Genomic DNA, 57,671 nt, shown 5'->3' with positions numbered 1-57,671 from the left:
AGTATTATTGCAGATAAGTTTGCTGCCGACGCTCAAACTGCCGAAGCTGCTAGCGATAATATACCTGAAGGTTGGATGGGGCTGGATATTGCCGAAAAGGCCAGAGCGCAGTTTGCGGACGTAATCAAAAACGCCAAAACTATCTTGTGGAATGGCCCAATGGGTGTTTTTGAAATGGAAAAATTCCAGGCCGGTACGAAAACCATAGCAGAAGCTGTTGCCGCCGCTACTCAAAACGGAGCCTTCTCTCTCGTAGGTGGAGGGGATAGTGTAGCTGCTGTAAATAAATTCGGTTATGCTGATAAAGTAAGCTATGTGTCTACCGGTGGTGGTGCTATGCTGGAGTTCTTTGAAGGAAAGGAGCTGCCCGGTATTGCTGCCATCAACAAAGGTTAAGCATATCCATCTTTTTATAATAAAAAGTGCGGGGCCCAAGGTTCCGCATTTTTATTAATGTGTGAAAGTTAAAAAAATCTTAATGCTCTGTGTGCTGTACAACCTTTGGGGTAAATATGAGTCAATAAAATATCAAGCATTCATTAGCAGTTAGTTGGATTACCCCGCAATCATATGCGGGGTACTTTTTTGCTAGAAATCGTCAATATTATTATTCCTAGCTACATTTTTGATATAGGATCTTTGCCTTGTTATTTATATTGCTCTCCCGCATTATTGTTTGCTTGTCCTGATTTTAATCATTGCTTGAGATGCTTCTTAAAAAATACAAAACAATGAAAGGTTTTGCCATTAAGTTAGATTTAATAAAAATTAGTAAAGCGGCAGTCATCGTGTCGACTTGCTTATGTTTATGTACACAGCTATGGGCTCAAAGGCGACCTAATATTGTCATGTTTGTTGCAGATGACCTCAATCAAGAGGACTTGGGATGTTATGGGAACAAAGATGTAAGAACCCCCAATATTAATAAGCTGGCCGCAGAAGGCTTACGGTTTACCAAGGCTTATGCAGCTTCATCCATGTGCACCCCGTCACGCAGTGTAATGTATACTGGCTTATATCCCTTTCGCAATGGAGTACAAATGAACCATTTTGCCGTGCGAGCAGGTATGCGTAGTTTGCCCCACTACCTGAAAGAATTGGGGTACAGGGTGGTAATCGCCGGAAAAACTCATGTGGGACCGCAAGAGTGTTTTCCATTTGAAGAGATAGGGAAGGAGTTTGGAAAATATGAGCCTATCGAAAACCGAACAGACCGAAAGAAGGAAACCGTAAAATTTATCGAAGAACATTTCAGAACACAGTCTGATCAGCCTCTTTGTCTCATTGTTGCGCCCTGGGTGCCCCATGTACCGTGGTTCCCTAATAAAGATTTTGATCCACAGAAGCTCCAATTGCCCGACTATCTGGCCGATACCAAAGAAACCCGTCAGGCTTTGGCCGCCTATTATCAGAGTATAGGAGAGGCCGATAAGATGATGGGAGAGGTAATGCAGGCTGTAGATAAGGCAGGTAAAAAAGAGAATACGGTAATGATTTTTACTTCCGATCAGGGGGTGCAGTTCCCGGGAGCAAAGTGGACCGTTTATGATCGCGGTTTAAGAGTTCCCTTTATTGTTCGTTGGCCCGGAAAAATAAAAGCCGGTAGTACTTCCGATGCGTTGATTTCGCTGGTGGACATCACACCTACTTTCATTGATTTAGCGGGAGGGAAGGAACAGCCGTATCTGGATGGTAAGTCTTTTAAAGATGTAATGTTAGGGCAAAGACAAAAGCATCATGATTTCGTGTTTGGCGAAACGTCGGTAGAGCCTCATTATTGGTATAATTATACTCCGGCACGTACCGTTATCACGGCCGACGGATGGCATTATATCAGAAATTATCATCCGGGTGTAAGATTTATCACACATATTGATAAGGTAGAACGCAATGAGTTTTATTTTGATTCCTGGGTGGAGAAGGCTAAGAGTGATACCAAAACCAAATTCTTGGTCGACCGTTACAGCTATCGCCCACCAGAAGAGTTGTATGATTTGAATACCGATCCTTCCGAATTTAAAAATCTGGCCGATGTGCCTGCATATCAACAAAAGCTACATGCGATGCAGACTCTGCTTAAAAAAGAGTTGGATCGTCAAGGTGAAACCGAAGCCATGATTCTGGAGGGCTTCCTGCCGAAGTTCTTCGACCAAAGCTACACCATTGCACAAAACAAAAGCGCCGCAAATCTTTCTTTTAATAAAAAGTTTTGGAATCCCGAGGTGCTGTACATTACTGCTTATCTGGAAGGTGTAGACAAAGGAGGGGTGGTATGCGAGTACTTTAACAACTTTAGATTGTATGCGTATCAAGGCAAGATAGGAATGATAACTGCCGACGGAGAGGAAAAGGAAACTTCGGTACTGCCTACGAATAAAGGGCATCTATTGGTACGTTTAGCTGCTACTGGTGATCTGGAAATATTGTTCAATCAGCAACCAGTGCTCACGGGCCGATTGAATAAGGATTACACGAAGATTAAAAACGGATATGTATCCTGTGGCATGATACAAGGAAAGGCTTTTTCAGGAAAGTTGCAGCCTTATGAAGGGCGCATTAGCGATTTGCGTTTTACAATGAATGAACTTTCCAGAGAACCGTAATACTGATCATTTGCTTTCAATTTGCAAGATAAATTTTTGAATATAGATTTAAAAACATTGCTATGTTTCATATAAAAATTGCTTCCCGTCTATTGCTTGCTGCCATACTGCTGACCATGCACGCTTTTGCCGGGCCAGGTCCATCTAAGGCGAATCCCAACAAACGCCCCAATATTGTTATCATTATGGCCGACGATTTGGATTCGCGACAGCTGAGTTGTTATGGTGGTACCAATCTCAAGACAACTAATATCGACAGATTGGCCGCTCAGGGCATGAAGTTTAACTCCATCATCGCCTCGGAGGCAATGTGTATACCCATTCGCGCGTCATTGTTTACGGGGCTGTATCCTGCTCGCCATGGAGCCTATCAGAATCACAAACAGGTGCACAACCATCTGAAGAGTGTGGTGCATTATCTGCGCGATAATGGATACAGAGTAGGACTTACCGGAAAAAACCACATGACCAAGCCCGTATCGGTTTTCCCGTTTGATATCATACCGGGTTTCGAGCCCAATTGTGTTTCCCCAACGGATGAGTATTTTTTGGACAGCATCAGAGCTTATATTCAAAAGCCTGAGCCTTACTGTCTTTTTGTAATGAGTATTAACCCTCATGCGCCGTGGACAGTGGGTGATCCGTCGGAATTCGATCCTGCTAAATTGAAACTGCCCAAACACTGGGTAGATACGGAGCTAACGCGAAAGCATTTTACCAAGTATTTAGCAGAAGTAAGGCGACTAGATAATCAGGTAGGTGATGTGGTGAATCTGGTAAAGGAAACCGGGGGAGAAGACAACACTATCATAATTTTCTTAGGTGAGCAAGGCGCCCAATTTCCCGGAGCTAAGTGGAACTTGTATGACGAAGGACAAAAAAGTTCCATGATTGTAAAATGGCCGGGTGTGATAAAACCGGGATCGGAGAGCCATGCTATTGTGCAATATGAAGATATTACGCCTACGCTGATTGATATTGTAGGAGGCAAGCCCGTAAAGGGTTTGGACGGATTGAGTTTTAAGGACGTACTCTTAGGTAAAAAAGCGGATCATCGCGATGTAGCTTTTGGCATTCATAATAATATCCCTGAAGGGCCAGCTTATCCCATTCGCAGCATTCGCGATCATCAGTATAAACTTATATTGAACCTGACGCCTGATTCCACTTATCATATTAAATACATGATGAACACTGAGCGTAAGGACTTGGCATGGACTACTTGGGTAGCGAAGGCTGAAACCGACGGATATGCAAAACGATTGGTAAAGCGGATTAGCAATCGTCCGGCTGTAGAATTGTATGATGTGGTAAATGATCCTTATGAAATTGAGAACCTAGCCGATAAGCCGCAATACCAGCCGCTCATTAAAAAATATGAAGCACGCTTAAGAAAGTGGATGCAAGAGCAAGGCGATAAGGGGGTAGACATGGACAAACCTTTCCCACGCAATAATCAAAACGCCAATAAGAAGAAAAAGCAATAAGCTAATTCATAAGTAAAGCGCTCCGGTGATTAGCCCGGAGCGCTTTTTATTGATGCGTGATCTTGTGGTTAATAAAGTAGGAGCAGCATTAAAAAGAATACTGCTTTCAGTTCTACAGCAGTGCGATTAAAGCTTTCTAAAAAATAAAAGCCTAAACAACATTAACACCGGGACATTAACCCGGGCCGTTGCTTAGGCAATACAAATATACAAATATTATATATAAAAAACACCCCCCTCCCCAAAAACACAATCGTAGATTTCAATTCTAGAATAGTGCTATTAAGGCAATAAAAAGACAATGCGCTGGAATGAGAAAATGTAATTTCAATTCTACAATAGTGCGATTAAAGCATTGAACACACTAAAAGAATACACAGCACTTGTACCAAATTTCAATTCTACAATAGTGCGATTAAAGCTCTTAAAATAGATGCCATCAGGCCTATGCCCAAATTATTTCAATTCTACAATAGTGCGATTAAAGCTCTTAAAATAGATGCCATCAGGCCTATGCCCAAATTATTTCAATTCTACAATAGTGCGATTAAAGCAAGTAACCGAAGTATATAAATCTGATTTAAGAGCATTTCAATTCTACAATAGTGCGATTAAAGCAAGCGTATGGAGGCAGAGACGAATAACATCGAAGCAAATTTCAATTCTACAATAGTGCGATTAAAGCATAGATGTTATGCCTTTGCCTGCTACCCCTTCCTTATTTCAATTCTACAATAGTGCGATTAAAGCAATGCTATCCACATAAGCTATATAGGTGGTGTCGAATTTCAATTCTACAATAGTGCGATTAAAGCTTTTAGATTTGATAAAATTCACGAACATTAAAAGAATTTCAATTCTACAATAGTGCGATTAAAGCGGCTGCTTGCTCGAAAGGAGACAGCGTATCAACCCCATTTCAATTCTACAATAGTGCGATTAAAGCTATATTTCGATGCGATTGATTAATGCCTATATCACATTTCAATTCTACAATAGTGCGATTAAAGCTGTTTTCTTGTTAGTGTTTTCATGTCCATTTATCATATTTCAATTCTACAATAGTGCGATTAAAGCGAATGTAGAACAATTAGAACAAGAAGCAAAAATTGCTATTTCAATTCTACAATAGTGCGATTAAAGCTGGCTCATTCCGTTTTTTCCTTGTGTGGGAGCACTTATTTCAATTCTACAATAGTGCGATTAAAGCATAAACCTGCCGGGAGAAACCTAGTGAGAGTAACTATTTCAATTCTACAATAGTGCGATTAAAGCAAGAGGGGAAGACTTCCATCCAAACGCCCATGAGTCATTTCAATTCTACAATAGTGCGATTAAAGCGCGTTTACGATTATTATTGGCCACAGTTTGCCCATATATTTCAATTCTACAATAGTGCGATTAAAGCAAGTAAAAGATTGTGAATCAATTGCAACCTGCCAGATTTCAATTCTACAATAGTGCGATTAAAGCTTCCGAGCGTGAAAGTGTTGACGAAGTGCAACCAGAATTTCAATTCTACAATAGTGCGATTAAAGCAAGTAAAAGATTGTGAATCAATTGCAACCTGCCAGATTTCAATTCTACAATAGTGCGATTAAAGCTCGTATGACTACGAAATCGGCGATATTTTAGAACATTTCAATTCTACAATAGTGCGATTAAAGCCACTTATGATCGCTGGAGATGGCATCATGTAGATTTATTTCAATTCTACAATAGTGCGATTAAAGCACAAACTTAAAGAATTTACCGCCCTTGCCCCAATGGGATTTCAATTCTACAATAGTGCGATTAAAGCTTGTACGTCTGGATTATAGCTCATGAGCTGCCGAAGATTTCAATTCTACAATAGTGCGATTAAAGCACAGAACAGGTAAAAGCAAATATGCCGATGTGCAGTAATTTCAATTCTACAATAGTGCGATTAAAGCACATCATCGCTTACGAACGCCCAGCCGGAATGCACAAATTTCAATTCTACAATAGTGCGATTAAAGCAACTAAGCGAGGAGCGGAAATTTCCAGAAACTCTGTTATTTCAATTCTACAATAGTGCGATTAAAGCCTATTGCGTTCTCAACAACCTTAGCAGAATTGAGAAATTTCAATTCTACAATAGTGCGATTAAAGCTAACTGCCACAATTGTGGCTTTAAGGGTTGCGCAAATTTCAATTCTACAATAGTGCGATTAAAGCTCGTTATATTTATAAGACAAAATTATTAATTTATAGCCTGTTATGTGAATAAAAAAGTAAATTTTTTATTTAAAGAATCGTCTATCTAAAATTGTCAGATTTTGATGGGCGATCGACGATTGCGAAAATTGTTGATTATCAGGGGTAGGGAATGTGTATGATAAGTTTAATCTCTTCGTTTTGTCATTTTAGATCCAATCGACGACTAAAGAAAGGTGTCCAGCTTATTTTTTTCCTGCCCAATAATATCTTTTTCCAACCATTTTTGTTCCCGACTTTTGAATACAATGATACTATCTTCTTGGCGATCCATAATTTTTTTAGCCTTGTGTAGCAATTCTTTAAGTTTACTATCGGTAATCTCACCTTCAAAAACGCTGTTCTGGATCCAATTTAAGTATTGTCTACAGAGTCTTAGCATTTTGGCTACTCTTTTTTCGCCAACATCATATACAAGTATTATGTACATTGTTTTGGTTTTATTATTTTGAGATAGATACTTAATGCTTTTTACCACCAAGCTTTGAATGGCTTGTACTCCTCCATGCCCAAGATATGTTTTGTTAATTTGTAGCATTCTAGCTTTATCAGATGCTTATAGCTTACGTTCCTTTTCAAGGAACGGTGTTTTATGGTTTCGGATAACTTTTCTTCAAAAACTTTTACAAAGGTCTTTTTCCCAGATTCCTTGAGTAAGACCCCATTGAGATGGACATCAAAATCTGTATGTTGAATCTCTTTTTTATTTACAACCTTGAAGATGGTGCGGTCTACTAAAATGGGCTTGAAAATTTCGGACAAATCTAGGGCTAGCGAATACCTTCGGTAGCCGGGCTCGTGTAAAAAACTGATGGTAGGGTTTAGTTGAGTATGATATATTTGACTCAAACAGAGGGTGTAACACATCATATTACCAAAAGATATAAGAGCATTGACTTCGTTATGGGGCGGTTGTTTGCTTCGACCTCCCATTTCAAAGTCATTGAGAATAATATCAAATGCATTATAATACACCTGTCGGATATTACCTTCAAGTCCCATAAGAGTTTCTATATCTTTTTGTTCATTTATTTGTTTATAGTAGTTTTCTATTTTTTCTATATGAAACATTACATCTTTTCCTCGAGTGTTATAATATCTTAGATTTTTAAGAATATTGAATGCAGCACCTTCCACAAATTTTTTGGCTAATACCAATCTTTTACTAGCAGAAATATAATGTTTGGTTTGCTCAATTTGCATTTTACCAGCTAGCAGATAATCTTTGGGCATAAAACTACCCGTATAATGTTCGTAATAATCAAAAAAGTGAACGGCTATTTGATTTTTCCCTAAGAAATTATACAGGGCGGAATTAGCATCCAGTGCTCCAAAACAATACAAATCAGAAACGCCTTCAACCGGAATATATTTGGAAGGCCCTTCTGCTCCATTTTCGTCCACCGGTGTAAATTTGAGGGTATTGTCTTTACGAGACATCCTTCCGGGATTAAAGAGATAGTAGGTCTTTTTCATGACTAATTCTTACTACCACTTTGTCAATATTTTGTATAAACCTTGCAATGCAACGTCTCTACGGGGGATGGTTGGATGATAATGATTCCGTGTACATGATTGGGCATAATCACAAATTGGTCTAACTGCACATGTGGGAAATGTTGGGGTATTTCCTGCCAAAATTGCCATGCTAGTGCTCCGATTTCGTTTAGGCACATGCGTTCTCGGACACAGGTGCCGAAAAAATGTGCCCTGTCTTTGGTACAGATGGTTACATAATAGGCAGCGGCATTGGCATAATTCCAGTTGCGCCAACGGGCCGACTCAATGCGGTATTTGTTTTTATACAAAGCCATAATATCTATTCATTCACATAGCATAGCTCATAGTAAGAGCAGGATTTGCAGATGGATTTTTTGACGAGCGCAGGGCATGATTCATCCTTAACGATTGTTTCGACTTGGAGTTCCCACAGTGTCGCATCAGCAAGATATTGATTATCCCATTCTATTATTTCTCTTTGCTTTAATTTGGGGTATTCAATTATAGCAGAAGGTTGATCAATGCCATTACGAACTAATACAGCAAGATAGTATTTCACTTGTGCAAAATGCGCTTGTTCTACCTTATCCGACTTTTTCACCTCATGCACCACTTTGTTTTTAGCATCGTAGAAATCAATTTTGATGCCTTCAATTGCCAATTCTGTGTATTTTCTGGCTCTGTCTAAATAAGTGCTGTCTGCAATGAGCTTGCCTTCTGCCACGATATCGGATGTATGTTCCATCTGAATTCCATTGGCAAACAACCATAGTTTTCTATGGCAGGTGTGCAAATAGGCAATATGTGTACCAGTGAGGGGCATGGGTAAGAGAATAAATAGAAAAAATACAGACGTTGCATTGCAACGTCTGTACAAATATTAATTTACAGTTGTTTTTCGTAATTGAAATCCATCATTAAGTCAATTAATTTTTGTTCAGCTTTTTCAATAGCATCTGCTGAGCCAACAGCTCCTGTAATATATCCACTTGCTAAAGGAGTGATAAACAATTCGGCTTTTGCTGTTTCATCAATTCTTGGTACTGCTCTTGGTCTATCTGAATCTTCTCTTAATTCACCACGAATGGCATATGCAAGCTGATTTGCATTATCACTTATAGCTATTGCTAGGATTTCCATTAAACTGAAAGTTCGGGATTGGTTTGATGTTATACGCCAGTTGATAATAGCTTTTGCTAATTTGGGAATTATTTCTTCTCTTTTTTCTTTGGGGCAAATCAAACATTTCCCGAAAATATTCTCACCTTCAATCCAACCTTCATCTCTCAATTTTTTTTCGATATGTGGAAATAGTTCAGGTTCCAGTTTATTGGTTGATACACAAAATAAGGTACGTAAGTCGATGGCGATATCGTACACAAATAATCCAGAAGCTCTGGTTTGGTCTTGTATGAAAGCTCGATTAGGTAAGTTTCTGTGATTGCTAGTTAGCCATTCATTAAGTTCTTCATCCGATAATTTTTCACCTCTTTTTTTACCGTCAACCCAATAAACATTTACTTTATGATGCTCAGGATAAGATGTTCGATCAAAAGAAATATTTTCAGTTGGACTTTCAATTCCACCTAATAAAGGATGAAGAGGTCGCATAGCAGAAATAGATAATGGACTTCTTCTTTTTACTGTAAAAGAACCTGCTTCTGCTTTCATATACCCACCAATAAGTTGATCTGCAAAAGTTGGGTCGCAAGGTGAGTGGGGTTCCTTTTGGCTTGCTTTATTTTCTTTTTTATCGATTTCCCAATTAAATGTAATTGCAGCGAACGGTAAATTTAAGGCTTCGATGATGGAACGTTTAACTTGTTGTCCACTTGAATAAGCCATTTTATAACCAAATTGAGGGTCGTAATAGAACTTTTGTCCATCATTAACTGCAAAAACAGTATGCTCTGCATGGCGTAACCCTCTTAAATAAATAAATGGATTTCTCATATTTCGTATTATTTTGATTTTTGATATGCGTATTCAAATCGAATGAGTGTGATAAATAAAGGGAACAAATCTGTTGGCATTTTTAAAACATTTTCAACACATTTTTTAAATGAATCTGCTGATTCAGAAGTGTGTTCTAAAATTTTAGAGAGATTATCAACAAAATCTTTTAGATTTTTACTTTCTCTGACGTCTTTAGAAATCGTAGAAAATAGTTTTTTCCCTCTCTCGTCTTCTTTCTCTATAGCTATTAATGAATTAGCAATTTCGGAGGCTGATTGCAATAATTCTGTTTTGTTTAGCATAGCGTATATCCAAATTTTAAAAAGGTTATATTGATAATAAGAGTCTTCATCTTTGAATTTAAATTCTTTTCCTTGAGCGTAAAGAGTACTTCCCCTGGGCATATATTCTCTGAGTTTAGCCGGTTCCAAGGCTTTTATACCAATTGTTCCGAAAGCACAGGCGTTTTTAAAGTTGTAGAGAGGTTCTAACTTTGCAATATCAGAATCAGATAAAATGGTTTTTTCGGAATCAAGAATAAGTAAATCCCTCACTTCATATATTTCATGTATTTCATGAAGATACAAATTGATAAATCCTAAGGTTGTATTTATTTGTGACAGGTTGTATGCATAGACTGTCATTTGCGTATTCGGAAACTTTTTTGATAATGTGAGAATAACTGTTGTCCATTTTACTGTTGGAATGGCGAGTTTACCTTCCACACTTTCAGGATTAATGTTTAATCCATCTTCCGGATATTCTTCGTCAAAATCATCTGAAAAACAGTGACATAACCATTGACCATTCCATGTTTCAATTTGCTTGTCCTTGACGTTAGGTGTACTGTTTAAAAATTTTCTATAAAACTTCCAACCAAGAAATAGATTCCATAAAATATCTTCATTATCTATTAACATTACCAATCTACCATTTATACCAACTGCTAATGCTTCACCTATCCATGAGGAATACATTTCTTCACTGTTAATTTCTATGTTTAGAGTTGAGACCTGTCCGGAAGTGGTTCCTCCTATATCTTTTGCATAAGCACCAACATAAATTGACATGTTAGGCGTGTCATTCTCAATATTACTTTTTAAAGTGGCTAATTGAGCCAATGATTTGGAACCATGTAAAGCAATATCAGCTTCTTTGGTTTTTTGAAAGAAAGGTGAATTACTAACATGCATTAAATGAGATTCATCTGTAAAGAATAAATTGAAGAAAATCTCATCAAAAAACTGTTCGGCTGTATATTCTGTGCCATTTTTTTTATTATAAAGTTTTAAAAACTTTTTTCCTATATAGCTTGTGTACATGACTTTACAATATTATATTTTGTTCAACCAATTGTAATCCGTATTTTTCATATTCTTCCTCTTTTTGTGGAATAACAAAAGGGTAAGAACCAACTTTTAATTGTTCATATTCATTTTTATATCTGTATATGGTCTTCCAATTGATGGGAATTTCAAGTCTGATTCGTTCATCCCAATTGGATTCAATATATCTTTCTCTATCAGACTCTAAAATACAAGTAGCTCCCTCTATTTCTAATGCTTCTATTAATATTCCTTTTTTGTTATCTGTTAGTTCTTTCATCGTAAATCTTCCATCCTTAAATTTTAAATGAATATCAATTTCTTTTTTATCCAAATGGGGATATACATTGTCAATTTTTTCTTGTAGTGTTTTCTCCTCTAAAACTTCACCGTTATCAGGTAGCTGTTCAAAGCTTTTTTGTAATAAATCTAATTTGTAAGGCAAAACATTCCCTTCAGGTTCAATTATATGAATTGGTTTCTGTACTAGCCTGCTTTCTTCATTTCTTATCCGATTTACTCTTCCAAATCGTTGAATCATACTATCTAAAGGAGCACATTCAGTAATCATTCGGTCGAAACTAATATCCAGACTTACTTCTACTACTTGTGTTGCAACAACTATACACGGACTAAGTCCTAAGTTGTTTTCTCCGTTACCGTTATAAATTTCTTTCAGATCAAGTTCTCTTCTTAATCTGTCAGCTCGCTTAAATCTGCTGTGAATAAGCATTTTGGGTGTATCCGGAAATTTGTATAGTATATTTTTATAAATAATTTGAGCTTTTTTAATTGTATTACAGATAATCAGTAATTTTTCATTTTTCTCTATGGAATTTTGAATGATAAGATTTATATCAGTTTTGTTTGACTCTTTAAATATATTATGTCTGTTATAAGTACTTAATTCCGAGTCAGATAACTTCACCTCATATACATTCTCTTTACCACCTAAAATTTCTAATAATTCTTTATATAAGACTGTGGGCATCGTAGCCGTACCAATATGTATTCGGCAACCGAAATTTTTCAGTACTCTGACAATTTCCAAAATCATACTTCGAGAATAACCTGAATAGGTATGAACTTCATCAAGAATGATATCGCATCCCTGAATATCCAATAATATGGTTTCAAAACCCGAAATGCCAAAAAGAATACCTGCCAATTGATAAGGGGTGAGAACTTTAATTGAAGAGCCAACTAATGGTTGCAATAGTTGCTCATCCACATTATTTTTGTCGGCGACAATTTTAGACATACCATGGAGAACACGTATATCTTTGTTGGGAACCGTCTTTTTTAATCTTACCCACATTGCATCAATCGAAGCCTGAAATGGTAAGGTGTAAAATACGCGCCCCTTTGTCCTCCTCAACAAAAAATCTGTTTTACCGGCACCTGTTGGTGCTACAACCATGCTATGTGGTCTAAAATCATCAGTTGTTACTTTTGATAATGGATAAAAATCATTATACCTGTCTTTTGTTCTGTAGTAACTTAAATCAGGAGTTTCAAATGTATATTTTAAGTTTTCTTCAGCGTTTTTTTCTAACGCAGAAGCAAAATGATCAGCGGCTTTTAATAAACCTCTATATGGCGACCACCCCTTTTTCTTAGCTTCACAATATTGTGAAGCATATTTTAAAGCATTTTCTGCCTGTTCTAATGTGATATAATCCACGCAATCAAAACCAAAGCTTTTTATTATTGCAATTCCATATTTTTGCCAATCATTCCATTCAATAAGGTGATTCTGTATCCAATTTCTATCTTGAGTTTTTAAATCCAAAATGCCTCTACCTTCATAGTTAGGTGAGACAATTGATTTATGATGGGCAATAACCATATCAATTAAAACAGGCCATTCCTCATTGGGAAAACATGGAAGAAAAGCCATGGACGAAATTTCGTGTCTTAATATATAATTTTCATCTTCAAACTTTTCTAAAAGAGTTTTTTTGTCTTTCCCAGATATCCTTTTTTGAAATTTGGGGTGAGCTTTTCCCAAATCATGAAGAATTGCACCTTTTAAGGCCAGTTTACTATCAAATTCATATTTGAAATTTTCGGACATTTTAGATATACAAGTCACTACTTGTTGAGTGTGCGTCAACAAATCTGTTCCTCCGTAAAGGATGCTCTTCGCTAATATGTCTTTGAGTTGCTTCATTATTTTTCTCTTATTGGGTTTCCTGTTACAATCAATTCCCCAAACATCTCTTCAGCATTATTAAATCTATTATAACCGACTTTAAAACCATTTTTATTGTCGGTAAATTTTAACTCAAATCCTTGTATTTCATCAAATTCTTCAGGAGATATTGTAAACAATTCAACTGGTAGTAATATATCTTCATTTCGACATAAACAGATGTTTTGTTGAAATGCAACACGGGCATCTTTTTCTTGACTGAAAGCTAAGTACAAGTTAGGATTAAGCAATACCCCTCTTTTCAGAATACCTAAGTTGGTTTTATATACATCTTTTTCTTTAGTGTATTGAAATCCACCTTTAGCCCATGTGCGTTCCTGCTGAATATCAATTCCACAATAATTTAGTTTGTGTCGAGCTATTTTCTTAATTCCGGACTCTCTTAGAAGTTCGGGAAATAATTTTTTTTCAATACCTTCCACAATACTTGGTGTAAGGAACTGTTGCGAAAAAGTTTCACTATCTCTAACCGCAGTCCATGGTTTAATAAAAGCAAATGGGCCTGAATACTTAACTATAAAGAATTTTTCCATATTCTAGAATTATTTTATTGAACCGAATCCAATACCTGTGGATTCTCCAAGACCAACTGTCCACAAGAATGCAATTTGTTCAGGTGTCCCCTTTACAATAATCGGTGCTAATGTTGCCTTATTTCCAACCCCTTTGTAAGTTACAAGTTTAGTTTTAGGGTTAGGGTACGCTTTATCCCATTCTATGAATAAACCTTCATCAACCTTGTTTGCTCTTCTAAGTTTGGATTTAGCATTTATTGTAAGCAATTCATCAAATTCCGGGTCTTTGTATGTTATATGTTTAATGTTATCTCCTTGCTTTTTTCTTATTAAAATAGGACTTGTAAGTATAAACCTTTCCACATTTTGGAAACTTGGGGTATCCGTAATTTGGACATCTCTAACTTTGATACCATTAAATAACTCAGGATCTCTCAAAATTCCATTTAATAACTTTTTAATTACTTGTTCACTATTACTACTAAAGAAAAAGTAGGACTTGTTAGTTAGTGCTATTCCAGATTCTGTCAACTCTGTATTTTGCAACCACGAAAAACTAAAAAGATTACCAATTCCATGAAATTCATTGCCCCGACCTAGCCATTTATGAATGACTCCGGTAAGCAAATGTTGATAACAAAAGGGAATCGGAATAGAATTCAATGTCAATCTAATATATAACCTCATTTTGTTTGAATTATTTTTTTAACCTTAAACAAAAAATTTCATTTTTAATTATACTTTCTAAACCTCACAAAATCAAAAAGCACTTTTTTGCTGCCGTCGGGTAGCACTTCCACTGTTCGGTCGGTGGTGGAGAGTACACAAGTATATCCATTTTGCTCAAACATACTTACCAGATGATATACCAAGGAGTGTTCACCCATTATATGAAGATAGGTATGTTTATTGGGATACTTTTGAGTGATATCAGCATAAAGCGCATTAGCCAAACCTATTACTTCCTCAATGGACCACGACGGGTCTACTAATGGAAACGGATAATCCACTACTTCTCCATACAGCTGCTGCGCCTTTTTTAGCTGCTCGTCACTCCATGTGGATTGGGGATGGTTGGATATGTTAATAAGCATGTTTATTTTCATTTAATAGTTCAAAAATGGATCGTGCATTCAAAATGTCCTCACAACATTTTAGTCGAATATCAAAAGCTTCTGCTCTCCTTAAGTGCTGTTTTTTGAAGTCCAATTGCTTATTAAGTGTAAACACATACTTTTTGCAGAACAGCCCTAACCTGGTAGACAATGATGATAGTTTATAGAATGTGTCGTTTACTAAAGTTGGGATTACATTGTTAACTATTCCGGTCTTACACTCTATTACGTGCAGCGTATTGTTGTATATAAAGAGGATGTCGAACTCGTTCGATACATTGTCTCTAACTAATTGTAAGCCTGTTGCAATAAACTGTTCGCCTACTTCTAGTTCGTTTCTTATCGAAAAGTAGATATATTCTTCAAACCAACCTCCGGTTAAATATCTTATGTCGTATTTTGATAACTGAACACCATTGTCTACCGTGAAATCGATGCTATGCAAGAAATCACTAAGCCCGGCAATCTCTGCTATGTTTACACTCTTGTCTCTATTGGGTCTTAATTTGGCAAATATTTTTTGACAAGTTAGATTATCGCCACTATTTACATACCAGTTAAGAAATGATTTTGTAAATTCGAAACTTCTTCCTGAGAGCGTCGAAGTCTTTATCTCAAATCCATGGCAGATAAGATATTCGCTTAAGTCGATGGTAATATTTAGCGAAATATTTTCCTTTTTTCTGTTCGGGAATAATTTCAATACAGCATCATCTTTTCCGGTGATGTAGAATATTTTGGAATCCTTTTCTCGGAAATAATCAAATATGGCTAAGGACATAATTTTTGTCCCACCGGTTACGTTTACAATAATATCATCATAGATATCATAATCAATCTCATCCAGTTTTGACTTGATATGAGTATCGTAATATTCATCTACGATAATGTTGATAATGTCGGATAGCTTAATGGGTTCATCAAGATGTAATTGGAATGAGTTTATAATCCATTGATGAATTCCTTTATTATTCATTAAAGGAGTATTAATAAATAAAATATGATCTCCTTCCTGATAAAATTTTTTCAGGAATTGCAAGTTTGGGATAGTTTGGCCTCCCACTAGATTAACTAAGAGATTCATGATTTATAAATTTTCAAACATTATATTATCTATCCTAACACTATCCGCTTATTCAAAACTGAATATCTATTGAGTTTATATGAAATTTGTTTATCGCTTAATATTCTAAATTTAATATCTGTTTAAATTCATGAAAATATTTTTTAAGATCATTCATAAAACTGAAATGTTTCGCACTTTCGGTAAATCCTCCATGATTGATATCGTTTCTTTTCTTTGAAATCGAATCATAAACGGATGCTAAGTCTTTGATTTTATCTATTTCATTAAGCAAATGAACGTATGGCTTATATGTTTCTTGGATTAATTCGCCCTTCCATTCCTCTTCCGGCTTAAAAAATCTCACTGATAAGTAGGAGCTGACCAAATTTCTATTACTTTCCATGGTGTAGTCGAGACCTACTTTGTCACAAAGAATAGTAATAATCCCTTCTTGTAATTGTGTAAAACCTTGCTGTGGAAGTTCTTTTTCGATGCACCATTGAATGGCGAAAAATATGTTCTTGATAGAATTGTCCGAATATTGTTGTAAAGTAGATTTTACATAATTAACTATTGGAAAAAACGGAGGAATCAATGAGTAAGTCTGAATGTTATCAATATACTCAACTGCCTTATTAGCAGCTTTCCCTTCAATAATTCTTCTCCCTCTATTTGTTCTGTGCTCCTCAGCAAAAGTTTGAAGTTGTATCGAAAGTCCGTTTAATGTAGCAGCTTCCATATGCTTTCCTTTACTTTCAGATAAAATTGGAGTAAGCCCTTCTTTCGTTAATTCTCCCATCATCTGTGCATTACCAAATTTTATGAAATTATTAGCAGCTATAGTCCAGTCTTGTATTAGAGAGAAGGCAGTCAAATTTAAAAGTGGAACTTTTCGATCTTTAGGATCAGGGAACCGATTATCGATGTCATATGATGGTCCAAGTGTTTCAAAAACACCATAATAAATCCCCCTTACTCTAATATCTTTCAAAAATTTGGCATATTGTAATAGGGTTATACCAAGCATTGGTAATGACCTAAAGCTGTGTGTGATATCATAAAGTATTTCATCTCCTACTTCGAGTTTATCAAATACGCTGCTGAATATTGTCCAAATTTCACTTTCACTAAAACCTTCGGGAATTTGTACAACATCTAATTTTTTGTTGCTTTCTGCTTGAAGGCTTGCAAAATGAGTATCATATGCCTTCTCGGTACAAAAGATGTAGTAAACATCAAAATCCGAAGCCAATAGATCGATGACTGCGTTCTGAACATATTTAACAACCCGACTTTCTTTTCCTTCAGTTGTGTAAACACATTCTTTATAATTGTTTGCTCCTAAAAAACTAAGGAACACTTTTCTTGACATAAACACAATAAGATTAATAGATTAATCAATTACTTCAAATTTTACCCACCCCAATGGTTTGAAACTACTCATGTCAATTGGGCGGGTGACCGGAAATTTGTGAGGATTTTTGAATTTATAGCCTTTCCCGTACTTTATTAAAAAAGCACTGAAGTACTTTCCTTCTTTATAATTTGCAACAGCAACAGCAATCGAATTAAAGTAATATCCTTTCCCGCTTCCAATACGTAAGTAGGCGGTTTTGTTTTGTGATTGTTGAATGTCATAGTTTATCTGTTCATAAAAAGTAACAAGATCTGTATAATCTTCAGGATATTTATCTTTAAACACAGTTCCAAACTTGTTTAATAGCATTAGCTCTTTTTGATTATTGTCTTGTGAAAAACGATTGATACATTCTATCAAATCGACCAACGAAAGATTTGTATAGGGAATACCTAGGTGAAACTCAATCTGTTTTTCTTCCAAAATAGCCTCCCATACTTGAGGAATGGTAAGCTCCCCTGTTCCAATATGAATACGTTTGGTTTCGATGACAATCATGTCATCATCATTAAGTTGAGTAGAATCCGTCACGTGAAGTCGCTCAAATAATGACAAGGCTTGCTCCAATTCATTTTCCAATTTTGTCCACATTTCCTTATCATCTCTATTCTGCAGCAACGCGGATACAAATCGTTGAAGCCAGCTCCTGCCATCCTTCGAGTTAACGATCCAATCATATAGTAACGCTGTCTTAATGGCGCCTTTTATTGAACTTCCGGGAATATATGGATAAATACCTGCGTTCTTAATAATGGTACAAAGTTCTTTGTTACCTTGAGCTTCGCAATCCAATTGTAACTGATGTTGTGTATAGACATCGATATTTAATTTAGCTTTCAAAAATTTGTACAGATTAAACCTGCTTCGGTTATTATCCATTCCTGTGGATACACCGTGTACATATTCATCAATCAAATTTAATTTTTCGGCAATCTTCCTTTTTACCAAGGCCTGATCTATATAAAATATTTTCTTGCTATCTTCATCTATAATATAGTCAGCATATGGAGATAGTTTTTGCCCTGTACCAATACATACAGGAGTTATTGTAGTTAGCCGAATTGGGTAATTTTTTCTCATAAAGTGCATTCATTAAGTTTAAAAGAATTGGGCAATGGTATAGGAAAACATATGCCGTAACGCCAATGATTTCTATCTTCAGTAGATAGATTTGCTATGGACCCATTTATCTTACTTCTAATGATAGCCCCCTCGGTTGTAGCTATTACAGATTTGACTCTCTTATTGGCTCCATAGTACATACCTCCTCTTTGAACAGTTTGATACGCTATGAGCTCTTGATGTTCAGAAGCACCGGGGATTATTAGAGACAGTGAAACGTATTGTTCGCTTAACTTATCTGTGTTAATCGCGAAGCTTCGATCAAATACAACCTCTTCTATATGACCGCAACCTGTACTTCTTTCTCCACCCAATCCTGACTCTGCCATCAAGGTTATAATTTTTTCAGCTTGTTTCTTTTCCTCTTCATCAAGTCCGGTATTTTCCCAAAGAAAGTACCAATGCACAGAGATATTTTCATCATGCACAAGCACCAGGTCGGTTTGTGTATAATAAGTATCTTCTTTAGAAATATTGCGCACCTTTACTTTAGGCGTGTCCATTTTCTCAGACAGTCTATAAGCGACGTTGTCGTTTCCAAACTCTTCTTTCAAACACACAACCCTACTTTCCGGACTAAAACATATATCATCATTTGAGAACCAATCATCTGGTGTCAATTGTTTTTCCCAAATCCCTTTTGATATAAATTTTATTCTTTTCAACTTTTTGTGAGCCCCTTCAATACTATCGAATGTTTTTAATGGAAAATGATTTAAGGATATGGGTTTAGGCAGCAAGTAAACGATCTTGCCTTGGTATTCTACACAATAAAATGCTGATGAGAAAGCAATATTACCCTCCTCAAAATGCTTTTTCCATTTCAAAACTTCAACTTCAGGATAAAGTCGGGCCACCGCCGAAATGAACGCTCCGAACAACACATCGGAGTGGATAATTTCATCGGTGTCGCTTAAAGTATCATTTTGCCGCATGGCAGCACGTCCAAAATGAAAGCGGCTGCCTGGACGGCATTTTAGGATAATTGCTTTCATTCTTGGTATATTTTTGTATCAGCGTTTTCAATATTCGATTCAATCTTTACCTTCCCATAACCACGCGTACCACTACCTCCCAGGTAATCATCTTCAAGAAGCTTAAAACCTTGCTTTATTAATTCAATAAATTGTTTTGGATCTTCTCCGCTATAGTTATTTAAGACTAATTCAAAATTAAATACAGCTCCCGCCGGTACCCGTTCAATGGAACGCGGATGCCCGCCTCTTCCTAACTTACGGTTGATTTTGTTTTCCGCTTTCTCTTGTGTGTATTGGGTTTCCAAGATGGCACCATTGTCAATAAAATCTCTTTTGAACATCTCCGTGTCGAGATGTGCATCTCTAACTATCAGACGGGTAACTTCGCCAGACTCAGTTCGAGGTCCGGCGTAACCAAAAAGCTTCTTTATGCTTTCATCGTCACTACTCTCATCGGGAGCCCCATTAATGCTTGCAGCCAGCAATGCCCTGAGCTTGCCTTTCAATGAACTTCCCGGTATGTAAGGTACCCCCAACGGATCTTTGATCACTGCGGTATCGATACCCCCTATATCTAACGATGATTTCGATCCGCCGATATGCAAACCTGTTAATGTGGTTATCGTGCCTTTAATAATAGTTTTTGATTCAAGCTTCATTGTTCGAGTTTTTTTCTTTTGTTGTTGAATATTTGTGATAAGCAACGATGGCTTCCATTACTTTCTTAAAGTGTTTTTGCTTTTCTTCAGTGTCTACCTGCTGAATCAGATGATCAATAAGCGCCATTACTTGCTTGGCTTGCAGCTTCTCATTTCTTGCTGCAACATATGCCAAGTTTGGACGAAGTAATTGTAAGTCTATTGGTGTTTTCGCTTCTATAATTTTTGAATAAACATTACGTAACTGACTACTTGATAATCCCGAAGCTGTTTCGTTGACGAATTGCTCGAGTTTTGAAAAGATAGTCTTAATCTTCGTCACATCGTTTAAGGACAAAAGGTCCGCTTTGATGTCTTTAAAATAAGTCTCAATCACTTCATTGACTATCTCCTCAGTAGTCTTATTATTTTTCTTATTATTATCATTTTTCTTAGAGCTATGGTTTGAGCCCTTGTTGTTGTTATAACTATTATGTACCTTATGATTTGGCATATTACAAAAATTTAAGTGTTAACTGATTTGGTTAATAATTCGGCCCAACGAGCCGCTACAGGGAATTGTGCCGCATTCGACTCTTTTCTCCCGTGTATAAAATCCTCCAAAAGTGCATCTTCGTATTTTTTAAACTCATTCTCCAATATTTCTTTGTTCTTAGAGTTCTTAACATTTCGCAAATAGTACTTCAATCGGTACACTTTAGGGAAGTCTATCCTATGAGCCTTAATTGCCCGTTCTTGTAAACTTAGGAACCCAATTTCCGATGAGCGTATCCGTTCAAGAATTCCGCGCGACTCTCCATCTTCGATCAATTCTTTCAATTTAATTGCAAGTTGTCCTGCATTCTCAAATTCATTCCATTTCAGTACCTCTCCGAAAATGCAGATTCTATTTTTTCCAAAATCTTTTGCTAGTTCTAGCGCATGCTCGGCGGTTTGTCCGATTCTAGCCATTGGAAACTTGGGATTATAAATGACAATACCTGCAGATATTGTAAGCGGATGTTCTAATCCAAATGTCTTGCATAACGTCGATTGGAAAGCGTCAAATTCATGATGAATTTTTTGTGCCACCTGAAGGATGATATCCCATGCACCTATCAAAAAGCAATCATCTCCCCCTGAAAATACAGGGTATATATTTCCATGCTGTATTTCTTCTTTTAAAACACTATAGATTGTATTTGAGAAAAACTTCTTCAGTTGGTTAGACAATTGCTTATACTCGTCCTTAGATTTGTTTCTGAAAAGAACACCGAGGTTATCAACGTCTATTTTAAGAGCAGCGAGTTTATCATCTACCTTTCTTGACGACTTTGCCTTCTCGGCGATTTTATCAAATTCGAGAATGCCTTTTTCTTGATTGTTTTCATCATCTAAAGGCATTGCGTTGATAATCGTCCCACTAAAGGACTTTTGAGCTTGATTCCCATACTCCAATCTTAAGATATACCCGGCAATCTTGAATTGATTTTCCTCAATGCTTAAATTCAATTCGTTGCTATCCGATTTGACTATACTGTACCCTTGTGCTTTTACCATTTTCTTGGCAAACATTCTGAACCGCTCATCAAATATGCTGGAATCCATTGGTTGAAACGTCTCAGACAAAAACGGCCTGACTAACTTTTTAAGGGAAGTTTTCGTATGTAACGCCTGCATCTGTGTATAAAATGCGTCGTCATGTTCCGCCTCTATGTAGGCAATAAAAGGGAAAATTGCCTCCTGCAAAAAACAGTTTTGAAACTTGGAAATTGCACTATCTAGAACATTTTGGGTAACACGGAGATATATGAATAAATTTCCCCCTCCATTGTACAAAACCTCGGTTTTTTCAGCAATGTCAGTAAAATACTGTTCGGCTATTTCCGTAAGTCCTTGTACAAAAAAAGACCGTGCTTTCAGATTTCTCGAAGCACCTTTACCCGGGACATTAAAAATAAAATCTTGAATTCCTGATATATCGACTTTCAAGAGATATCGCTTCATAATTGTTAGGCTTAATGATTACATCTTTTGACTAATACTAACACACCCCATTCCTTGTGCGTTATACAATCCTGCACCGGCATTGAGTAGGAGATCGATAAATCTACGTTCCCCTGTTACTTGCATTTTGAAATTTATCCAGCCTCTGATTTGTGTGGCTTCCGGTTTGCCACTTTTGATACTAATCAGCCGGGATTTAAAAGGTTGCTTTATGGGCTGTAACGCTATTTGCAAAATGGCCTTACTCGCTGTGGTATCATCATAACAAGCAGCTATTTTGCTGCGCCAGTTGTATATCAGACTTTCCGCAAACCTTGGGTCATCCGGTGGCAAAAAATCGTACTTACCATTATCCTTCATCAGTCCTGCTACCACAGGCGACAGCGGTCTTAATACCACCTGCGTTATTTCATTTTCTTTATACGACTCTAGAGGAGATGGCAAGGTTTTTATAGATTGTACGGTAAACCGTCCTTTGGAAATACGATCCGCTATGTCCAGTTTTTCGGATTGAAATAAACCTTTGATAAAACTTTCCGCAGCTTTGGGAAGATGGAAGGTGATTTGAAAACTGAGCTCATTGCTTTGCAGTAGCAACCGATCGGCTTCGATTTTAAAAGGACAAGTAATTTGGGAAAACGAAAAGAATTTGAATTTTTTGCCATAGCCTTTCTCATGCAAAAAGTTGGCATAATCAGCATCACCTTTCGCAATAATTCGATAGATGGCAGCCGATAGAGGATATTGATAATTGATGGGTATAACTTCGGGTTTCTCAGAAATCAGCTTTACCAAAAATCTCATAAATGCTGGTTTTGGTATATGGTTATAGTTCAGTGGTATTATATAGGCAGTTAAACTTCATTATTTATTGAGTAGTTTTTTCTTTTCGGCTTCAAACTCTTCTTGTGTTAATACTCCTTCATCCAGTAGTTTTTTAAGTTTTGATAATTCATCTGCTTTTGAATAGTTTTGACTACTTGTAGTTTGAGGATTAGCAGACGATGAAGGGGTGACTTTTTTAATAGCAGCGAATAAATTTTTATCAAAATCGTATTTTAATATTTTGTTAGTTAATTCGCTAAGTGCTACATACGTATTGTAATATTTGGCTTTGCCACCTTGTTCTTCTGTAGCGGAGAGTGTATCCCTGTCCTTGTTCAAAAAAGCTATATATCCAACCTTGTTATATTTGTATTCTTCGTTTTTCCATCCTGTTTTAAAAGACATATACCCCTTTCTTTTTTCATATATCATTTGAGCAATTATATCGGCTTCATCTATATCTCTTACAACAACAAATCCAAGCTGACTAATTCTTTTAGAAATTCTATCGTTAATCTTATGATCAGGCTCTATTACATAAAATTTCTGTCCTAATAGTAGAGAGGGGATAATCAGTAAACATAGGAGTAATATGTTTTTCATATTAATATTATTTAAAAAATATTAATAAAAATTATTGTGTATGTGAATGAAATTATTTATAACTATTAAGTTACGGTAAAAAATTCTCATATGGCTTGCCTATTTAGTGAATTTTTTATGTTATGTTTAGCAGGACTCTTTTGAGTGAAGTTTTAACTAGTTTAATTCTTCATTTTACACTAAATTTAGAAAGCACCAAAACAATGGGCTACTAAAACAAATTTATTTTTAGTATTTGGGGTACTTCCTAATAGCAATATAAGAAAAACAAGGTTGTTTTTCTCTTTTAAACGAAAAATTTCCGACAAACTCTCGAATCTAATTATTATTTAAGCTCCTGTTTCAGATAAAAGCCGGTATAACTTTCTTCGTGATGAATCAGCTCTTCGGGGGTGCCTTCGAACAAAATCTGTCCGCCACCATCACCTCCTTCGGGTCCTAGATCGATGATATGATCTGCTACTTTAATAACGTCCATATTATGCTCTATGATTAATACTGTATTACCCCTCTCGGTAAGTTTATTTAACACTCTAAGTAAATGCCCTATATCTTCAAAATGCAATCCGGTAGTAGGTTCGTCAAGGATATAGAAAGTTTTGCCGGTATCTTTCTTGGATAGTTCGGTACTCAGTTTTACGCGTTGTGCTTCGCCACCGCTTAATGTAACGGCGCTTTGTCCCAGTGTAATGTAACCTAGGCCTACATCCTGCAAGGTTTTAATTTTTCGATAAATATTAGGCACTGCTTGGAAAAACTCCACCGCGTCATCAACGGTCATATCCAGCACATCTGAGATAGACTTGCCTTTGTAGCGTATCTCCAAGGTTTCGCGGTTGTATCTTTTACCGTTACACTTTTCGCAGGGTACATATACATCGGGCAGAAAGTTCATTTCAATCACACGCATCCCGCCACCTTCGCATACATCGCAGCGACCGGTTTTTACATTAAAAGAAAATCGTCCTGCATTATATCCGCGAATCTTGGCTTCGGGAACAGATGCAAACAAAGTTCTGATATCCGTAAAGAATCCGCAATAGGTAGCAGGGTTACTACGTGGCGTGCGACCTATCGGCGACTGATCAATTTCCACTACCTTATCGATATGTTCTAGTCCGGATACCGACCGATATGGCATTACTGGCATTTTGCTAGCAGGGAAACAATGATTGCTTAGAATAGGGTAGAGGGTTTCATTAATCAATGTTGATTTACCGCTACCACTTACGCCTGTTACAACAATCAGTTTACCTAATGGAAATTTTACATTGACGTTTTTGAGATTATTGCCAGATACTCCTTTTAGTTCAATAAATTTGCCATTGCCACTACGTCTTTCTTTGGGTACTTCAATTTTCAATTTCCCTTTCAGGTAGCCGGCGGTAATGGTATCCAATTTCAAAATTTCTTTCGGCGTGCCTTGTGCCACTACACGGCCGCCATGATAGCCTGCACGTGGACCGATATCTACCAAATAATCTGCCGCCTGCATGATGTCTTTATCGTGCTCCACCACAATCAAACTGTTACCGATATCACGCAGCTTTTGCAGAGAAGAAATTAGTCGGTGATTATCCCGCTGATGCAATCCTATAGAAGGTTCGTCAAGTATATATGTGATCCCCTGCAATTGAGAGCCGATTTGTGTAGCCAGTCTAATCCGTTGCGATTCGCCACCACTGAGTGTACGACTGGGGCGGTTCAATGATAAGTAGGAGAGACCTACATCCAACAGAAAGCCCAAACGCTCTCTGATTTCTTTCAAGATATCTTTTGCAATGGTATTTTGCTTTTTGGTCAAACGTAGTTCAATGCCATCCAACCATGCAGCTAGATTATCTAAATTAAGATTGCTAAGGTCTGCAATATTCCTTCCGTCTACCTTAAACCATAGACTCTCTTTTTTAAGTCGTGCACCGTTGCAGGAGGGGCAGGTTTGTACTTCCATATACTGCTCTACCCAGTCGCGTAGCGCTTCGGTACTTTGGGTAGAAAGATACCAGCGCTTTAGCATTGGAATAATGCCTTCATAACTGCCGGTATAATAATCGGGTATGGAATCGTCCGTTCCATCCAGCTGTAACGTTTTTTCGGCATTGCCGTCGCCATACAATAATAAATCCAATTGTTGTTGTGGCAATTCGTTGATAGGTTTACTTAAACTGATCTTATGTTTTTTGGCAAAGGCCACCACTTGCTGGTATACACTGGCGCTACGTTCTTCACCCAACGGGGCAATACCGCCCTCTTTAATACTTTTAGAAGTGTCGGGCAACACTGCATCCATCTTAATCACCGAGCTGGTGCCCAGTCCACGACAATAAGGACATGCACCATAAGGTGAGTTAAAGGAAAAAGTATTAGGAGATGGTTCTTCATAGCTAATGCCTGTATCTTCACACATCAGCATTTTGGAATATTGGGTGATATCATTGCGATCGTGTTCCAGTACGAACAGCAGATCCTTACCCAATTTTAATGCTTGTTGTACGCTTTGACTCAGGCGTACTTTAAAATCATCAGTGACTTGTAAACGGTCTACCACAAGTTCGATATCGTGAATCTTGTATCGATCCACTTGCATTTTAGGAGTGATGTCTTGGATTGTTCCATCTACGCGTACTTTTAAGAAACCTTTTTTGCGTACGTCCTCGAACAACTCGCGGTAATGACCTTTACGGCCTCTTACCAAGGGGGCCAGTATGTTAATTTTTTTCTTGTAAAATCTTTCGAAAATGTTATTTACAATTTCCTCCTCACTCCATTTCACCATCTTTTTCCCGGTGTTGTAGGAGTAAGCTTCGCCAATACGTGCAAACAATAATCGCAGAAAATCGTATATCTCAGTAACGGTACCCACTGTAGAACGCGGATTCTTATTTGTAGTTTTCTGCTCAATCGAAATAACAGGAGAAAGCCCTGTAATGCGGTCTACATCAGGCCTTTCCATATCGCCGATAAATTGTCTTGCATAGGCGCCAAAGGTTTCCATATAGCGCCGTTGTCCTTCGGCATAAATAGTATCAAAAGCCAATGACGATTTACCGCTGCCGCTAATACCGGTAATTACTACCAGTTTGTTTTTGGGTATGGAAATATCAATATTCTTGAGATTATGCACTCTGGCACCGGTTACCTCTATATGCGAATAATTGTTTTTCAATATTATCAGTTTGATTTTTTGAAGTTATGCCTGTATTTAGAAAAAGCTAAAATTTATAACTAAAAACTGTTATAAAGGTTTCTGAGCGCTAAAAATATTTTTTGGCATAATAATTTCTTTAAAGCTACATGAGCAGAACGGCTCTCTAAAATAATTTGGTCACAAAAATAATTTCAGATGAAAAAAAAGTTCTTATTGATGTTGTTTTTTTCTGCATCGGTTTATTCAATAACATATGCACAAACTTCGGTAGCCCCGGAAATTCCGAAAAATTATAAACCTCAACCTAAGGAATTGTTACCCATGCCCAAGGAGTTGACTGATGCGGATATTTTTCCCGTATTGGGAAAGTATGAACTAATTGATGAAGAAGGAAACGTTTCTATAGTAAGCGTGGCGTTGGATCAGGAAAATAAAGGTTTAGTATGGGTTAATGGGTTACCACAAGGAAAATTCAGGGCCGATCTCAGAGTGTCGCCGGCTATTTACAAAATACCGGAGCAAAAAACTTTGCAAAACGATATTGACGGCGAAGTAGTGGCTTCTGTAAATACAGATACTGAAGGAGATGTAGCTACAACGGATGCTCGTTATTCAGGTAAAACATTAAAGGGAGGTGCTTTGCTGTACGATTCCGTTACTAATAAAATGTACGTGAATCTGGGAGCTAAGTATAACGAAGATAATCCTATAGCCGTTTTCCCTGAGTTGAATACTGAAATGGTAAGTGATGCACAAGATCAAGATGCCGATGCTACTGTAGCAGTTACTGCTGAAAATAAGAAGGAGAAAAAAGTAACTAAAAAAGAGGTGGAAGAAAAAAGCATTACTTATGTACTTAATAAGATAGCTCAGGATAATGTTCAAGAAGATGATGTAGTAGTACCAGACGGAGCAGAAAATAATGGTAATGATAATGATAATGAGCAGTAGAGAAATTGATTAAAATTAATTTTATAAAAGGGTTGTCTCCTGAGGCAACCTTTTTTGTACCGTTTAGGTCTTATATGCAAAATTTGGATAATTGATATGAATTTTATTTATCTTTGCAATCGTAAAAAATTGTGCCTTAGTTTTTTGTAAATACCTTAAATTTATATACATAAATCAAAACGTAGATCCCCTCAGTTAAACAAAGCCATAAACTCATTAAAATATACCACAATGAAAATAGCACAAGCAACTTTATTTGCAACCGCGTTAGCTGGCATAATGCTAACAGGATGTGATAGCATGAACCGTACCCAGAAAGGAGCTATAATTGGTACAGGAGGTGGCGCTGCCATGGGCGCCGTAATTGGTAAAGCTGCAGGTAATGCCGGATTAGGGGCCGTTATTGGAGCAGTTGTAGGGGGCGCAGCGGGTACCATTATTGGTAAAAAAATGGACCAGCAGGCCGAAGAAATCAGACAGGAAATTCCTACGGCCAAGGTAGAGCGTGTGGAGGAAGGGATTGTAGTGGAATTTAACAGCGCCGTACTGTTTGGCTTCGACCAGGCAAATCTTACCGAAGCTTCTAAAGAGACCCTTAATGATTTGATTAAGATTTTGAATAAATATCCGGATACAGACGTTGAAATACAGGGCCATACCGATAATACCGGTACTGAAAAGTATAATCAGGCATTGTCGGAAAGAAGGGCTTCTGTAGTAGCCAATTATTTGAGTGATCATGGAATTGATCTTCATCGTCTGACAACTGTAGGATATAGCTTTAGACATCCTAAATATTCCAATGATACTCCTGAAGGGCGGGCTAAAAATCGTCGCGTGGAGTTTATAATTACAGCTAATGAAAAAATGAAAGCTGATGCTGCGAGAGAAGCTGGCCATTAACATAAAAGTTTAAACCAAGACTACTTGATTAAAGTAAATGAATCCCTTATTCATTTACTTTAATAACTAATAAATAGCTTTTAAAAACAAATCGTATGAAACTAAAACAATTATTATTCGGAGGACTATTATTTGCAACTTTTAGTGTTGCAGCTCTTCAAGCTAATGCTCAAGCCGGTCGTTTTGGCGTTTTTGCCGGTAGTAATTTTGCATCCATTAAAGGTAAAGATGCTACAAAAACCAAATTGAAAACCGGTTTTCAGGCAGGAGTAACTTACGATATCGGATTGGCCGATGAATTCGTATTACAACCTGGAGTAAGCTATGTTCAAAACGGTACTAAAATAAAAGATGAGGGAGCGGAAGGAAGATGGGATCTGAATTATATTCAAGTTCCTGTTACCTTCCAATATCAACCTGCTGTAGGTACTGGTAACCTGTTGCTGGGGGTTGGTCCTTACGTAGGATTTGGTGTAGGTAAAATAAAAATTAAAGAATATGTAGAAGGGGACAATAACAAGGCCAGCAAGGATTGGAAAGATATGGACTTAAAAAAATTTGACGCCGGTGGGAAACTGCTGGTAGGTTATCAATTGGGCATGGGGCTTTCTTTCAATCTAAATGCGAACTTAGGTTTGGCCAACCTATCTGATAACAAAGATAAAAAGTTCCACAATACTTCTTTTGGCGTTACTGTAGGTTATAAATTCTAATTAAGAATAACTCCGTAATTCTTATTGAAGTGTTGAAATGAGGTTTATCCAAGCAGTAACGAGATTCCTTGTTACTGCTTTTTCTTTATATGATTAGTATATATTGTGAGGTTGGCAAGAGTTAAAAAGAGGTGCTTATAGAAAGTATTACAATATATTTTGTAATATGATTGATTATAATATAACTTTGCACCTCATTTATGGATTTTTAAATATACAATGTATGCAACTAAAACAACTATTATTTGGAGGACTCTTTTTTGCGGCCTTTAGTGTGGCTGCAGTTCCATCTCATGCTCAAGCTGGACGTTTGGGATTGAATGCGGGAGTGAACTTTGCAACTATCGCAGGTAAAGATGCAGAGGATATGAAATTGAGAACGGGCTTTCAGGCTGGCGTAACTTATGACTTCAATCTGGGTAATTATCTTGTTTTGCAGCCCGGTGTACTCTATGTGCAAAATGGAGCTACGTCTAAAGTGGGGGAAGTTGAAAATATGCAATTAAACTACGTTCAAGTTCCTGTAACTTTCCAATTTCAGCCTACATTAGGAAATGGGAATTTATTGTTGGGGGTTGGTCCTTATATTGGATTGGGAGTTGGAAAGGTAAAGATGGGGGGGACGAATGAAGGAGTAGATTGGTCTATTAAGTATCATTGGGATGATATTTTCGGGGGCGAAGAACTCAGAAAATTTGATGCCGGTGGAAAATTGTTGGTAGGTTACCAGCTAGGTATGGGGCTTTCTTTCAACCTGAATTTCAATCGGGGGTTAGTAAAATTAAACCCTAATAGTGAATCAAAGTTTTACAACACTGCTTTTGGACTTACTGTTGGCTATAAGTTTTAAGTCTAAAAGTATTAAACAATAAAGGCTCCACTTTGTGGAGCTTTTTTATTATCCATCATTTTTCAACCCTATAGCTGCTTAGTCGTAACCATTTATTTCTGCACACGTGCCCGTGTTGGTGGTAGGCAGCATAGCGTTCTCAATTCTAACTTTTTTATTTGGAATAATGTATTATATTTGCACCTCGTTGGCAGCGGCCGACGTGGTTCTTTGAATCCTGATGTAGATCAGGAACTTATCAAGAAAGGCAGAGGGTATAGGCCCAATGAAGCCTTGGCAACCTGTTTCAGTGACGCGGAACAAGGTGCCAATTCCTACTACGCTGTAAGCGTAGAAAGATAAGCTGGAAGTTTCAATATTGGTTAGAATGTGATGTATTCAAACATATTTGAAGCCCTCCTGCTTACAGGAGGGCTTTTTTCGTAAATGCCCTCTTGATAAGGATCTGGAACGGAACTTTTAGACTAAAAATTGAGAAAATTTTAGAGGACATGTTGCAAAAACAATATTATCATATCGCTCATAACTGCTTCACACACATGATGTGTTGTTGCTGCTGTTGTATGCCTTTCGGGGCATAGCAACATATCTTCTTTTGGACTTTTAAAGTCTTTCACTTCTGGTTTTTAGTTTTCACAATTTATTTTTCACGCATTAACTTAAAAAACTTCACTTTATGAGTAACGCTTTACGTTTTGAGACCCTGCAGGTACATGCAGGTCAGATACCGGATCCTACAACAGGTAGCCGTGCTGTTCCTATTTATCAAACCACTTCTTTTCAGTTCAAGAATGCCGAACATGCTGCCAATCTTTTTGGTCTAAAAGAGTTTGGTAATATCTATACACGTATCATGAACCCCACAACCGATGTGTTTGAACAACGCATCGCAGCATTGGAAGGAGGGGTAGCGGCTGTGGCCACCTCTTCAGGTCAGGCAGCTCAGTTTTTGGCCATCAACAATATTTTACAGGCCGGAGACAATTTTGTAACCAGTTCTTTCCTCTATGGGGGTACTTATAATCAGTTTAAAGTTTCTTTCAAGCGTTTGGGTATCGAAGCGCGTTTTGCTGAGGCTGATGATCCCGAAAGCTTCAGAAAACTGATTGATGATAAAACCAAAGCTATTTACTTAGAAACATTGGGTAACCCCAGACTGAATGTTCCCGACTTTGAAAAAATCGCGGCACTGGCAAAAGAAGTGGATCTTCCGCTGATTGTAGATAACACGTTTGGTGCGGGAGGCTATTTGTTCCAGCCCATTAAACATGGCGCTAATATAGTGGTACATTCTGCTACCAAATGGATTGGTGGTCATGGTACCAGTATTGGAGGTGTTATTATCGATGGCGGTAATTACAATTGGGGTAATGGTAAATTCCCGCAGTTTACTGAACCTTCGGAAGGGTATCATGGACTGAAGTTCTGGGAAGTTTTTGGCGAAGGCAATCCGTTAGGGCTCCCCAATATTGCATTTGCCATTCGTACCCGAGTAGAAGGATTGCGTGATTTTGGTGCCTGCTTAAGCCCGTTCAACTCCTTCCTGTTGTTGCAAGGATTGGAAACACTGTCGTTGCGTGTACAACGTACCGTAGATAATGCTTTGGAGTTGGCTAAGTGGCTGGAGGCTCACGATAAAGTAGAGTTCGTATGGTATCCGGGATTGGAAAGCAGCCCGTATTACCATTTGGCTCAGAAATATCTACCTAAAGGTGCGGGTGGCGTACTCCAGTTTGGTATTAAAGGTGGATTTGAAAAAGGACGTGCGTTCATCGATAATCTAAAGCTGGTAAGCCATTTGGCAAATGTGGGCGATGCTAAAACACTGGCTATTCATCCAGCTTCTACCACCCACGAACAGCTTACAGAAGAAGAAAGAAAGAGCGCAGGCGTTCTGGATAATTTGATTCGTATCAGCGTGGGTATTGAACATATCGATGATATTAAAGCCGATTTCGAACAAGCATTTGCTAACATTTTCGCTTAATACAGAGTTACTTTCAACTGCCTCATCAGTGCAGTTGGTACGGTGAGGCAGTTTCTAAAAAATATGGATCATAAGATATTTACACACACAGGAGCGTTTCAATTGGAAAGTGGAGCAGTTTTGCAGAAACTGCATCTGGCCTACACTACGTATGGTCAGCTGAATGAAAATAAAGATAATGTGGTATGGATATTCCATGCTCTTACAGCTAACAGCAAACCACATGAATGGTGGCCGGAAATGGTGGGGGAAGGACGTGTATTTGATCCAGCCAAATATTTTATCATTTGTGTGAATATGCCGGGTAGCTGTTATGGAAGTATTAGTCCGCTGGACATCAATCCCGATACGGGCGCACCCTACTATCACGATTTTCCTTTCTTTACCATAAGAGATATGGTACAGGCTTATCGCTTGTTGCAAAAAGAGCTTGGTGTCGATAAAATAAAAATTGGTATTGGAGGCAGCACCGGTGGGCAACAGTTGTTGGAGTGGGCTGTACAGGATCCAGATCTGTTTTCCTATATTATACCCATTGCAACGAATGCGGTTCATTCTCCATGGGGAAAGGCATTCAATGCTTCGCAACGGTTTGCTATTGAAGCAGACAGTACTTGGTGGGAAAAGAAAGAAGATGCCGGAAAAAAAGGTCTGGAAGTAGCACGCAGTATTGCGTTACTATCTTATCGCACCGATATCGCTTATAATAAAACCCAGGCTGACCTCAATGATGAAATGATAGAAGGATTCAGAAGCGAAAGCTATCAGCGTTATCAAGGCGAAAAGCTTTCAAAAAGATTCAACGCATTTAGCTATTATGCTCTTACTAAAAGTATGGACTCCCATAATCTGGGAAGAGGCAGAGGCGGTGTGCAAGCTGCATTGCATACTATCAAAGCCAAGACTTTAGTGTTAAGCTTGGAAGGTGATATATTATTCCCATTGTATGAGCAGGAGTTTTTGGCGCAGCATATTCCCAATGCCCGTGTAAAACTGATTAATTCTGATTATGGACATGATGGATTCTTGCTTGAATTTGAGCAGCTCACTGCAGCTATCAGTAGCTTTATTGAGCAGGGAGAATTGTGTAAATAATTTACACGCACGGATAGGGTTATAACTATATTGAAATTTATATAATCTATACATAAATGAGCAAACATAGACAGCTAGTAATAGGAATGTTTGGATTTGGAGTAGTGGGAGAAGGCTTGTACAGAGTGCTGGAACAAACCCCCTCCTTAAGTGCATACATTAAAAAAGTATGTATCAAGCATCCTGATAAAAAAAGAAATGCTCCTTCATCATTGTTCACAACTGATAAAGACGAAATACTGCAGGATGAAGAAATTAATGTTGTCGTAGAAGTTATCGATGATGCAAATGCAGCATTTGATATCGTAAAAACAGCATTGCTGAACAAAAAGGATGTAGTGAGCTCCAGTAAAAAGATGATAGCAGAGCATCTGCAGGAGTTATTGGAACTACAACAAAAAACCGGCCGTTCCTTCCTATATGAATCTTCCGCATGTGCATCCATTCCGGCTATTAGAAATCTGGAAGAATACTACGATAACGACTTATTACATAGCATCCGGGCTATTGTAAACGGCAGTACCAACTTTATTTTGACGAAGATGTTTGATGAGCGTCTTGGCTTCAGAGAGGCTTTATTACTAGCACAACAGCAGGGTTTTGCCGAAAGTAATCCTACGTTGGATGTGGAAGGATACGATGCACTGAACAAATGGACGATATTTTTATGTCATGCTTATGGGATTGTTACCACACCCGATCAAATTCTCTTTACAGGAATACAAAACATACATAAATCGGATGCGGCAGTGGCCAAGTCTCGAGGTCAACAGATAAGGCTGGTAGCACAAGCTAAAAAGCTGGTGGAAGGTGGCGTGGCTGCTTTTGTGCTGCCACAGTTCGTGACCGCCGATAATCCTTTATCGTTTGTAAGAAACGAATATAACGGAGTGGTGATAGAAAGCGGATTTGCCGATCAACAATTTTTCTATGGAAAAGGCGCAGGTAGTTTTCCTACAGCCTCAGCAGTATTGAGTGATTTGTCTGCACTTAGGTATGATTATAAATACGAATATAAAAAATTATATCATCATGAGCCCAACCAATTGAATGATGACATATATTTGCGCGTCTACGTAAGCTTCAGTGATATAAAATTTGTGCCCACCGATGATTTTGAATGGATAGAACAATGGCATGCTCAGGAAGACCGGAAATATCTCTCAGGAGTAATCGCGCTACTCAAACTTAAGAAAAACCCCTGGTGGAAAGAAAATGGCACTTCTTTAATACTAGAACCAGATTCTATTCTGGAAAATATTGAGGAACGACGACTGAAAAAGAAAAGTCTAGAACTTGCAGGTTTGCTATAAACCGCATCTGAGAGGAAGAGACTTTACGACTTCTCTTCGTCATTTCATATAAATCTGAAGAGCGTAGCTGTATTTTTTAAAATAATATGGCTTCAATATCCTTTGACAACACGGAATTCGCATTTCGATACCTGTCGGATGCGGAGTTGAGGAGATCGTGTAGGTTATTCCGTATGATGAGTCTCCCTATGCTGGTGCAGGTGGGTACTACGCTAATTCCCTGGGCCATGAAAGTGGGATTACCGATTAGTGGCCTTATCCGGAAAACCATCTTCAGACAATTTACAGGTGGTGAAACGCTTGAGCAAACTGCAGCTGTAGCCCATACCTTGGGAAAGTTTCATGTAGATGTTATTCTTGACTATGGTGCTGAAGGAGGCGAAGGAAGCGAAGATGAGTATGATCATGCCGCTGCAGAGTTTGTGCGGGTAATCGATTATGCAGCCTCCCAGCCGAACATCCCGTTTATGAGTATAAAAATTACGGGGCTGGCTAGGTTTGCGTTGCTGGAGAAACTCGATACATTGATGCATAGTAAAAAGGGGTCTCTTATAAAGAGATATTTTTGTGCTCTAGAAGAAATTACACCCCAAGAACGCGAAGAATGGCATCGGGTAAGAACTCGTATGTTGCGTATTTGCGAGAGAGCTGCTAAGCAAAACGTAGGAGTATTGGTCGATGCAGAAGAGACATGGATACAGGATCCTATAGATGCTTTAGTAATGTTGATGATGGATTCCTTTAATAAAGAAAAAGCCGTAATATTTAATACCATACAACATTACAGACATGATAGGCTGGCCTTTCTTCATGATTGTATTGAAGCCGGTAAAGAAAGAAAGTTTATAATGGGGGCCAAGCTGGTACGCGGTGCTTATATGGAAAAGGAAAGAAAGCGTGCTGAAAAGCTCAGGTATCCATCACCTATACAGCCGGATAAGGCTGCTAGCGATCGCGATTTTGATGCAGGTGTTACGCTATGTCTAAATAATCTGGACAAGGTATCCGTACTCATAGCTACTCACAACGAAAACAGTAATCTATTGGCAGTGCAGCAGATGGAAACAATGGGTATTGCATTCGACCATCCGCATGTGAACTTTAGCCAGTTATACGGAATGAGTGATAATATCACATTCAATCTGGCACAATTGGGGTGTAATGTGAGCAAATATTTGCCATTCGGACCGCTCAAAAGCGTTATCCCTTATTTGATGCGCCGTGCACAGGAAAATACGTCCGTAAAAGGACAAACCGGTCGGGAATTGAAATTGATTTTAAAAGAAATCCGTAGACGTAAAGGCGCTTAAACCCTTCGGTAATCGGCACGCCAGGTTTTGATAGAGCGCTTTATAGTTGCGGGATCGGTATTTTCATCCACAGCTTTCTGTAGTAAGAAAAGAAATTCTTCATCCGATGCAAATCTAAGCGCTGCAATTTGTTGAAAACTTAGCCGACGTTCCACTGGCTCAAAGTCTTTCCCTGTAAGCTTGAAATACCTCAAATGCGTTTCTAGTACAACCATTCTATTTTGCAGCGTTAGGGCATAATGCTGTCTCAACATAAAGGATAACCCTATAATTAATGCTAGAATTATTGTAAGCATCCACCAAACAGCCGCTAGCTCACCCTCACTTTTGAGGGCTTTGTAAACTCCGAAAAAGAGTAGAAGACAGCTAATTGGGTAAAAAACGAAGTGATGCGGTATGTAGTAACGGACATGGTTGTTATAATTTTGTTCCGACATATTGTTTTTCTTAAAAATACACAATTAACAGCTTGCCCACATAAAAGTTTTTCCCTACCCACACAAGCGGTAGAATCATTATATTGCAGTCATGCAACAATACCTTCAGCTACTTCAGCATATTTTGGATAATGGTGTACAGAAAACCGATCGTACTGGTACAGGTACTATCAGTGTGTTTGGTTATCAAATGCGCTTCGACCTGCAAAAAGGTTTTCCCCTAGTTACTACTAAAAGAGTACATCTAAAAAGTATTATTTATGAGTTGTTATGGTTTTTGAGAGGGGATACGAATATCGGTTATCTGAAAGAACATGGTGTAACCATCTGGGATGAATGGGCTGATGAAAACGGTAATCTAGGTCCTGTATATGGCAAACAATGGCGTAGCTGGGAAGGGAAGGATGGTAAAGTGATTGATCAGATTAGTGAACTAGTTGAACAAATAAAGAAAACGCCGGATAGCCGCAGGCTGATTGTTAGTGCCTGGAATGTGGGGGAGCTTGCGGAAATGGCCTTGATGCCTTGTCATACGCTGTTCCAATTTTATGTGGCGAACGGAAGGCTTTCCTGTCAGCTCTACCAGCGGAGTGCTGATGTATTCTTAGGGGTGCCTTTCAATATAGCATCCTATGCATTACTTACCATGATGATTGCACAGGTTTGTGATTTGCAGCCAGGAGAGTTTATTCATACCTTTGGCGATGTACATATTTATAACAATCATCTGGAGCAGGTAAAGCTGCAGTTGAGTAGGGAGCCCTATCCATTACCTACCATGAAACTTAATCCGGAGGTGAAAAATATTTTCGACTTTCGGTACGAAGATTTTGTGTTGGAAGGATATCAGCATCATCCGGCAATTAAAGCTCCGGTTGCTGTATAAGGGCACTGAAACGGATTCGATTATTTTTAATTTTGTATTACATGAATATCTCTCTGGTAGTAGCAGCGTCCAACAACAACGTAATAGGTAAGGATAACGGGCTAGTGTGGAATCTGCCTGATGATATGAAGCATTTTAAAAATGTTACTTGGGGGATGCCTGTTGTGATGGGGCGTAAGACGTTTGAAAGTTTTAAACGACCTTTACCAGGAAGGAAAAATATTGTGCTAAGCAAGCAAAAGGATTTAAAGATTGAAGGTGCGATCGTACTGAATACAATGAAGGATGTAGAATTTTTGGTGAAGGAAATGGACGTGAAAGAGCTGATGGTAATTGGAGGCGGAGAGATTTATAAAATGTATTATCCCAAAGCTAACAAGATATATATGACTAGGGTGGATACGGTGATAGAAGGCGATACCTTTTTCCCACCTATTGATGAAAAAGAGTGGCGCTTGGTAAGCAGTATCAAGAATACCGCAGATGAACGTCATGCATACGATTTTACGTATGAGCTATGGGAAAGAAAATGATGTGAGTTTTTGTTGAACGTTTAAAAAAGACTGTACCCTTGGTATATTCACCATTACAAGCTGCAGCTAAGTATTTCCAATTTTACATACATGCTGCCAATAGTAAAGGGCATGGAACGCATTCGCCCTTTGTATTTGAATTTATCACAAAAGTGATGAACGATTTTACGAAGTATGAGGATTATGAAAGAGTAGAAGCGATACGTACCCGCATGTTGGCGGATAACACAGAACTTCTGATACAAGACTTAGGAGCTGGTTCTGCTATTACATCTTCCAACAGAAGAAGTGTATCCTCTATCGCAAAAACTACAGTAAAACCTAGAAAGTTTGGTCAATTACTGTATCGTATGGTGAAGTATTATCAGCCACGCACTATACTGGAGCTAGGCACTTCTTTGGGTATTACTACCAGTTATTTGGCTTTAGCCAATCCGCAGGCCAAAGTGATCACTATTGAGGGAGCATCTACCATTGCTGCAAAAGCGCGTGAGAACTTTGCAGCTTTGGGTCTTACCAATGTTGAAAGTATTATAGGTAATTTTGATGATATATTGGAGTCTGTTTTAATGCAAAACCCAGGTATCGACTTTGTCTTTCTCGATGGTAATCATCGACAGGAGCCGACGGAAAGGTATTTCAGGCAGTTATTACCCCATGTGCATAATGATACATTGCTAATATTTGACGATATTCACTGGAGCAAAGAAATGGATAATGCTTGGGCTAATATTGTGCAACATGAAGCGGTGACCTGTGATATTGATTTGTTCTATATTGGCATCATTAGTTTTCGCAAAGAGTTTAAAGAAAAACAGCGTTTTGCTATTCGTTTTTAACTGATTTATTTGTTTCGAAAAGTGCAAATCCCTCAGCCATTAATTCAATCGTTGCAAGGTGTGGAAGGCTTTGATGAAGCGGCTTTTCTGAACGTGCATACATCGGCAACACCCATTACTTCCATTCGAGTTCATCCACAGAAGTCGGAAGCAATCCATGATATTTTCTCCGGCTCCATAGAAAGGGTTCCTTGGTCCTCTCATGGATATTATTTATCGGAACGTCCTTCATTTACATTTGATCCGTTATTTCATGCCGGTTGTTATTATGTGCAAGAAGCCAGCAGCATGTTTATAGAGCACGTATTACAGCAAACGGTGGATTTATCCAAACCCTTAAAAATACTGGATCTATGTGCAGCGCCGGGAGGGAAATCTACACTTATTCAGTCCTTACTGTCCAAAAGCAGTCTGCTAGTAAGCAACGAGGTGATCCGGCAGCGTGTGAATGTATTGAAGGATAATATCGTGAAATGGGGATGTAACAATGTAATTGTAACCCATAATGATCCGCGTGATTTTGCTAAGCTCAAGGGGTTTTTCGATGTGATTGTAGTGGATGCACCTTGTAGCGGCAGTGGCTTGTTTAAAAAGGACGAAGATGCGATTAAGGAGTGGAGCGAAAATAACGTGATCCTGTGTAGTCAACGTCAGCAAAGGATTCTGGCCGATGTAATGCCCGCATTGAAGGAGAATGGGATTATAATCTACTCTACCTGCTCCTATTCGAAGGAGGAAGATGAGGATATACTGGATTGGCTGTCGACTGCATTCAGTTTGTCAAATATCCGTTTAGATACCAAGCCGGAATGGCATATTGTAGAAACAACATCTCAGCTACGTAATTATGGTTATCGTTTCTGGCCCCATCTATTACGTGGTGAAGGTTTTTTTGTTGCTGCTTTTCGGAAGAATGATGGTGAAAAGTTTAAGAATAAAACCCGCTTTGTAAGCCGGCCTGTAACGCGACAGTTGGCCATGCAGCTTGATTCGTGGATGGATATTTCGGAGCAAGAGCTCCAGAATGTAAAAGGAAGTATTTATGCCTGGCCCAAAGTAATGTATGAAGATTATGATTTGTTACTACAGCATCTGAGGGTGGTTTATTCAGGTACGCTGGCAGGAGCATTGGTGCATAATAAATTTATTCCTGATCATGCGCTGGCCATGAGCCCACTCATTCATACTGAAGTATCGGGTACAGAAGTGGATGCCAGCACTGCTATTGCTTACCTACAAAGGAAGAATATTGAGATACCCGGACTTGATGCCGGCTGGAATGTTATCAGATATAGGGGGCATAACTTGGGTTGGGTAAATGTATTACCTACCCGCATCAATAATTATTATCCCAAGGAATTACGCATTCTCAAAGAAAAACCATAAGCTTATATCCAACGAATTATGTGGATGCCACCGCCGCCTCAACGCCCAAATGATTATAAGCTTCGTTAAGAAAATTGGGTATGAGATTTTTATTCGTCCAATGAATCTTATCAGGATCGTTGAGGTGTTCCAACATACGGGCTAATTTTTCAGGTCCGTGGTTTTGAATGACCGTTTCGCGTTTCTGTGGTTCTTGAAAATGCTGACTCATGCCTTCGGCATCTGCTTCTGGATGGAATTGTGTGCCGAAGATATAATCGCTGAAACGAATGCCCATTACTGCGCGCTCGTAGGGTACATGCGGACGTTCTTTTTCGATACAGGTGATATAGGCTCCCATATCGTGCAATAATTCGATATTTGGTTGTATTAACTGAAAATCTCTGCTATCTACTGCATAAAAAGGATTCTTCAAATTGCGGAAAACGGGATCTTCGACTGCCTCCGGAAGGATATGCACAGGAAAGGTCCCAAATGAAGTGGATTTTCTTTTGCAAATCAACCCGGCATTGAAATAACGAGCTGCCAGCTGGAAGGAATGACAGATCAGAAATACAAATTTTTTAATCGTATTATCCGGGTTATTATTCCATCGCACTACATCCCCTAACCAACGATTCCACTGTATATCCCAATCATCAAATCTTGTGCTTAAAGGGTCGCCGGGGCCACCACTGGAAATATAAATATCGTAAGAAAGATCAGGAATCTCGTTTTTCACACGTACGTCGAAAACATCGTATAGGATATCGACATTTTTTTCCGCCGCCCAGCGATGTACCACTTCTCTGATACAACGCATGCCCTGATTCGGATGTCCTGCGTTTAAGTCTAAAACCGCTATTTTTAGTGGTCTGTACTCCGTATCAAACATCTGGCAAAATTACAACCTTTTCGGCGGATGAAGGCGTTAAAACCCCATTAAATACTCACAAATGTGAAAAATTGTTGATATGAATTAAGGGGTTTCAATAATGCCATGATAGGAGATAGGGGTACGGTTAGTGCTGGTAATCTGTACCGAACCGTATCCTGAGGGTGAAATGGTGAGATAGATGCTCTGTATTTCCGAAACATCTTGAGGCAAGATAGTGATATGAAAATTATTCTTACGAATATTCTTTTTATAGGTGAATTTAGTAGATGTAAATTGTATACCACCCTTGGTAGGATCTAACGGGGCAGTGAAGGCGCGACCAAAGAAAGGCAGGTAAGCCGTTACTGAATCAGGTGTAACTTTGAGATCGTACCTCGAAGTAAGTTGATACAAATTATTACCCTGAGGAAACATAAGACGCGGATTAAACCGGCTGTCTTCGGTAGGTACTACGCTTTGTGCAACGAATGTATAGCGCTGTTCATTGATCTTTTGCTCAATTTCGGCTTGTGTGGTAGCTACATTCTGCGTAGATGCGCATCCCATTATGAGGAGGGCTATGGCTAATATGAAAATGATACGCTTCATAACTGCTTTTTTTATAAGATGAAATTTATGCTTTTTTACATAAATCAAAATGAGATTACCTAAGGTTTGATTATATACGACGCTTCTACATACTCCGGTACAATATATTAGATATCTTCAAAAGTGTAAGTTACTATATTGGGTCCGTTAGTAACCTGAGCTTTTTGTTATTGGCAATGAAGGAAAATTTACCTCCAGTTGCCACTGCCTAAGCCTACTTTGTTAATTTCCGTCAGCCTCTAGGCACCGACGAATGGGGTTTCATATCGTTCTATTGGAGCTTACTCGCTTTCTGTAATTGCCAGCCAAGTGATGAGCAGGGCCCACAAGGCTTTCATGAATGTAATTTATACTTTGACGCCTCAGGCGAAAAATGGGTTGTATAATAAAAGCCGCTAATAAAGCGGCTTTTGTAGGATTATGAAACAAAAGAGTGAAATTTTTACATTTCTTTTTCAATTGTAACTAACTTACTCTTTAGAATATCCACTGCTACATCTTGTTTTTTGATAGAGGCAGCCATAACAGGGATTAATGCTTTTTCATCAATTACTTTAATCACTTTTGTTCTATAAGCGTTTTTCCCGAATCTTTCATTTACTCTTTTTTCTTTTACAAGGGAAGGGAATAGGTCCTGAATATCCTTTGCTTTTAGTCCATATTCCTTGTTGTGATCCAATTTTAGTTCGCTAATCAGGTGCACATTAGGATCGAGTTTGATGACTTTATTTGGATTATCAACCTGAGCGAAAATGAATGTAGTTGTGAATAAACATGTTAATGCGAAAAATATCCGTTTCATCTGTATTAAATTTTTAAAGGTTATATATTAGAGTCATATTTATATCTGATAATATTGCAGTATCCTTGTTTATTGAAAGTTTACTGCACGCAGATACAGTTACATAATTTACAATTGCGTATCGGGAGGATACTTGGAAAGTAGTCCTATAGATTAGGAATGAGAGAATTTGGGAGGTGGGGTAATGGTTCCGGTATAAGCTGTACCGATATAGGGAGGTTGATAAATAGGTTTTTCGGCTAATTGAGGTTCGGGAAAATGCGGTAAAGCGAATGTTTCGGTTATTAGTTTTTGCTCATGTTCAGTTCCTCTTTCTTCCAGAGATCTTTCTGCATTTTCCGATTCACATTCACAAATTGTTTCTTGTTGTGTGTAAATAATGTGCAAGTCTGCAACTACCTCTTTATAAGCAAAGAGTGTTAAGAGAAAGACAGCAATGATATATAAAATCGTACTCCGCATCGGTCTAAAGCAAAGCTAACAGATATCAGTTTTTTGTGAAAAAAATCCAATCTGTTTTTTTGTAAAAAATTAAAAACCCGTCCTTTTGAGACGGGTTTAAATAATTGAAAATCAATTAAATGAAATTCATTTTGTTAGCTAAAATGAATTGCGAAAAATATTAATATCTGTAAAAATCCGGTTTGAATGGTCCTTCTTTAGGAATGCCGAGGTAAGCGGCTTGTTTATCGCTTAAAACATCCAATTCTACACCGATTTTTGCTAAATGTAAGCGAGCAACTTTTTCATCTAGGTGCTTAGGTAACACATATACTTTATTTTCATATTTGCTGTGGTTGTTCCACAGTTCTATTTGTGCCAGTGTCTGATTAGTGAAAGAGTTACTCATAACAAAACTAGGATGACCGGTAGCGCAACCTAAGTTTACCAAACGACCTTCGGCCAGCAGGATGATGTCTTTACCATCTACATTATAAATATCCACTTGAGGTTTGATGGTGTCTCTGGTATGGCCATAATTTTCGTTCAGCCATGCTACATCAATTTCCACATCAAAGTGGCCGATATTACATACGATGGCTTTATCCTTCATGAGTTTGAAGTGTTCGCCTGTGATCAGATCGCAGCACCCTGAAGCAGTAACGATGATATCGGCTTCTTTTACTGCATCAATCATTTTTTTCACTTCATAACCGTCCATAGCGGCCTGAAGCGCACATATCGGATCTACTTCGGTAACAATGACGCGGCATCCGGCACCTGCTAGCGACGCAGCAGAACCTTTACCCACATCACCATACCCACCTACTACAGCCACTTTACCGGCCAGCATGATATCGGTAGCACGACGGATAGCATCCACTAGCGATTCTTTACAACCGTATTTGTTATCGAATTTGGATTTAGTTACTGAGTCGTTTACATTAATGGCCGGAATAGGTAAAGTTCCCTTAGCCATGCGCTCGTATAAGCGATGCACACCGGTGGTGGTTTCCTCACTAATACCTTTTACATGAGGCACCAGTTCGGGGTATTTATCCAGTACCATATTGGTAAGATCGCCACCGTCGTCCAAAATCATGTTCAACGGACGGTCGGGACTACCAAAGAATAAGGTTTGCTCTATACACCAATCTGCTTCTTCCTGAGTTTGACCTTTCCATGCAAATACGCTAATGCCGGCAGCGGCAATAGCAGCAGCTGCATGGTCCTGAGTAGAGAAGATGTTGCATGAACTCCATCTTACCTCAGCTCCCAGTGCTACTAGGGTTTCAATCAGTACGGCGGTTTGTATGGTCATGTGCAAACAGCCTGCAATACGCGCGCCCTTTAGCGGTTGAGAAGGACCGTATTCTTCACGTAAAGCCATTAAGCCTGGCATTTCAGCTTCTGCAAGACGAATTTCCTTGCGACCCCAATCGGCCAGTGAAATGTCTTTTACTTTATACTTCAGGTCAAAGTCGATTTGCGATTTTGTTGTAGTAGACATATGTAACGTTATGTTTAAATTTTAATTATCTAATGAAAATTGCTCTAAGGTTTGATGCGTATTGTGATACACTCCACCCCCTTGAAAAGCATCTGCAAAATTACTTCTAAAGAACAAAATAATAGGTATAATTTGATATTTTAGGATAAAATAATGTAAATTGATATTATTTTAGGAAAATATAATGTTTTATGTCTAAAACTAAAACGATAAAAGAAAAAGTTACTACAGAGCCTCTTGTGCTAGATGATAAAGACTGGGCTATACTAAAATTATTGCAACATAACGCGCGGATTACCGTAAGAGAAATTGCAGATCAAATACACCTGAGTACTACACCTGTTCATGACCGCATCCGACGACTGGAGCAGCAGGGCATTATTGCTCAGTATACAGCTTTATTAAATGCGGCCAAATTGGGTAAAAAGCTGATGGTGATTTGTCATGTATCGCTCCGGGTGCACAGTAAAATTGCCGGTTCCAAATTTATCAAGGCTATCATGGATATGCCAGAAATTTTGGAATGCTATAGTATTTCTGGAGAATTTGATTTCTTATTAAAAGTGCTTACTACGGATATGGAATCTTACTATGATTTTCATGTAAACAAACTCAGTCAAATTGATAATGTAGGTCATGTACAAAGCACTTTTGTAATGGGTATAGTGAAGCAGACACACCAGCTTATATAAAACATATTGCTGAAGTAGAAAGTGTATCTCTTGCTTGTATATTTGTGATTGAAAATTACTTTGATGAAAAAGGCTTTATATGTGCGGATATTGTTGGTAGGATGCTGGTTTCTTTTTTGTAAAGCAGTAATAGCACAAGTAGACAGCATAACTTCCCCTATCGCTCTATCCGATACTCTTGAAGAAGCCACAACGACTCCCCATTACAAGCTCAACAAAGATTACTTAAATAGCTTTATTCCTGCAGTAAAATATACTATTACGAGACCCGCTCATTGGACTAAACGCGACTGGATGCGATTTTCAATAGTGATGGCGGGAACGGGTGGGCTGTTACTGGCAGACTGGGAAATTCGGAATGTAGTACAACATAATCGTTCCAATGCCGTAGAAAGCATTGCTAATGTAGTAGAGCCTTTCGGTAATACTTATGGTCTTTATATTTTTCCGGCAATGTATGCAGTGGGGGCGCTGGCACATCAGCCTAAGATAGAATCCGCTGGTCTCACCGGTGCCAAGTCATTAGTAATATCGACTGTAATGTACACAGCTGCAAAAAAGTTGATTCGTCGTAACCGTCCTGATGCCACCAATTCTTCCTGGGATTATGCATTACCCTTTACAAAGAAAGGGTATACCTCATCCCCCAGTGGCCATAGCAATACGATTTTTACCGTGGCTACCGCTTTATCGCTCGAATTTCAGGAGCATAAATGGGTAGCGCCTGTAGCATATACTATCGCTTCTGTGACAGCTGTATCGCGTATTTATCATAACAGGCATTGGGCCAGTGATGTACTGTTAGGCTCAGTAATGGGACATTTTGTTACTAAAGCCGTATGGCAGGCCAGTCAAAAGAAAACACGCAGGGCAGTGCGTACATATTTTTAAGATGCTACTGTCACACGTAATGCTTTCAATCCACTGATGCCTTGCAAATCTTCGAGTAGTAAATATTCGAGATTAGAAAAATGTCCTCTCTTTATTTCAGCATGCAGTAAGTCTACATAATCTTCCACATCTGCTTCGTTGATATAAATAATAGCAATTTTACCGGGTTGTGTAAGACGCTCCTTGGTATCGCGAATATGTACTTTATCTACACGTTTTTTGATCATCTGATAGTGGATATTGTAGGCTCCTTCCACATCGAAGCGTTTCTCATCTTCCCTAAAGGTGATATCAATTACATCACTATTCACAAAAATTAGCTGTGTTGATTGAAGTGGTACCAATAAGGAGTGCTGTTGTTCTGCATTTAATAATGCTATCTTACGCATATACTCCAGCTGTATGATGTGCAACTGATGGAGATGGTCTTTGGTAAAAGGTTTTTGCGGATTGATGGATTGCCCCACGTATATATCATATTCAATTCCATCGGTGCGAAATTTATTGTAGTATGCCGGATATACCTGCTGCATTTTTTTATTCATTTCATTGAGCAGGTTATCGATGCCTGCCACTGTTTGCTGCATGGAAAGCTCTAGGTTGCGGCGGTTAATGCTACAGGGGCCATTTACAGGATCTATTGCGTCAAGATAAGCTTTACATATATCAGCAGCCTGGGGATGTTCTACCATCACTTTTTGTAACAACTGGTAAAGTGCTTTATCCAAAGCATGTGATAGGGATATCGTTTCGCTGCTAATAGGTCGGTCTATGTTATTGTCTTTTAAAAATTCGGTTTGTTGCTGCATCAGTTGTTGCACATACGGTAGTCCAAAAGGTTTTAGTTCATTAGCTGTTTTCTGTAACCATTTCAACTGCAATTGCCAGTCGGCCCTTATGGCATTATTGCGCAGTAGTGATGAGTTGCGGATGTCTACTGCACCATAAAAGGGATATATCGATTCAAAAACGATGGGTACTTTTCGAATGACTTTGCCATGCGTACGCTCTTGTATAAGATATTCTAGAGCGGCTTCATCAAATTTCCATGCGATTGAAGGTTGAATGACGGTGAACCTTTCAGAAATGATTTGACGAAGATCATGTTCAAACAGTTCAACGCCTACTCTCATCAATTGAGCAAATTCTAAGTTCAATCTTTCGAGAGTTCTGATACGCTCTGGAGTAATAACTCCCGGCTCCACAGAAAATAGCTCTAAAGCACCGTACACTTTTTGTTGAAAGAAAATAGGAACCACAGCGTAGGTGCGGTAGGGAGTATTTCGTAATAATTTTTCCAGAAATGCATAGCGGGAAGGGGTGCCCTGCGTATCATTTATAACAATGGGCTTTTTATGGGTTTCAAGCAGATTAAAAAATGTTTGAATTTCGTTTTCACTTAAATCGGCACAACCTAATAGATTTTTCCTAGTTTTCCATACGATCTTCTTGTTGAGGATGGCAAAAGGAGGAAGGCTTATTTCTATTTTATTAGATCCTAAAAGAGATTTTACAGATATCCGTAGATCTTCAAAAATAGAAGTCTTTTGAGCGCCTTCTTCTTTAAGCTTTAATAAACGCTCCTTAATGTGTAAAATGCTTTGTTGTTCGGTTACATCAGCAATACTTACAATACCAAATCCACGAAATCGAAAAAGTGAAAGGGGAAGTTTCCTCAGCATATACCGAACAAAGAGGGCGTCATCAGTAATACCAAGAATTTTATGTTCATTGAGTTCAGGCAGATGCTGCTCGTATTTAATATCAATAAATCTATGATCAAAGATGATTTTGTAAAAACGATATAAACCTGTTTGAGGATCGATATAGCGATAGATAAAATCCTCTTGAGATGCGAAACTGATGTTATATACCTGATGGAGTATGGTTTGGTAAATGTTTTTTAACCCTCCCAAGCTTATTTCCCAGAAGTTAGATTCGAATTCAGGTTTGAGCCATGCCGTATGTTCATCAATGAATGAATTGTATAAAGAAGGTGTTCCGTATGCAAAGCATCTCGTAAAAGGTGCTGTAATCCCCCAAATATCCTTATTACCATCGAGCGTAATATTGGTGAGGCTTACATACAAAATATCCAGTAATTCCTTATAACGAGGTAATTCTTCGTCTGAGATATCTCTTTCATGTACGCCGGCTTCTTCTATCTGATCTGCAAAATATTCCAGCATGCCTTTTTTGGCATCATTAGTTTCACTGGCTTTTTTTCTCAGAAATTGATAGAAAGGAGCAAAGGAAAAACTGGTATCAATTTTTGTATAATCTATATATTTACTTACGAGTGTTTTCATTATTCATCTGGTTAAAATCTGAAACCCATGGTAAAATGCGGGTACCAACCCTCCTTTGAATATCCTGCCAATAACTGAAATACTGCAATATTTGCAGGTGCATAGTAGAGACCTCCACCCACACCTTGATGAAGAGCCTTGTTAGATCCTGAAGGCCATACTTTTCCGATATCGTAGAATAACGTAGCACCAAGTTGACCTGGCAGGATATAACTGCCAATTTGTGCCATACGCAGTCTTAATTCCAGATTATTGTAAAAAGTATGATTGCCAGCAAACCGATAGTTACGGGACCCCCGCAAATTATCATTACCTCCCAAAAACAAGGATTGGTAAAATGCGGCATGTCCCAAGGTAACCCCTCCGCCTACACGATTCGCTACAATAGCTGATGCCTCCTGGTTCAATGGTAAGTAAAATGTAATGTCGGATGTTGCTTGTATCAGTGATTGGCTATAACTATTTAAACCTCTATAACCTTTTACTAGTAATAATATGTTACCTCCTTTGGAAGGAAAGATTGCGTGGTTGCGGCTGTCCTTCTCATATGCAAAAATTGCACCTAGGTAGGCTTTAGATTTAGTAAGCGTGGCACTGTCATAACTCTGTAATGTATGATTGAGAATGAAGCGTCCTTTATTATCCTCCGCTTTCATGTTGTAAAGCTGTAGGCTGGGACCAAACCGAAGGATGGTATGATCCTTTTTTCGCCATCTGAATAAAGGATCCACCTGCGCGAGGGTATAGCGGCTGCGGTAATATTGGATAGGATGGTTCTTGTCGTACTCTGTATCATTACCAATTCCGAAGAAATTATGTGTATTATGTGGCGCATAAGTGAACGCGCGTAATTCGATATCGGTTTTGCGGAATACTTCTATCCAGTCAGCTTTCAGCTTAGCCTGTAGGGCCCCTGTAGACAGGGCTCCGGATACCACTAGCTGTAGTGAGCTACTATACGGCTGCTTTCTGAAACCTTTTTGATGCACATGGCGGAATCCTGCTCCGAGAATAAGTCCATCATCAATATTATATCCACCGGTAATAAGGGGCATGGTATAAGAATATAGGTTTACAGGAACGAAAGCTGTTTGCAAAGAGTCGTCATGAAGTCTTTTGCGAATTCTTTGCTCATAGCCTTCGTAGCTCATACCCTTGGTATGATTATAAAGTCGTATTTTCTTACCGGGTTGTGTTATTATCATGTGTTTCTCCCCCTGTCCGCCTATAATTCTTAATTTGATGGGTGAGTCACTGTAATCAATCTTTAAAGTATCATTGCCGGCTCCGGTGTATAATCGTATTTCTTTTGTAATCTTAGGATCATATACATGGTCCAGTAGTTTACTCTTTATTAAACCTTCTTTATTGATTTTTCTAATTGTAAAATGCAAACCACCATTGGGTGCGTCTTCTAATACAATGTATTCGTGCTTATCACTCAAATGCAGGTCTACAATTTGTTGCGAAAAGGTGTAGTACTTATCCATAGCGGCGGGAAGCTGGTCCCGGCGCTTTTTCATTTTTTCAGCTAGCTCTTGTCCTCGTATGTTACGTGAAGATTCTGGTAGTTGATTTATGGCTACATCAATAACTGAATCTGTGATTTTTTGTACAAAGTCTGTTGCCATGTGGTTCCACTCCGTTCTACTAAACTGAAACTCTGGAAATGGCTGTATAAAGCGATGTTTGAATAGAGAATATTTTATTGATGGGATGATGCTGTCAAATCCTTGGAAAGTAGGCAGTAGCCAGCTTCGGGAGAGTAGTTTAGGAATGAAACCGTTATTGATTTTTAATGCTTGGTCCCTATCTCTGGGCACGGGAGTGTAATCTTTATCTTTTCCGTTGCTTACGTTGCGCCAGCGCCATTGATCTTCGTGTCGATCCCAGTCTGATACCAGTGCATCCAGCATCATCGCACGAAAGAAGGTTTTTGCTTTAAAAGTGTTATCGTTGTCTTTTATCAATGCTTTGATGAATTTTTCGGAATTATCTGATTTCCCCAGCGGTTCTCTTTCTTCAAGCAACGCTATTCTACCAGTCATGAGATTGCTATAAATGCTTAGATTAGGATCGGGGGCTACTACACCAATTACAGGATTGGCATGTGGTACTTTAACTGCATCTGCTAAAGGAGGTATAATCAGAGCAGCGTAGGGATGTTGCCCGCTCATGTAGTCATCCACCAGTTTGGTGGCAAAGGTAGAGCGTAGCCCTTCAGGCAAAATAGCATCGGCTACCTTATTGACACTGCGCAATACCCATTGTTTTCCACTAGTGTCGGCAAGGCGCAATGATACAGTTTGCATACCACCACCTTTCTGTAAAGGTGTTAAGCCTCCCTGTAATTGACTTAAGCGAAAGACTGGAAGCTTGGTAGGGGCAGCCCATTCTTTCCGGTAATTTTCGCCAAATATTTTTCGATGCAATTTGCCCACCTTGTCATATTGGGGGTTGGCGGCAATGCTCACACTATCGTTATTTAATAAATATTCGTATTGCGCATTTATAATTTGTTCCTGATCTATAAACTTGGTCGTATGCTTGTACGTGGGTTGAAGCGTTCCAGAATGCTGATGAGTATAAAACTCAATCTCGGAAGTTTTATCATTGAAAATATCTACTATTACAAATCCCTCTCCGGCATGTGCAAATAATGAACGGGCTGCTTTTTTTACATGAGTACTTTTGGAGCCGCCTCCACTTACAATTTGCAAGCCGTTATCATTGATGAGCTGTAGGCTGTGTTCATGTCCCGCAACTTTTATGACATTGGCAAAACCGTCTATTGTTGAAGTTATCTGCTTGATAAAGTGCTGATATTGGGGATGAGGGATGTCTTCTGCGTTGATGAAAACGGTCTTACGTAATAAGGGATATAGTGAGCCTACTACAGGGAGCGGGATATAGATATGGGGATTGAGAGCAGTTAAGGGGAAAATATGTTCCTTTAAGCTGAATTTTCCTCCATGTTCTCCATAGCTTTGGAAAGGGTGGTGGCTTGCCAAAAAGATTATTTTATTCTTGTGTTCCCACAATAAGGTGGCGAGTTGATCTAATACATCTTGTTCTGTATCGCATTCACAAATGTCATCACTACGTTTCTTCTTGTAAGGGAATAGCCACCATTCAGAGTCGTAGGCAATTACTACGGCTTCATCCCCAAAGGGAATAGCAATGGGGTCGGGACAGCCATTTTTAGGAATCATCTGTAATAGAGAATCTTTCTGTGCCGCAATAAAATCATTTTGCGCCCTGATTTTTTCTAATCCTTTTTTACCCATTCGGTCCCAGTCATGATTGCCGGGAATGAAATAAACCGGCACATTCTTGCTTCTAAAAGGTTCGAACTGCGAGCGCAATATTTGTTGATCTTCTATAACAGCATTGTCTCTCTCCATATTCATGCCGCGTGGGTAAATATTATCTCCTAGGTAAAAGACAGAAGTCTTTTCTGGTAATACTTTTCCTGCAGCCGCAGTAATGACAGCCTGTTGTTTAGGATTGATTTCTCCCGCATCGCCAATGAAAATAAGTCGGTGTTTCAATTGCGGCTGAGCGGTGACTGCAAGGTCAAAGTTTATAATGGCCAACAGTATGTATATGAGTCGCTGTAACATTATCTATCGTTTGAATAATGAAACTTTAAAATTCTTGCAGATTGCAATTCATCTCCCTCGCTACTGATATACATATTTCCGTACTTATCAAATGCTAGCCCTTCTGGTTGCATAAGGGTTTTTCTGTCTAGTGGATATATGCCGGATACTTCCCAATTGTTGTTAACTACAATCAGAGATTTGTTTACCGATGAAATAATGTAAAAATCTTGGGTTAGAGGATGTCTAGCCAGCGCAGAAGGTTGAAATGCAATGTTATTGTTGGCGTATTCTAATATTTTCTCGGTAGACATTATATGCTTTTTTACAGGAGTTAATTCGCCATTGATAAATTGCAACTGATAAATGGAGAGCTGCTTATTCTTTTTGTCGCCTTTGCAACTTTTACACATGGCATGATAACTTCCTGTAAGCGAATCGGCAAAAAGTCCCTCGTATTCTCCTTTGGGCAATATTTTCTTGTAGATTGCGAAAGGTTGTGATCGACGATTATGAAGATCGCTCAATATGAATCCATAAAAGGACCCATCAGATTGAAGCACTAAGAGCGTGTCATTCTGAATAGCGATGTCTTCAAAATCGCCAGGGATGCCGAAATCTGAAGTATGATATTTTTCGGATGCTAATTCAACCTTAAAAATAATGCCATCCTCATCTTGATTGACATATATCGAGTCGAATTTTCCCGGTGCAAACGCAATGCCAGATACTTCCAGTAATACATCTGGTAATAATATTTTTTCAAATACGGATAAATCATAGCCTGGTGGCGATGTTGCAGTGTTCTCACTTTTATTACCACAGGCCACTATGATGCTTACGCATAAGATAATTGTTGCAAAAAATTTTTTACAGTTCATTATATGTTTAGAGTTTTGTCGGGCAGCCTGCTGCTACCCATTTATACATCTCTGCCTGAGCCTGTAGAGGTATTTCTTGGGAGGTCTCGGGTTTTTGAGGACCATCGGGTGTTAACCATACGGCTTTGGCGGTGTCATTCATATAGATATTCAATACATGTTGTAATGCTTTCTTGAGTTGAGGATCGACTACGGGAAAGCATACTTCTATACGGCGATATAAATTGCGGGTCATCCAGTCTGCCGAACCCATGTATAACTCATCATCGCCATTATTGTAAAACCAGAATATGCGACCATGCTCCAAATAACGGTCTACAATTCGAGCAACGGTAATATTTTCGCTTTGTCCTTTTACGCCAGGTACTAGTCTGCAAATGCTTCTAACAATGAGCCGAATTTTTACTCCTGCATTAGAGGCTTCATATAGTTTATTAATAATTTTTTCATCTTCCAGATTGTTGATTTTTGCAATAATTTTTGCTTCTCGATTAGCTTTTGCATGTGCAATTTCGCGGTCAATGAGTGCTGTGAAGGTTGATTGTAAATTGAAAGGGGCTATGAGTAGATGCTTAGGTGTTATAGCATCTGGTGCAATAACTTTTTTGTTTTTCTTTAATAGTTTGAATAACTGATTTAGATCCTTTAATAATTGCTGATTGCTGGTCATTAACACCTGATCTGTATAAAATCTTGCCGTAACCTCATTAAAGTTGCCACTGCCTAGTAGACCTAGGTATTGTAGTTTATCCTGATATTTTCTTTTTACTAGAACTACTTTGGCATGCACCTTCATTTGAGGAATGCTGTATATAATGCGTATACCGGCCGCTTTCATTTTTTTTGCCCAGCTAATGTTGTTGGCTTCATCAAAACGAGCTTTCAGCTCCACAAATACGGTAACTTTTTTGCCGTTCAGCGCTGCAGTAATTAAGGATTCAGCAATTTGCGAGGTGCCGGAGATACGATACATGGTCATATTGATCTCTGTAACACTCCGGTCGAGGGCAATTTCATTAAAAAAACGAAGGACAGTATCATAATCATGAAAAGGAAGATGCAATAGTAAGTCCTGTTTTGCGATACTTTCCAATAGAGTAGGAGCCGGTAACGGATGTAATATCGGGCGCCAAGGTTTGTCTTTTAACGATGGATCGCTGATCGGAATGGCGGATAAATCCTTCAGATTATGATAAACTCCACCTTTTATAATCATCGCATTTTGTAAGCCCAGATTTCGAATTAATTGTTGGAGTAGGCTTTCGGAAATGCGAGAATCATAAAGCAGTCTTGTTGCCAAACCATAATCGCGTTTGGCGAGCTGTTCCGCGATCTTGCGAGCCAGGTTTCCTTTAAACTCGTCATCCAGCCCCAGTTCGGCATCGCGTGTTACTTTAAAACTGTATGCATTTTCGACTTTGATATCCGGCCATAATATCGACAGCTTGGATTTGATAATATCATCGATAAATACCACGTACTGTATATCATCAGCCTGTACCGAGAAAAAACGAGAAATGCGGTCAGATGGGATATCTACAACCGCTAGTCGCTCACCGGATGAAGTCTCCAGTGCTGCCGCAAGATAGATGCGGTTATTCTGCGGAAAGAAATCTTGGGGCGATTGGGGGTAATATATTCTCAAGTAACCGGCAATATGAGCAAAAAAATAATGGTTGACGGCTTCTTGAATTTGATAAGGGATAGGTTCGTTGTATACTACATATATATTATGATCCTTTAAGGCTTCAATAGTTTTTTTGATGATGTTTCCAAAGCATTCCTGTTGTTTGCTGATAATACTAATAATTTCTTTGGCACTCTCGGCTTTATGTTGCTTTTTAACTTTCCCCAATGCTGTAATGGTAGGTATACGTACTCTCCAAAATTCGTCCAGATTGGATGAGTAGATAGATAAAAATTTCAGTCTTTCAGCCAGAGGTACGTTGGTATCTGCTGCTTCATACAGTAAGCGTTCATTAAATTCCAGCCAGCTTGTATCTCTTCCTTTCAGCAACATTGCAATTGGTTTATACGATAGAGAATATTGCAATCAAAAAAGCGATAATGGATATCATAAGCCCATACATGAATACATTATAAGCTATCCTTAATAGTTTATATTTTCTTCCTAAAACAATACCTTGGGAGTAAATGTCTTTTATGAGAGAACCGTATAAAAAGTTGCGGTCTTCCATTACTTTCCACATTCCTTTTTTGTACTCTTCAAAATCCATTTTGTAAAAATTGCCAAAAAATAAGAGGTTCACTTTTTGGGTGTCTACATCTTCTTGAGTAAAACTCCCATTGGGAATCTTGGGACGAGTAGCCAGGATGGCATAAATTAGGGTAATTGCTGATACCAGTAGGATTATGATAGTAGGAATAATCAAGTGCGGATGACTCTCCAATCTTCGAATGAGTAAACTCAGAATGGCAGATAACAAGATGGAGTTTACTGTAATCAAAATGTCCGCCTTTTTATCGGCCATATCGCTCAATCGTTGATTGTTGGTGGAGGTAACGCGGAACATGGTTTCAATGCCTTTTTCAGGACGTTCGCTTTTTTTACCTCCCTTTTTGGGAATATCAGAAGCAATAGGGATGGGGGATTCTTTAGCCTTTTGCTCTTTCAGATTCTGCAATTTCTTAGGATCCCAATGCTTGCGTGCGTACTCCGTATGATATTGATGCATCTCCATTAAACAAATTGTTTGTTGTCTCCAAAGGTTTTTACTGATGTCTACTCCACATCTGTTGCGAAGTTCTTTTCTCAGATTCTTACTCTTTTCTGCAAAGGAGTCTTTGGAAAAGTGCGATAAATCTGCATCACAGACGATTTGCTGCAGCAGATTCTGTGGTTGTTGGGGCATCTTTGTAGCAAGGATGCATGCCTTTACCTCATTTATAATGACGGGCGAAACGCCTTTTTCCTTTAAAAAATTTTCCGCTAATGAACTACTGGCTATTTCATGATTTAATGGATCTGTCAGATATCCCAAATCATGAAACCATGCCGCTATCAGTACAATGAAATTATCCTGTTGTGACAACTGATAGTGTTGGTTTAACTCGCTAGCGGCATTAACCACAGCAACTGTATGCTCATAGTTGTGATACAGTAGCTCTTCGGAAGCATGCTGTTTAAAATAAGATGCCGCATAGGCGCCTGCAGCTTCCAAAATGGATGTAAAGTTCATAAGTCAATATGTTGAGATATTAACAAATATGTTTGTACTTTGTTTTAAACGATTAGAGTCTTTTGCTTTATGGTCGGTTGTTCTTAGTTCCGAGAAGTGTATTCGCCTGCATTGTTTTCATGAGCACCATTCAGAAATATCACTTAGAGGTTTTCCACAACTTAGCCTACTGAACATTCGGCAGGAGCTGCTGTTATTATTTATTATAAATAAGAACGGAAAACTTGCTGCTGTTACAAATTTAGGTAATAGGAATAGTTATGAAGAACATTAGGGCAATAACTATTTGGATAACAGGAGCGGGTTCCTAAAGAAAAAATTAGCATATATTCACATAAATGCAGCGAAGGACTGCACTATCACAAAAATGAAAAAAATAGGCTTTCTATCTTTCGGCCATTGGGCTAATCATCCGGATTATGCTACAAAAACGGCCGGTGATGTACTCCAGCAATCTATAGAATTAGCTGTAGCTGCAGAAGAGATAGGTGTGGACGGTGCATATTTTCGAGTGCACCATTTTGCACGACAACTGGCCTCGCCTTTCCCTTTACTGGCAGCCATAGGCGCTAAAACCAGCAAAATTGAGATAGGTACCGCTGTTATTGATATGCGTTATGAAAATCCCATGTATATGGTAGAGGATGCTGGCGCAGCAGATCTTATATCAGGAGGAAGATTGCAACTAGGAATCAGCAGAGGTTCTCCCGAGCAGGCAATTGATGGTTGGAGGTATTTCGGATATGAGCTTAAGGATGGTGAAACTGATGAAGACATGGGGCGTCGCAAAGGATTGGAATTTTTGGACTTGTTGAGAGGAGAGGGTTTCGCCCGTCCCAATCCTAACCCTATGTTTCCCAACCCTCCCGGGTTATTACGTTTGGAACCGCATTCTTCGGGTTTGCGCGAGCGTATTTGGTGGGGATCGGCTTCTGATGCTACAGCTGTATGGGCAGCAAAAGCAGGGATGAATTTGCAGAGTTCTACCTTGAAATTTGATGAAAGCGGTAAGCCCTTTCATATCCAGCAGGCCGAACAAATCAGGTTGTATAAAAAAACTTGGAAAGAAGCAGGACATGAGCGTGAGCCACGCATCTCTGTAAGTCGTTCCATTTTTCCTATTATGAATGATAGGGATAAATATTATTTTGGACATGAAGCTGCACGTACCGATTCTTTCGGATACATTGAAGCGGGGCGCAGAGCAGTATTTGGGCGAAGTTATGTAGGGACCCCTGACCAGCTTATTGAAGAGCTGGCTAAAGATGAGGCTATTCAGGAGGCTGATACTATTTTATTGACTATCCCTAATACACTCGGTGTAGAGTATAATCTTCATATTCTTTCATCCATAGTAAAATATGTTGCTCCCGGATTGGGATGGAAGTAACATATTCTTCCTAAGCAAGCGCTGCTATTATCAACGGCATCTAACACCGTATTGTATAACCAAACGAATCAAATATTGTGTAAATGCGAATTGCTGCGTTATACAACAAGGGGTGTAAAGGAAGCATATAGGTTGCAGGCGGCTTATATGCAAACGACCCACTACTAAGTAGTGGGTCGTTTTATTTCGAGTGGTGCGGAGAGAGAGGGATTCGAACCCCCGGACCTGTTACAGTCAACGGTTTTCAAGACCGCCGCATTCGACCACTCTGCCATCTCTCCGGGCGCAAAATTAGGGGTGTGGATGCAATCAACAAAATAGAATTTTAAATTTTTATTGCAGTTTTTTCAAAAAAATACCTGCTCTGTAAAGAGCAGGTATCGACTTCATAAATACGGAGTCTAAAAATCGAACCTTAATCTAATCCCAGTACCCTGATAATTGAGATTTTGTTGTGTAACCTTTTTCATAGGGACCTTAAGGAAAGGTTCAATGGACACTGCGTTTTTATTGGATAACTTTTGGCGA

50 protein-coding genes, 1 tRNA gene, 1 CRISPR repeat array and 1 riboswitch (2 of these 53 only partly in view) are annotated in these 57,671 nt (G+C 38.7%); of the genes, 18 read left to right on the top strand and 33 right to left on the bottom strand.

Going from position 1 to position 57,671, the window contains the following annotated elements; translation table 11 throughout:
- The 3 genes from V2H41_RS06710 to V2H41_RS06700 form a co-directional block, all read left to right on the top strand.
- On the top strand, positions 1 to 396 hold the final stretch of the coding sequence (locus V2H41_RS06710) for a phosphoglycerate kinase (protein ID WP_330974368.1). The gene continues 804 nt to the left of window position 1, outside the view; 396 of the gene's 1,200 nt are visible here — the last part of the coding sequence; its start codon lies off the left edge, out of view; it ends in the stop codon at positions 394 to 396.
- Positions 397 to 731: 335 nt separating this feature from the next.
- Positions 732 to 2,603, top strand: coding sequence for a sulfatase family protein (locus tag V2H41_RS06705; protein WP_330974367.1), 1,872 nt, complete (start codon positions 732 to 734; stop codon positions 2,601 to 2,603).
- A gap of 62 nt (positions 2,604 to 2,665) precedes the next feature.
- Entirely contained in the window at positions 2,666 to 4,090 is a 1,425-nt protein-coding gene (locus tag V2H41_RS06700; RefSeq protein WP_330974366.1) for a sulfatase family protein, read from the top strand.
- A gap of 259 nt (positions 4,091 to 4,349) precedes the next feature.
- A CRISPR array of direct repeats spans positions 4,350 to 6,289; the repeat unit is 30 nt; unit sequence ATTTCAATTCTACAATAGTGCGATTAAAGC.
- Positions 6,290 to 6,494: 205 nt separating this feature from the next.
- Here V2H41_RS06700 and cas2 read toward each other — a convergent pair.
- The 20 genes from cas2 to uvrA form a co-directional block, all read right to left on the bottom strand.
- Positions 6,495 to 6,758 (bottom strand): CRISPR-associated endonuclease Cas2, encoded by a 264-nt coding sequence (gene cas2, locus V2H41_RS06695; protein ID WP_330974365.1) that lies wholly within the window; start codon positions 6,756 to 6,758, stop codon positions 6,495 to 6,497.
- 41 nt (positions 6,759 to 6,799) lie between these two features.
- Positions 6,800 to 7,804 (bottom strand): type I-B CRISPR-associated endonuclease Cas1b, encoded by a 1,005-nt coding sequence (gene cas1b, locus V2H41_RS06690; protein ID WP_330974364.1) that lies wholly within the window; start codon positions 7,802 to 7,804, stop codon positions 6,800 to 6,802.
- Between the two features lie 23 nt (positions 7,805 to 7,827).
- Positions 7,828 to 8,142: a hypothetical protein gene (locus V2H41_RS06685; RefSeq protein ID WP_330974363.1), complete on the bottom strand. Its 315-nt coding sequence runs from the start codon at positions 8,140 to 8,142 to the stop codon at positions 7,828 to 7,830.
- Positions 8,143 to 8,147: 5 nt separating this feature from the next.
- Positions 8,148 to 8,651, bottom strand: a complete 504-nt coding sequence (locus V2H41_RS06680; protein WP_330974362.1) for a CRISPR-associated protein Cas4 — start codon at positions 8,649 to 8,651, stop codon at positions 8,148 to 8,150.
- 62 nt (positions 8,652 to 8,713) lie between these two features.
- Positions 8,714 to 9,781, bottom strand: a complete 1,068-nt coding sequence (locus V2H41_RS06675) for a hypothetical protein (RefSeq protein ID WP_330974361.1) — start codon at positions 9,779 to 9,781, stop codon at positions 8,714 to 8,716.
- A gap of 8 nt (positions 9,782 to 9,789) precedes the next feature.
- A complete protein-coding gene (locus tag V2H41_RS06670; protein WP_330974360.1) occupies positions 9,790 to 11,106 on the bottom strand; it encodes a hypothetical protein in 1,317 nt (438 codons plus the stop codon).
- 4 nt (positions 11,107 to 11,110) lie between these two features.
- Positions 11,111 to 13,282 carry a CRISPR-associated helicase Cas3' gene (cas3, locus tag V2H41_RS06665; protein WP_330974359.1) on the bottom strand — a complete coding sequence of 724 codons (2,172 nt, stop codon included), beginning with the start codon at positions 13,280 to 13,282 and terminating at the stop codon, positions 11,111 to 11,113.
- Positions 13,282 to 13,857: a hypothetical protein gene (locus V2H41_RS06660; RefSeq protein WP_330974358.1), complete on the bottom strand. Its 576-nt coding sequence runs from the start codon at positions 13,855 to 13,857 to the stop codon at positions 13,282 to 13,284. The genes cas3 and V2H41_RS06660 overlap by 1 nt, the downstream gene beginning before the upstream one ends.
- A 9-nt stretch (positions 13,858 to 13,866) precedes the next feature.
- Positions 13,867 to 14,526, bottom strand: coding sequence for a CRISPR-associated endoribonuclease Cas6 (cas6, locus tag V2H41_RS06655; RefSeq protein WP_330974357.1), 660 nt, complete (start codon positions 14,524 to 14,526; stop codon positions 13,867 to 13,869).
- A 44-nt stretch (positions 14,527 to 14,570) separates the two neighbouring features.
- Positions 14,571 to 14,933: a hypothetical protein gene (locus V2H41_RS06650; RefSeq protein ID WP_330974356.1), complete on the bottom strand. Its 363-nt coding sequence runs from the start codon at positions 14,931 to 14,933 to the stop codon at positions 14,571 to 14,573.
- The gene (locus tag V2H41_RS06645; RefSeq protein WP_330974355.1) at positions 14,923 to 16,038 is read right to left on the bottom strand and encodes a Card1-like endonuclease domain-containing protein; all 1,116 of its coding nucleotides are present in this window, start codon (positions 16,036 to 16,038) and stop codon (positions 14,923 to 14,925) included. Before V2H41_RS06645 ends, V2H41_RS06650 begins: the two co-directional genes overlap by 11 nt.
- A 97-nt stretch (positions 16,039 to 16,135) precedes the next feature.
- Entirely contained in the window at positions 16,136 to 17,392 is a 1,257-nt protein-coding gene (csx2, locus tag V2H41_RS06640; protein ID WP_330974354.1) for a TIGR02221 family CRISPR-associated protein, read from the bottom strand.
- A gap of 21 nt (positions 17,393 to 17,413) precedes the next feature.
- A complete protein-coding gene (gene csm5 / locus V2H41_RS06635) occupies positions 17,414 to 18,517 on the bottom strand; it encodes a type III-A CRISPR-associated RAMP protein Csm5 (RefSeq protein ID WP_330974353.1) in 1,104 nt (367 codons plus the stop codon).
- Complete coding sequence (gene csm4, locus V2H41_RS06630; RefSeq protein ID WP_330974352.1) at positions 18,514 to 19,554, bottom strand: type III-A CRISPR-associated RAMP protein Csm4; 1,041 nt, start codon at positions 19,552 to 19,554, stop codon at positions 18,514 to 18,516. Before csm4 ends, csm5 begins: the two co-directional genes overlap by 4 nt.
- Positions 19,551 to 20,195 (bottom strand): type III-A CRISPR-associated RAMP protein Csm3, encoded by a 645-nt coding sequence (gene csm3 / locus V2H41_RS06625; protein ID WP_330974351.1) that lies wholly within the window; start codon positions 20,193 to 20,195, stop codon positions 19,551 to 19,553. Before csm3 ends, csm4 begins: the two co-directional genes overlap by 4 nt.
- A complete protein-coding gene (csm2, locus tag V2H41_RS06620; protein WP_330974350.1) occupies positions 20,185 to 20,688 on the bottom strand; it encodes a type III-A CRISPR-associated protein Csm2 in 504 nt (167 codons plus the stop codon). Before csm2 ends, csm3 begins: the two co-directional genes overlap by 11 nt.
- 11 nt (positions 20,689 to 20,699) lie before the next feature.
- On the bottom strand, positions 20,700 to 22,166 hold the full coding sequence (cas10, locus tag V2H41_RS06615; protein WP_330974349.1) for a type III-A CRISPR-associated protein Cas10/Csm1: 1,467 nt from the start codon (positions 22,164 to 22,166) through the stop codon (positions 20,700 to 20,702).
- 33 nt (positions 22,167 to 22,199) lie between these two features.
- Entirely contained in the window at positions 22,200 to 22,985 is a 786-nt protein-coding gene (gene cas6 / locus V2H41_RS06610; protein ID WP_330974348.1) for a CRISPR-associated endoribonuclease Cas6, read from the bottom strand.
- 60 nt (positions 22,986 to 23,045) lie between these two features.
- Positions 23,046 to 23,609: an SHOCT domain-containing protein gene (locus V2H41_RS06605; RefSeq protein WP_330974347.1), complete on the bottom strand. Its 564-nt coding sequence runs from the start codon at positions 23,607 to 23,609 to the stop codon at positions 23,046 to 23,048.
- A 325-nt stretch (positions 23,610 to 23,934) separates the two neighbouring features.
- Complete coding sequence (uvrA, locus tag V2H41_RS06600; protein ID WP_330974346.1) at positions 23,935 to 26,775, bottom strand: excinuclease ABC subunit UvrA; 2,841 nt, start codon at positions 26,773 to 26,775, stop codon at positions 23,935 to 23,937.
- A gap of 177 nt (positions 26,776 to 26,952) precedes the next feature.
- On the opposite strand from uvrA, the gene V2H41_RS06595 reads away from it, so the two are divergent.
- The 8 genes from V2H41_RS06595 (at position 26,953) to V2H41_RS06560 (ending at position 35,879) form a co-directional block, all read left to right on the top strand.
- On the top strand, positions 26,953 to 27,708 hold the full coding sequence (locus tag V2H41_RS06595) for a hypothetical protein (RefSeq protein ID WP_330974345.1): 756 nt from the start codon (positions 26,953 to 26,955) through the stop codon (positions 27,706 to 27,708).
- Between the two features lie 231 nt (positions 27,709 to 27,939).
- Positions 27,940 to 28,611, top strand: coding sequence for a YiaD family glycine zipper/OmpA-like lipoprotein (locus tag V2H41_RS06590; protein ID WP_330974344.1), 672 nt, complete (start codon positions 27,940 to 27,942; stop codon positions 28,609 to 28,611).
- 95 nt (positions 28,612 to 28,706) lie between these two features.
- Positions 28,707 to 29,324: a porin family protein gene (locus tag V2H41_RS06585; RefSeq protein WP_330974343.1), complete on the top strand. Its 618-nt coding sequence runs from the start codon at positions 28,707 to 28,709 to the stop codon at positions 29,322 to 29,324.
- Between the two features lie 223 nt (positions 29,325 to 29,547).
- Complete coding sequence (locus V2H41_RS06580; RefSeq protein WP_330974342.1) at positions 29,548 to 30,174, top strand: porin family protein; 627 nt, start codon at positions 29,548 to 29,550, stop codon at positions 30,172 to 30,174.
- A gap of 232 nt (positions 30,175 to 30,406) precedes the next feature.
- Positions 30,407 to 30,519, top strand: a riboswitch (SAM riboswitch).
- A gap of 331 nt (positions 30,520 to 30,850) precedes the next feature.
- Entirely contained in the window at positions 30,851 to 32,161 is a 1,311-nt protein-coding gene (locus V2H41_RS06575) for an O-acetylhomoserine aminocarboxypropyltransferase/cysteine synthase family protein (RefSeq protein ID WP_330974341.1), read from the top strand.
- Between the two features lie 63 nt (positions 32,162 to 32,224).
- A complete protein-coding gene (locus V2H41_RS06570; RefSeq protein WP_330974340.1) occupies positions 32,225 to 33,256 on the top strand; it encodes a homoserine O-acetyltransferase family protein in 1,032 nt (343 codons plus the stop codon).
- 56 nt (positions 33,257 to 33,312) lie between these two features.
- Complete coding sequence (locus V2H41_RS06565; RefSeq protein WP_330974339.1) at positions 33,313 to 34,569, top strand: homoserine dehydrogenase; 1,257 nt, start codon at positions 33,313 to 33,315, stop codon at positions 34,567 to 34,569.
- Positions 34,570 to 34,742: 173 nt separating this feature from the next.
- On the top strand, positions 34,743 to 35,879 hold the full coding sequence (locus V2H41_RS06560) for a proline dehydrogenase family protein (RefSeq protein ID WP_330974338.1): 1,137 nt from the start codon (positions 34,743 to 34,745) through the stop codon (positions 35,877 to 35,879).
- Here the strand turns inward: V2H41_RS06560 and V2H41_RS06555 are convergent.
- Positions 35,876 to 36,316: a DUF6526 family protein gene (locus tag V2H41_RS06555; protein ID WP_330974337.1), complete on the bottom strand. Its 441-nt coding sequence runs from the start codon at positions 36,314 to 36,316 to the stop codon at positions 35,876 to 35,878. The genes V2H41_RS06560 and V2H41_RS06555 overlap by 4 nt on opposite strands.
- 91 nt (positions 36,317 to 36,407) lie before the next feature.
- On the opposite strand from V2H41_RS06555, the gene V2H41_RS06550 reads away from it, so the two are divergent.
- The 4 genes from V2H41_RS06550 to V2H41_RS06535 are packed head-to-tail and all read left to right on the top strand — an operon-like array spanning position 36,408 to position 39,960.
- Positions 36,408 to 37,202: a thymidylate synthase gene (locus V2H41_RS06550; protein ID WP_330974336.1), complete on the top strand. Its 795-nt coding sequence runs from the start codon at positions 36,408 to 36,410 to the stop codon at positions 37,200 to 37,202.
- A gap of 41 nt (positions 37,203 to 37,243) precedes the next feature.
- Complete coding sequence (locus V2H41_RS06545) at positions 37,244 to 37,735, top strand: dihydrofolate reductase (RefSeq protein ID WP_330974335.1); 492 nt, start codon at positions 37,244 to 37,246, stop codon at positions 37,733 to 37,735.
- Positions 37,736 to 37,773: 38 nt separating this feature from the next.
- On the top strand, positions 37,774 to 38,574 hold the full coding sequence (locus tag V2H41_RS06540) for an O-methyltransferase (RefSeq protein WP_330974334.1): 801 nt from the start codon (positions 37,774 to 37,776) through the stop codon (positions 38,572 to 38,574).
- A gap of 9 nt (positions 38,575 to 38,583) precedes the next feature.
- Positions 38,584 to 39,960 (top strand): methyltransferase RsmF C-terminal domain-like protein, encoded by a 1,377-nt coding sequence (locus tag V2H41_RS06535; protein WP_330974333.1) that lies wholly within the window; start codon positions 38,584 to 38,586, stop codon positions 39,958 to 39,960.
- Positions 39,961 to 39,976: 16 nt separating this feature from the next.
- Here the strand turns inward: V2H41_RS06535 and V2H41_RS06530 are convergent, their stop codons facing one another.
- From V2H41_RS06530 to ahcY, 5 genes are all read right to left on the bottom strand, one after another.
- Entirely contained in the window at positions 39,977 to 40,834 is an 858-nt protein-coding gene (locus tag V2H41_RS06530; RefSeq protein WP_330974332.1) for a type 1 glutamine amidotransferase, read from the bottom strand.
- A gap of 84 nt (positions 40,835 to 40,918) precedes the next feature.
- The gene (locus V2H41_RS06525; RefSeq protein WP_330974331.1) at positions 40,919 to 41,425 is read right to left on the bottom strand and encodes a DUF4251 domain-containing protein; all 507 of its coding nucleotides are present in this window, start codon (positions 41,423 to 41,425) and stop codon (positions 40,919 to 40,921) included.
- Positions 41,426 to 41,867: 442 nt separating this feature from the next.
- On the bottom strand, positions 41,868 to 42,227 hold the full coding sequence (locus V2H41_RS06520; protein WP_330974330.1) for a hypothetical protein: 360 nt from the start codon (positions 42,225 to 42,227) through the stop codon (positions 41,868 to 41,870).
- Between the two features lie 153 nt (positions 42,228 to 42,380).
- On the bottom strand, positions 42,381 to 42,689 hold the full coding sequence (locus V2H41_RS06515; protein ID WP_330974329.1) for a hypothetical protein: 309 nt from the start codon (positions 42,687 to 42,689) through the stop codon (positions 42,381 to 42,383).
- A gap of 160 nt (positions 42,690 to 42,849) precedes the next feature.
- Positions 42,850 to 44,178, bottom strand: coding sequence for an adenosylhomocysteinase (gene ahcY, locus V2H41_RS06510; RefSeq protein WP_330974328.1), 1,329 nt, complete (start codon positions 44,176 to 44,178; stop codon positions 42,850 to 42,852).
- Positions 44,179 to 44,369: 191 nt separating this feature from the next.
- Between ahcY and V2H41_RS06505 the strand changes: the two genes are divergently transcribed.
- Both V2H41_RS06505 and V2H41_RS06500 read left to right on the top strand, forming a co-directional pair.
- Positions 44,370 to 44,870, top strand: a complete 501-nt coding sequence (locus tag V2H41_RS06505) for an Lrp/AsnC family transcriptional regulator (RefSeq protein ID WP_330974327.1) — start codon at positions 44,370 to 44,372, stop codon at positions 44,868 to 44,870.
- 63 nt (positions 44,871 to 44,933) lie between these two features.
- Positions 44,934 to 45,761, top strand: coding sequence for a phosphatase PAP2 family protein (locus V2H41_RS06500; protein WP_330974326.1), 828 nt, complete (start codon positions 44,934 to 44,936; stop codon positions 45,759 to 45,761).
- On the opposite strand, the gene V2H41_RS06495 is transcribed toward V2H41_RS06500, so the two are convergent.
- From V2H41_RS06495 to V2H41_RS06475, 5 genes are read right to left on the bottom strand one after another with little or no spacing between them, the layout of a single operon-like run.
- Positions 45,758 to 48,070 (bottom strand): GAF domain-containing protein, encoded by a 2,313-nt coding sequence (locus tag V2H41_RS06495; RefSeq protein WP_330974325.1) that lies wholly within the window; start codon positions 48,068 to 48,070, stop codon positions 45,758 to 45,760. The genes V2H41_RS06500 and V2H41_RS06495 overlap by 4 nt on opposite strands.
- Positions 48,071 to 48,081: 11 nt before the next feature.
- Complete coding sequence (locus V2H41_RS06490) at positions 48,082 to 51,693, bottom strand: BamA/TamA family outer membrane protein (RefSeq protein ID WP_330974324.1); 3,612 nt, start codon at positions 51,691 to 51,693, stop codon at positions 48,082 to 48,084.
- Positions 51,693 to 52,553 (bottom strand): SdiA-regulated domain-containing protein, encoded by an 861-nt coding sequence (locus tag V2H41_RS06485; RefSeq protein ID WP_330974323.1) that lies wholly within the window; start codon positions 52,551 to 52,553, stop codon positions 51,693 to 51,695. The genes V2H41_RS06490 and V2H41_RS06485 overlap by 1 nt, the downstream gene beginning before the upstream one ends.
- Positions 52,554 to 52,560: 7 nt before the next feature.
- Positions 52,561 to 54,573, bottom strand: a complete 2,013-nt coding sequence (gene ppk1 / locus V2H41_RS06480; protein ID WP_330974322.1) for a polyphosphate kinase 1 — start codon at positions 54,571 to 54,573, stop codon at positions 52,561 to 52,563.
- A gap of 10 nt (positions 54,574 to 54,583) precedes the next feature.
- Positions 54,584 to 55,753: a Pycsar system effector family protein gene (locus V2H41_RS06475; protein ID WP_330974321.1), complete on the bottom strand. Its 1,170-nt coding sequence runs from the start codon at positions 55,751 to 55,753 to the stop codon at positions 54,584 to 54,586.
- Positions 55,754 to 56,120: 367 nt separating this feature from the next.
- Here V2H41_RS06475 and V2H41_RS06470 point away from each other — a divergent pair, with 367 nt between their 5' ends.
- Complete coding sequence (locus V2H41_RS06470; protein ID WP_330974320.1) at positions 56,121 to 57,143, top strand: LLM class flavin-dependent oxidoreductase; 1,023 nt, start codon at positions 56,121 to 56,123, stop codon at positions 57,141 to 57,143.
- 196 nt (positions 57,144 to 57,339) lie between these two features.
- On the opposite strand, the gene V2H41_RS06465 is transcribed toward V2H41_RS06470, so the two are convergent.
- Both V2H41_RS06465 and V2H41_RS06460 read right to left on the bottom strand, forming a co-directional pair.
- Positions 57,340 to 57,424, bottom strand: a tRNA-Ser gene (locus tag V2H41_RS06465).
- Positions 57,425 to 57,544: 120 nt separating this feature from the next.
- Positions 57,545 to 57,671, bottom strand: partial view of a porin family protein gene (locus V2H41_RS06460; RefSeq protein ID WP_330974319.1) — the 3' portion only. 1,223 nt of this gene lie beyond the right edge of the window; the window shows 127 of its 1,350 coding nt (coding positions 1,224-1,350); the start codon falls outside the window, past its right edge; the stop codon is at positions 57,545 to 57,547.

Source organism: Niabella digestorum, assembly GCF_036409055.1.
Classification (GTDB): Bacteria; Bacteroidota; Bacteroidia; order Chitinophagales; family Chitinophagaceae; genus Niabella; species Niabella composti.
This window is presented reverse-complemented; position numbering and strand designations above follow the sequence as displayed.

Coding starts and splice junctions, on each gene's coding strand:
- V2H41_RS06470 (WP_330974320.1), top strand. CDS start 56,121: ATGAAAAAAATAGGCTTTCTATCTTTCGGCCATTGGGCTAATCATCCG.
- V2H41_RS06700 (WP_330974366.1), top strand. CDS start 2,666: ATGTTTCATATAAAAATTGCTTCCCGTCTATTGCTTGCTGCCATACTG.
- V2H41_RS06605 (WP_330974347.1), bottom strand. CDS start 23,609: ATGAAAAACATATTACTCCTATGTTTACTGATTATCCCCTCTCTACTA.
- V2H41_RS06490 (WP_330974324.1), bottom strand. CDS start 51,693: ATGTTACAGCGACTCATATACATACTGTTGGCCATTATAAACTTTGAC.
- V2H41_RS06675 (WP_330974361.1), bottom strand. CDS start 9,781: ATGAGAAATCCATTTATTTATTTAAGAGGGTTACGCCATGCAGAGCAT.
- csx2 (WP_330974354.1), bottom strand. CDS start 17,392: ATGTCAAGAAAAGTGTTCCTTAGTTTTTTAGGAGCAAACAATTATAAA.
- V2H41_RS06590 (WP_330974344.1), top strand. CDS start 27,940: ATGAAAATAGCACAAGCAACTTTATTTGCAACCGCGTTAGCTGGCATA.
- cas6 (WP_330974357.1), bottom strand. CDS start 14,526: ATGAGGTTATATATTAGATTGACATTGAATTCTATTCCGATTCCCTTT.
- ahcY (WP_330974328.1), bottom strand. CDS start 44,178: ATGTCTACTACAACAAAATCGCAAATCGACTTTGACCTGAAGTATAAA.
- ppk1 (WP_330974322.1), bottom strand. CDS start 54,573: ATGTTGCTGAAAGGAAGAGATACAAGCTGGCTGGAATTTAATGAACGC.
- csm5 (WP_330974353.1), bottom strand. CDS start 18,517: ATGAGAAAAAATTACCCAATTCGGCTAACTACAATAACTCCTGTATGT.
- V2H41_RS06670 (WP_330974360.1), bottom strand. CDS start 11,106: ATGTACACAAGCTATATAGGAAAAAAGTTTTTAAAACTTTATAATAAA.
- V2H41_RS06505 (WP_330974327.1), top strand. CDS start 44,370: ATGTCTAAAACTAAAACGATAAAAGAAAAAGTTACTACAGAGCCTCTT.
- csm4 (WP_330974352.1), bottom strand. CDS start 19,554: ATGAAAGCAATTATCCTAAAATGCCGTCCAGGCAGCCGCTTTCATTTT.
- cas2 (WP_330974365.1), bottom strand. CDS start 6,758: ATGTACATAATACTTGTATATGATGTTGGCGAAAAAAGAGTAGCCAAA.
- V2H41_RS06565 (WP_330974339.1), top strand. CDS start 33,313: ATGAGCAAACATAGACAGCTAGTAATAGGAATGTTTGGATTTGGAGTA.
- cas1b (WP_330974364.1), bottom strand. CDS start 7,804: ATGAAAAAGACCTACTATCTCTTTAATCCCGGAAGGATGTCTCGTAAA.
- V2H41_RS06520 (WP_330974330.1), bottom strand. CDS start 42,227: ATGAAACGGATATTTTTCGCATTAACATGTTTATTCACAACTACATTC.
- V2H41_RS06515 (WP_330974329.1), bottom strand. CDS start 42,689: ATGCGGAGTACGATTTTATATATCATTGCTGTCTTTCTCTTAACACTC.
- V2H41_RS06660 (WP_330974358.1), bottom strand. CDS start 13,857: ATGGAAAAATTCTTTATAGTTAAGTATTCAGGCCCATTTGCTTTTATT.
- V2H41_RS06525 (WP_330974331.1), bottom strand. CDS start 41,425: ATGAAGCGTATCATTTTCATATTAGCCATAGCCCTCCTCATAATGGGA.
- V2H41_RS06560 (WP_330974338.1), top strand. CDS start 34,743: ATGATGAGTCTCCCTATGCTGGTGCAGGTGGGTACTACGCTAATTCCC.
- V2H41_RS06545 (WP_330974335.1), top strand. CDS start 37,244: ATGAATATCTCTCTGGTAGTAGCAGCGTCCAACAACAACGTAATAGGT.
- V2H41_RS06650 (WP_330974356.1), bottom strand. CDS start 14,933: ATGCTTATTAACATATCCAACCATCCCCAATCCACATGGAGTGACGAG.
- V2H41_RS06685 (WP_330974363.1), bottom strand. CDS start 8,142: ATGGCTTTGTATAAAAACAAATACCGCATTGAGTCGGCCCGTTGGCGC.
- V2H41_RS06555 (WP_330974337.1), bottom strand. CDS start 36,316: ATGTCGGAACAAAATTATAACAACCATGTCCGTTACTACATACCGCAT.
- V2H41_RS06485 (WP_330974323.1), bottom strand. CDS start 52,553: ATGAACTGTAAAAAATTTTTTGCAACAATTATCTTATGCGTAAGCATC.
- V2H41_RS06530 (WP_330974332.1), bottom strand. CDS start 40,834: ATGTTTGATACGGAGTACAGACCACTAAAAATAGCGGTTTTAGACTTA.
- V2H41_RS06585 (WP_330974343.1), top strand. CDS start 28,707: ATGAAACTAAAACAATTATTATTCGGAGGACTATTATTTGCAACTTTT.
- V2H41_RS06595 (WP_330974345.1), top strand. CDS start 26,953: ATGAAAAAAAAGTTCTTATTGATGTTGTTTTTTTCTGCATCGGTTTAT.
- csm3 (WP_330974351.1), bottom strand. CDS start 20,195: ATGAAGCTTGAATCAAAAACTATTATTAAAGGCACGATAACCACATTA.
- V2H41_RS06550 (WP_330974336.1), top strand. CDS start 36,408: ATGCAACAATACCTTCAGCTACTTCAGCATATTTTGGATAATGGTGTA.
- V2H41_RS06575 (WP_330974341.1), top strand. CDS start 30,851: ATGAGTAACGCTTTACGTTTTGAGACCCTGCAGGTACATGCAGGTCAG.
- V2H41_RS06645 (WP_330974355.1), bottom strand. CDS start 16,038: ATGAATCTCTTAGTTAATCTAGTGGGAGGCCAAACTATCCCAAACTTG.
- V2H41_RS06705 (WP_330974367.1), top strand. CDS start 732: ATGAAAGGTTTTGCCATTAAGTTAGATTTAATAAAAATTAGTAAAGCG.
- cas3 (WP_330974359.1), bottom strand. CDS start 13,282: ATGAAGCAACTCAAAGACATATTAGCGAAGAGCATCCTTTACGGAGGA.
- cas6 (WP_330974348.1), bottom strand. CDS start 22,985: ATGAGATTTTTGGTAAAGCTGATTTCTGAGAAACCCGAAGTTATACCC.
- V2H41_RS06580 (WP_330974342.1), top strand. CDS start 29,548: ATGCAACTAAAACAACTATTATTTGGAGGACTCTTTTTTGCGGCCTTT.
- V2H41_RS06495 (WP_330974325.1), bottom strand. CDS start 48,070: ATGAAAACACTCGTAAGTAAATATATAGATTATACAAAAATTGATACC.
- V2H41_RS06475 (WP_330974321.1), bottom strand. CDS start 55,753: ATGAACTTTACATCCATTTTGGAAGCTGCAGGCGCCTATGCGGCATCT.
- V2H41_RS06570 (WP_330974340.1), top strand. CDS start 32,225: ATGGATCATAAGATATTTACACACACAGGAGCGTTTCAATTGGAAAGT.
- V2H41_RS06500 (WP_330974326.1), top strand. CDS start 44,934: ATGAAAAAGGCTTTATATGTGCGGATATTGTTGGTAGGATGCTGGTTT.
- csm2 (WP_330974350.1), bottom strand. CDS start 20,688: ATGCCAAATCATAAGGTACATAATAGTTATAACAACAACAAGGGCTCA.
- V2H41_RS06680 (WP_330974362.1), bottom strand. CDS start 8,651: ATGCCCCTCACTGGTACACATATTGCCTATTTGCACACCTGCCATAGA.